General features: G+C 40.8%; 37 protein-coding genes and 1 tRNA gene. 30 read left to right on the top strand and 8 right to left on the bottom strand.

From position 1 onward, the window contains the following. Positions 1–2 precede the first annotated feature (2 nt). The 6 genes from AN214_RS18520 (at position 3) to ihfA (ending at position 6022) form a co-directional block, all read left to right on the top strand. A tRNA-Leu gene (locus tag AN214_RS18520) sits at positions 3–89 on the top strand. Between the two features lie 95 nt (positions 90–184). Continuing rightward, complete coding sequence (locus tag AN214_RS18515; protein ID WP_054981058.1) at positions 185–1240, top strand: DUF2066 domain-containing protein; 1056 nt, start codon at positions 185–187, stop codon at positions 1238–1240. Continuing rightward, positions 1240–1947: a DnaA inactivator Hda gene (gene hda / locus AN214_RS18510; protein WP_054981057.1), complete on the top strand. Its 708-nt coding sequence runs from the start codon at positions 1240–1242 to the stop codon at positions 1945–1947. Before AN214_RS18515 ends, hda begins: the two co-directional genes overlap by 1 nt. Before the next feature lie 393 nt (positions 1948–2340). Next, complete coding sequence (gene pheS, locus AN214_RS18505) at positions 2341–3321, top strand: phenylalanine--tRNA ligase subunit alpha (protein WP_054981056.1); 981 nt, start codon at positions 2341–2343, stop codon at positions 3319–3321. A gap of 13 nt (positions 3322–3334) precedes the next feature. Next, complete coding sequence (pheT, locus tag AN214_RS18500; RefSeq protein ID WP_054981055.1) at positions 3335–5722, top strand: phenylalanine--tRNA ligase subunit beta; 2388 nt, start codon at positions 3335–3337, stop codon at positions 5720–5722. Between the two features lie 3 nt (positions 5723–5725). Then, positions 5726–6022, top strand: coding sequence for an integration host factor subunit alpha (ihfA, locus tag AN214_RS18495; protein ID WP_010559935.1), 297 nt, complete (start codon positions 5726–5728; stop codon positions 6020–6022). Positions 6023–6134: 112 nt separating this feature from the next. Here the strand turns inward: ihfA and AN214_RS18490 are convergent, their stop codons facing one another. After that, on the bottom strand, positions 6135–6926 hold the full coding sequence (locus AN214_RS18490; RefSeq protein WP_054981054.1) for a DUF2989 domain-containing protein: 792 nt from the start codon (positions 6924–6926) through the stop codon (positions 6135–6137). A gap of 248 nt (positions 6927–7174) precedes the next feature. Between AN214_RS18490 and AN214_RS18485 the strand changes: the two genes are divergently transcribed. From AN214_RS18485 to AN214_RS18460, 6 genes are all read left to right on the top strand, one after another. After that, on the top strand, positions 7175–8620 hold the full coding sequence (locus tag AN214_RS18485) for a glyceraldehyde-3-phosphate dehydrogenase (RefSeq protein WP_010559937.1): 1446 nt from the start codon (positions 7175–7177) through the stop codon (positions 8618–8620). Positions 8621–8743: 123 nt separating this feature from the next. Further along, positions 8744–9871 carry a M14-type cytosolic carboxypeptidase gene (locus AN214_RS18480; RefSeq protein ID WP_054981053.1) on the top strand — a complete coding sequence of 376 codons (1128 nt, stop codon included), beginning with the start codon at positions 8744–8746 and terminating at the stop codon, positions 9869–9871. Positions 9872–10086: 215 nt separating this feature from the next. Further along, positions 10087–11763: a sodium:alanine symporter family protein gene (locus AN214_RS18475; RefSeq protein ID WP_054981052.1), complete on the top strand. Its 1677-nt coding sequence runs from the start codon at positions 10087–10089 to the stop codon at positions 11761–11763. A gap of 50 nt (positions 11764–11813) precedes the next feature. Then, complete coding sequence (locus AN214_RS18470; protein ID WP_010559940.1) at positions 11814–12137, top strand: hypothetical protein; 324 nt, start codon at positions 11814–11816, stop codon at positions 12135–12137. A 1-nt stretch (position 12138) separates the two neighbouring features. Next, positions 12139–12420, top strand: coding sequence for a YeaC family protein (locus AN214_RS18465; protein WP_010559941.1), 282 nt, complete (start codon positions 12139–12141; stop codon positions 12418–12420). Further along, the gene (locus AN214_RS18460; protein ID WP_054981051.1) at positions 12410–15103 is read left to right on the top strand and encodes a DUF349 domain-containing protein; all 2694 of its coding nucleotides are present in this window, start codon (positions 12410–12412) and stop codon (positions 15101–15103) included. The genes AN214_RS18465 and AN214_RS18460 overlap by 11 nt, the downstream gene beginning before the upstream one ends. 148 nt (positions 15104–15251) lie before the next feature. Here AN214_RS18460 and AN214_RS18455 read toward each other — a convergent pair whose 3' ends face one another. From AN214_RS18455 to AN214_RS18445, 3 genes are all read right to left on the bottom strand, one after another. Then, positions 15252–15713, bottom strand: a complete 462-nt coding sequence (locus AN214_RS18455) for a DUF4124 domain-containing protein (protein WP_054981050.1) — start codon at positions 15711–15713, stop codon at positions 15252–15254. A 61-nt stretch (positions 15714–15774) separates the two neighbouring features. Next, complete coding sequence (locus AN214_RS18450) at positions 15775–17241, bottom strand: DUF3413 domain-containing protein (protein WP_054981049.1); 1467 nt, start codon at positions 17239–17241, stop codon at positions 15775–15777. Between the two features lie 4 nt (positions 17242–17245). After that, positions 17246–17458: a DUF1414 domain-containing protein gene (locus tag AN214_RS18445; RefSeq protein ID WP_010559945.1), complete on the bottom strand. Its 213-nt coding sequence runs from the start codon at positions 17456–17458 to the stop codon at positions 17246–17248. Between the two features lie 62 nt (positions 17459–17520). Between AN214_RS18445 and yejK the strand changes: the two genes are divergently transcribed. Next, on the top strand, positions 17521–18531 hold the full coding sequence (yejK, locus tag AN214_RS18440) for a nucleoid-associated protein YejK (protein ID WP_054981048.1): 1011 nt from the start codon (positions 17521–17523) through the stop codon (positions 18529–18531). A gap of 118 nt (positions 18532–18649) precedes the next feature. Here the strand turns inward: yejK and rne are convergent, their stop codons facing one another. Further along, on the bottom strand, positions 18650–21565 hold the full coding sequence (gene rne / locus AN214_RS18435; protein ID WP_054981047.1) for a ribonuclease E: 2916 nt from the start codon (positions 21563–21565) through the stop codon (positions 18650–18652). A gap of 522 nt (positions 21566–22087) precedes the next feature. Here rne and rluC point away from each other — a divergent pair. Then, positions 22088–23047: a 23S rRNA pseudouridine(955/2504/2580) synthase RluC gene (rluC, locus tag AN214_RS18430; protein WP_054981046.1), complete on the top strand. Its 960-nt coding sequence runs from the start codon at positions 22088–22090 to the stop codon at positions 23045–23047. Then, positions 23048–23686 (top strand): HAD-IIIA family hydrolase, encoded by a 639-nt coding sequence (locus AN214_RS18425; protein WP_054981045.1) that lies wholly within the window; start codon positions 23048–23050, stop codon positions 23684–23686. Here the strand turns inward: AN214_RS18425 and AN214_RS18420 are convergent. Next, on the bottom strand, positions 23678–24283 hold the full coding sequence (locus AN214_RS18420; protein ID WP_054981061.1) for a nucleoside triphosphate pyrophosphatase: 606 nt from the start codon (positions 24281–24283) through the stop codon (positions 23678–23680). The genes AN214_RS18425 and AN214_RS18420 overlap by 9 nt on opposite strands. 118 nt (positions 24284–24401) lie before the next feature. On the opposite strand from AN214_RS18420, the gene yceD reads away from it, so the two are divergent. From yceD to AN214_RS18350, 14 genes are all read left to right on the top strand, one after another. Further along, complete coding sequence (yceD, locus tag AN214_RS18415) at positions 24402–24926, top strand: 23S rRNA accumulation protein YceD (protein ID WP_040641640.1); 525 nt, start codon at positions 24402–24404, stop codon at positions 24924–24926. 11 nt (positions 24927–24937) lie between these two features. Continuing rightward, a complete protein-coding gene (gene rpmF, locus AN214_RS18410) occupies positions 24938–25105 on the top strand; it encodes a 50S ribosomal protein L32 (protein WP_010559953.1) in 168 nt (55 codons plus the stop codon). A 10-nt stretch (positions 25106–25115) separates the two neighbouring features. Beyond that, positions 25116–26192, top strand: coding sequence for a phosphate acyltransferase PlsX (plsX, locus tag AN214_RS18405; RefSeq protein WP_054981044.1), 1077 nt, complete (start codon positions 25116–25118; stop codon positions 26190–26192). 72 nt (positions 26193–26264) lie between these two features. After that, entirely contained in the window at positions 26265–27197 is a 933-nt protein-coding gene (fabD, locus tag AN214_RS18400; protein ID WP_054981043.1) for an ACP S-malonyltransferase, read from the top strand. Positions 27198–27212: 15 nt separating this feature from the next. Beyond that, on the top strand, positions 27213–27959 hold the full coding sequence (gene fabG / locus AN214_RS18395; protein WP_054981042.1) for a 3-oxoacyl-ACP reductase FabG: 747 nt from the start codon (positions 27213–27215) through the stop codon (positions 27957–27959). A 209-nt stretch (positions 27960–28168) separates the two neighbouring features. Next, the gene (gene acpP, locus AN214_RS18390) at positions 28169–28405 is read left to right on the top strand and encodes an acyl carrier protein (RefSeq protein WP_010559957.1); all 237 of its coding nucleotides are present in this window, start codon (positions 28169–28171) and stop codon (positions 28403–28405) included. A 105-nt stretch (positions 28406–28510) separates the two neighbouring features. Next, positions 28511–29749, top strand: coding sequence for a beta-ketoacyl-ACP synthase II (gene fabF / locus AN214_RS18385; protein ID WP_054981060.1), 1239 nt, complete (start codon positions 28511–28513; stop codon positions 29747–29749). A 60-nt stretch (positions 29750–29809) separates the two neighbouring features. Further along, the gene (gene pabC / locus AN214_RS18380; RefSeq protein WP_054981041.1) at positions 29810–30601 is read left to right on the top strand and encodes an aminodeoxychorismate lyase; all 792 of its coding nucleotides are present in this window, start codon (positions 29810–29812) and stop codon (positions 30599–30601) included. Next, positions 30598–31584 carry an endolytic transglycosylase MltG gene (gene mltG / locus AN214_RS18375; RefSeq protein ID WP_082428626.1) on the top strand — a complete coding sequence of 329 codons (987 nt, stop codon included), beginning with the start codon at positions 30598–30600 and terminating at the stop codon, positions 31582–31584. Before pabC ends, mltG begins: the two co-directional genes overlap by 4 nt. Then, the gene (gene tmk / locus AN214_RS18370; protein WP_054981040.1) at positions 31581–32210 is read left to right on the top strand and encodes a dTMP kinase; all 630 of its coding nucleotides are present in this window, start codon (positions 31581–31583) and stop codon (positions 32208–32210) included. The genes mltG and tmk overlap by 4 nt, the downstream gene beginning before the upstream one ends. Beyond that, complete coding sequence (locus AN214_RS18365) at positions 32207–33097, top strand: hypothetical protein (protein ID WP_054981039.1); 891 nt, start codon at positions 32207–32209, stop codon at positions 33095–33097. The genes tmk and AN214_RS18365 overlap by 4 nt, the downstream gene beginning before the upstream one ends. Positions 33098–33110: 13 nt before the next feature. Beyond that, positions 33111–33437 (top strand): PilZ domain-containing protein, encoded by a 327-nt coding sequence (locus AN214_RS18360; protein ID WP_054981038.1) that lies wholly within the window; start codon positions 33111–33113, stop codon positions 33435–33437. A 14-nt stretch (positions 33438–33451) separates the two neighbouring features. Further along, positions 33452–34225 (top strand): TatD family hydrolase, encoded by a 774-nt coding sequence (locus tag AN214_RS18355; RefSeq protein ID WP_010559964.1) that lies wholly within the window; start codon positions 33452–33454, stop codon positions 34223–34225. A gap of 43 nt (positions 34226–34268) precedes the next feature. Next, positions 34269–36086: a hypothetical protein gene (locus AN214_RS18350; RefSeq protein ID WP_054981037.1), complete on the top strand. Its 1818-nt coding sequence runs from the start codon at positions 34269–34271 to the stop codon at positions 36084–36086. A 318-nt stretch (positions 36087–36404) separates the two neighbouring features. On the opposite strand, the gene rsmF is transcribed toward AN214_RS18350, so the two are convergent. Further along, positions 36405–37844: a 16S rRNA (cytosine(1407)-C(5))-methyltransferase RsmF gene (rsmF, locus tag AN214_RS18345; RefSeq protein WP_054981036.1), complete on the bottom strand. Its 1440-nt coding sequence runs from the start codon at positions 37842–37844 to the stop codon at positions 36405–36407. Between the two features lie 87 nt (positions 37845–37931). On the opposite strand from rsmF, the gene AN214_RS18340 reads away from it, so the two are divergent. Then, positions 37932–39158, top strand: a complete 1227-nt coding sequence (locus AN214_RS18340) for a nucleoside recognition domain-containing protein (protein ID WP_054981035.1) — start codon at positions 37932–37934, stop codon at positions 39156–39158. Positions 39159–39176: 18 nt separating this feature from the next. Here AN214_RS18340 and AN214_RS18335 read toward each other — a convergent pair whose 3' ends face one another. Then, positions 39177–40145, bottom strand: coding sequence for an integron integrase (locus AN214_RS18335; RefSeq protein ID WP_054981034.1), 969 nt, complete (start codon positions 40143–40145; stop codon positions 39177–39179). Positions 40146–40436: the final 291 nt, after the last annotated feature.

The following is a 40436-nucleotide window of genomic DNA, read 5'->3' as shown; positions in this document are numbered from 1 at the left end:
ATGCCCGGGTGGTGGAATTGGTAGACACAAGGGATTTAAAATCCCTCGTCAGTAATGACGTGCCGGTTCAAGTCCGGCCCCGGGCACCACTTTATATCAAATTTAATTCCTTATAATTCTAAGCATATTTTTAGCTAAATTTACTTTGCTTTGCATCATCTGATGTTTTAGGATCAGACCCACGATGGAATACAAGTTTAACACTTTGAAAAACGCACTGATTTTTACTTTATTACTGGTTTTCAGTAAGGCTCTTTTAGCCGTTGAAGTGACCGATCTTTATCAATATAAAGCGGTAGTTGATGATAAATCTCAAGCGCAGCAGCGCCGAGCAAACCGTGTTGGTTTTATTGGTGTGCTTGAAAAAGTATCGGGTCGCAGTATTGATAAATCACACCCTGCAATTGGTGATGCGTTTAAAAATCTGTCTCGCTTTGTACTCAAATACGAGTATGAAGAGTCTTTATACCAAACGTATTTAAAAATTAGGTATCAGCCGCAATTAATTGACGGCGTACTTAATGAGATGGAAATCCCGATTTGGGGTAACCGCAGACCGCTGACGTTAATTTGGCTTGCAATTGAAGAAGACGTGCAACGTTCCTTAGTCACCAAAGAAGACTACCCACAAATTTTTCACTTGCTCGATACCAATAGTAACAATGCAGGTTTACCAATTGTTATGCCGTTACTTGATCTTGAAGATCGCATGAATTTAACGGTTACAGATGTGTGGGCTAACTTTCCGCAGCAAATTTTAAATGCCTCGCGTCGTTACGAACCTGAAGTCATTGTGTCGGCAAGGCTGTATCAACGCGAGAATGTATGGCACCTGGATTGGCAGTTTACCAACCAAGGTACATTCCAATTACACCAGCTAAAGGGTGACAAACTCACGATTATCGGAGAGCTTGTTAGTAGTATTTCAACGCAAATAGCCAAGCAGTATGCATCACTTGGTGAAATTGAAGTTGCGAGCAGTGTGTCAGTACGCTTTTTTGGTGTAAAAGGCATTAAACAGCTTGAGGCGTTAAAAACTCGCTTACGTACGCTTACCCAAGTTGATGAATTAGATATAAGTTTCCGTCAGGGGGAAAGAGTGGATTTAGTGCTATATCTAAATGCACACGTAGATAGCTTGAAAAAAGCGCTACAATTGGATTCACAATTTGAGATTATTTTTGATCCATTTAGTCATCAAAATACACAACAACTTGAGTATCAGTGGCTAAGCCAGTAATGAGTGAATATCAACAAATGGCGTTGCCGGTAACATTGCCGGACGACGAAACATTTATGAGCTTCTTTGGCGGAGAAAATTCCCATGTTGTTAAACAACTTGAAGTGGGATTAACACAACTTCACACAATGCCATTTAATTATGTGTACTTGTGTGGTTTTTCCGACTCAGGTAAATCACATTTACTGTACGCAACGTGTATTCGTGCACAAGAGCTCGGCTTATCGTGTTTTTTGTTATCCTGTAAAGATCTTGCTTGGCTTGACCCACACGTACTTGACGACTTAGAAAAGCTCGATGTTATTTGCATTGATGATATTCAGCAAGTTGCAGGCGATCCACTGTGGGAAAAAGCGCTATTTAATTTTTTCAATCGCTTCAATAGTGAAGGGAAAATGTTAGTAGTTGCTGGGGATTTACTGCCTAATATGCTTAATATTGCATTGCCAGATCTCGAATCGCGACTCAACTGGGGCACCACTTTTCAAATCCGCTCGATGAGTGATGATGACAAAGCCGAAGCGTTAGTAAAACGTGCGAAAATGCGTGGCCTAACACTCACTGAAGAAGCTACACGTTTTTTATTGTCGCGCGTTAGTCGTGATATGCGTGCGTTACTGGATATCTTAGATAAGCTTGATCACGCTTCAATCGTTGAACAGCGCAAGCTTACCATTCCTTTTATTAAGTCTATTTTGGATCTTTAAGCTAGTTTGGCACGTTTTGAAAAATCGTGCTCTTGCCTTTTTATTTGTTGCGCAGCTATCGATGCGGGCGAAATGCAGCAAAAACGGTGTTGAAAATCAAAATATAAACCCGCTATTTATTGATTCTTCGTCTTAGTTCTAAATTGTTTTTTATCGTAATATGCGACCACTAAATTAGTGCAATCGAAATAAGCCCAAAAAAACCACCTAAAATTAACAATAACGTGCCTTTTTAACCATTATCGCTCTAGTAAAAACAATTGTTTTTCGGGTATCATAATGGGCTAATTTTTATTAAAAAATGTTACGTTAATCGATAGTTAAACGTTACGAGAAATCAAGCCAACTCAATGTAATATTGAGCTGGTTGGCAAAAACGAGTGAAAAGCCCTTATGAATTTAGAAGCAATCTTGGCTGAAGCCCTTGAAGCTGTTGAGAAAGCCAGTGAAATCGCTCATTTAGAAGATGTGCGCGTAAATTACTTAGGTAAAAAAGGCGAGATTACTAGCCTATTGAAAAGCTTAGGTAAAATGGACCCAGAAGAACGTAAAACTGCAGGTCAGGTAATTAACCAGGCAAAGCTGCAAGTTCAAGAAAAAATCAATGCGAAGCGCGAAGCGCTACAAGAAAAAGCATTAGCAGAGAAGCTAGCAAAAGAAACTATTGATGTGACGCTACCGGGTCGTACTCAACCGACTACGGGTCTACATCCTGTAACACGTACTATCGAACGAATTGAAAGCTTTTTTGGTGAGCTAGGTTTTGCTGTTAAATCTGGTCCGGAAGTGGAAGACGATTTCCATAACTTTGACGCGTTGAATATTCCTGAGCACCACCCAGCACGTGCTGATCACGATACCTTCTATTTTAATCCTAAGCTGGTATTGCGTACGCAAACAAGTGGTGTACAAATTCGTACTATGGAAGCGGAACAGCCGCCACTGCGTATCATTTCACCGGGTCGTGTATACCGTAATGATTACGACCAAACGCATACGCCAATGTTCCATCAGGTAGAAGGCTTGATGGTTGATAAAAACGTAAGCTTCACAGAGCTTAAAGGGATTTTGCACGATTTTTTACGTAACTTTTTTGAAGAAGATATGGAAATCCGTTTCCGTCCTTCGTACTTCCCATTCACTGAGCCATCAGCAGAAGTGGACGTGAAAGGTAAAAACGGTAAATGGTTAGAAGTATTAGGCTGTGGCATGGTTCACCCAAATGTACTTCGCTCTGTTGGCATCGATCCTGAAGAATACACAGGTTTCGCATTTGGTATGGGCGTTGAGCGCTTAACCATGCTGCGATACGGCGTAAATGACTTACGTGCATTTTTCGAAAACGACTTAAAATTCCTAAACCAATTCAAGTAAGAGTGAAGTAACAATGAAATTTAGTGAAAAGTGGCTAAGAGAATGGGTAAACCCAGCAATTGATACTGATGCACTTTCTGAGCAGCTGTCGATGGCAGGCCTTGAAGTGGATGGTTTAGACGCTGTTGCCGGTGATTTTTCAGGCGTTGTTATTGGTCAAGTGGTTGAATGTGGCCAACACCCAGATGCAGACAAATTACGCGTAACTAAAGTAGATGTTGGCGAAGACGAACTACTTGATATCGTATGTGGTGCTGCAAACTGTCGCCAAGGTTTAAAAGTAGCGGTTGCTAAAGTCGGCGCGGTATTACCGGGCGATTTTAAAATTAAGAAAGCAAAATTACGCGGTCAACCTTCTCACGGCATGTTATGTGCGTTTGAAGAGTTAGGCATGGCTGAAAGCTCAGACGGCATTTTAGAATTACCTGAAGACGCTGTAATTGGCACAGATATTCGTGAATACTTCGGATTAGATGATGTCACTATTGATGTTGATTTGACGGCAAACCGCAGTGACTGCCTTGGTATTAAAGGTCTGGCACGCGAAGTGGGCGTATTAAACAGCCTTGACGTTACTAACGTTGAAATTACGCCGGTTACACCGACAATTGATGACAAAATTGACATCGAATTAGTTAATCCTGAGTCATGCCCTCGTTATTTAGGTCGTGTAATTAAAGGCATTAACCTAAATGCTGAATCACCACTTTGGATGGTAGAGAAATTACGTCGCAGTGGTATTCGTTCAATTGATCCTGTTGTTGATATAACAAACTACGTATTACTTGAACTTGGTCACCCAATGCACGCGTTTGACTTAAACGCAATTGAAGGTGGTATTAAAGTACGTAACGCAAATCCAGGTGAAGAGCTTGTATTACTAGACGGCAATACGGCAAAGTTAAAAGAGAACACGCTGTTAATTGCCGATAACCAAAAAGCACTTGCGATGGCTGGTATCTTCGGTGGTGAGAAATCAGGTGTTACCGAAACAACACACGATATCTTATTAGAAAGTGCTTTCTTTAGTCCGCTGGCAATTGCAGGACAAGCGCGCAGCTATGGTTTACATACGGATGCATCGCACCGTTATGAGCGTGGTGTTGATTACAAACTTCAGCATGACGCAATGGAGCGTGCAACCCAGCTATTACTTGATATTGTTGGCGGTGAAGCAGGCCCTGTAGTTGAAGCAGTTTCAGAAGCGCACCTACCAAAAGCTAAATCAGTGACATTACGTCGTGCACGTTTAGACCGTGTAATTGGTTATCACATTGATGATGCAACGGTAACAAATATTCTTACTCGTTTAGGTCTTACAGTTAGTTTTGAAAATGACACTTGGCAAGCTGATGTACCAAGTTACCGTTTTGATATTTCAATTGAAGAAGACTTAATTGAAGAAGTAGCACGTGTATTTGGTTACAACAATATTCCAAATGTAGCACCAACAGCGAAATTGGCGATGACAGATCACCAAGAAGCAGTGCTGCCGCTTAAGCGTTTTCGTAACGAGCTCGTTAGCCGTGGTTACCAAGAGGCAATCACCTACAGTTTTGTCGATCCAAAAGTACAAAACTTGTTACACCCAAGTGCCGATGCGCTGGTATTACCGCACCCAATTTCAATTGAAATGTCGGCGATGCGCGTAAGCTTATTACCAGGCTTATTAGGCTCTGTGGTATATAACCAAAACCGTCAGCAATCACGTATCCGCCTTTTTGAGTCAGGCTTAAAGTTTGTTAAAAACGATGCCGCTGAAAATGGTGTTGAGCAAACGCAAATTATTGGTGGTGTGATTTACGGTAATACCCATAACGAACATTGGGGTATCGCATCAACACCGGTCGACTTTTTTGATGTAAAAGGCGACGTTGAAGCACTGTTAAACCTAACTGGTGATATGGCGAATATTTCGTTTGTTGCTGAGCAAAATGAAGGTTTACACCCAGGTCAATCAGCTTCGATTATAAGAAATGGTAAAAAAATTGGTTACTTAGGCTGTATTCACCCAGAAATACAGTCTAAACTAGGAATTAACAATCAAGTTTTTGCCTTTGAAATCGAGTTGTTAGGTTTAGAAAACCGTGTTTTACCTGAAGCGGTTGAGGTTTCTAAGTTCCCATCTAACCGACGCGATATTGCGATTGTTGTTAAAGATTCGGTAAATGCTGGTGATATTTTAGAGTCAATTAAAAAAGTTGGCGGAAATCAACTAGTTGACCTAAACTTATTCGACGTGTATAAGGGCAAAGGAGTTGAGGCTGATCACAAGAGTTTAGCGATTGCATTAACACTGCAAAATTCAGAGCGAACCCTTGAAGAGAAAGACATCAACTCAATTGTAGACTTAGTGGTGGCCGAATTGGCTGAACAATTTAACGCATCGTTGAGGGACTAGATTATGGCGCTTACAAAAGCCGACATAGCTGAACACCTATTTGTAAAACTTGGTATTAACAAAAAAGACGCTAAAGACCTTGTCGAAAGCTTTTTTGAAGAGATTCGTACTGCACTAGAAGCAGGCGAGCAAATTAAGCTTTCTGGCTTTGGTAATTTTGATCTTAGAGATAAGAAAGAGCGTCCGGGGCGCAACCCTAAAACGGGTGAAGATATTCCAATTTCTGCACGCAGAGTTGTTACATTCCGCCCAGGTCAAAAACTGAAGACACGCGTAGAAGTTGGTACCAGTAAAGACTAACCAAGCGTATGTATGAAGCCAATTCGAAAAAGCCTGCTTAATGCAGGCTTTTTTATTTGTTCTTTTCTTTATTACAATTACAAGCAATCGAATTTTACTTGATGTGAAAACCTTACCGCGGCGAGGTGAAATTACCGTCTTCAATACGCGATAGGGTATCTGCCGCAAGATTTGCAAGCTCACCTAATGATTTACCTTGATTAGTAAGTTCATATTCAAGCGGGGCTAAGTCAATATTTTGTACGCCAGCTTCTTTTGCTACTAATGCCCAAATATAAGAAAGCTTATGCTCTTCCATTTGATAAAACATATTTGTTAGTGCCGTGTAGATTTCTGGCTTGGCTTCGTTGCCAGCAGGGTTTAACTCAAGCGCATGGTAAAGCTTATCTATTGCCAAATCGCTATCAAACTTAGTGTAGTAAGTAGCTAATTTGTATTGGAATTCAGACGTTTCTAACTCACGTTTTTCATCCATTGCAATCAGTGATTGAATGGCGCCTTCATCACCATTTCGTGACCAGTGATAGAATAGCAGGTGCGGATATTGTGAATTTCGTGTCTCTTTCGATAAACGGTTTATCTCTTTTAGTGCAGTGAGGTGACCATTTACGCGCGACGTGGTTTTTTCTTTTAGTTTAATGTGTTCAATGCTAGCTGCTAACTCAACACATTTCGCATAATCGTGAAATGCGCTGAGTAGTTTGTATTTAGTTGCATCATCAGGCGTTTTTGATTCTGCATAGCGCCCTAAAATAACGTCGGCACGCTCGGTATTACAATGGCTGTCGGTGTTAAGATCGGCGCAAAACTGGCTATTTTCGTCACAAATTTCACGAATACTTTTGGCATTGTCGCAGCCAACGAGAAGAGAAAGCAAACAAAGTGCAGATAGTTTTTTTAACACAATTTAATGACATAACTACAATAGGATGTTCTAAGCTTAGCGAATCCTTTGCTTAAATGTAATAGTGCATTGGTCATAAATCGCATATATTTGTTTTCGCTCAAGGAGATTATCGGTACACGGCAAAAGTCTGGTATTGAAATGGTGGAAAAAACAATGTTTTTCAATTAGAATGCACGCGTCTAAAGCACTTCTCACAATTAACGCTTTAGGCTATCCGTTCAAAATTTTACGTTTAGGTAGACAAAATGACCTCATCTCACGAGCAAGATTATCTGAATAGCTGGCAGGAACGCCAAGACTTCGCTGAAAGCATGCAACCAATTATTGGTAAGCTTTACCGTAACCGCGGCATCGAGATTGCCATCTACGGTCGTCCACTAATTAATGCAAGCACAATCGACGTTATTAAAGCACACAAAACTGTTGCACAATTTGAAGACAGCAAATTACGTCTTCGCGAAAGCTTCCCGTTTTTAGAAGCTATCGACAAAATGGAACTGACTTCAGCACGTATCGATTTAGGTAAACTAGCTTATGCTTATATCTATAAAAATGCGGGTGAAGGTCGTTCAATCGAAGAGTACCTAGCAGCAGAATTAGCTGAAATCCACAATAAAGAAGACAAAATTGAACCGCGCGACGTAGTACTTTACGGTTTTGGCCGTATCGGTCGCTTATTAGCACGTCTTCTAATCGAAAAAAGTGGTCCTCACACAGATTTACGTTTACGTGCAATTGTTGTACGTGGCGGTAAAAAAGGTGACCTTGAAAAGCGTGCAAGCTTATTACGCCGCGATTCAATTCATGGTCCTTTCAATGGTTCAATCACTGTTGATAACGAACGTAACGCAATTAAAGCAAACGGTAGCTACATTCAAGTTATCTACGCTAACTCGCCAAGCGAAGTAGATTACACGCAATACGGCATTGAAAATGCACTTGTAGTTGATAACACAGGTATCTGGAAAGACGAAGATGGCCTTGGTCAGCATTTAGCGGCAAAAGGTGCGTCAAAAGTACTTCTTACAGCACCAGCTAAAGGCAATATCAAAAACGTTGTTTACGGCGTAAACAACAAAGATATCCTGTCTGAAGATACAATTATCTCAGCAGCAAGCTGTACAACAAATGCGATTACGCCAACGCTAAAAGCATTAAATGACAAGTTCGGTATTAAGAACGGTCACGTTGAAACAGTTCACTCGTACACGAACGACCAGAACTTAATTGATAACTATCACAGCGCTGAGCGCCGTGGCCGTGCTGCGGCACTTAACATGGTTATCACGTCAACGGGTGCTGCAAAAGCAGTATCTAAAGCATTACCTGAACTTGAAGGTAAGCTTACGGGTAACGCTATTCGCGTACCGACACCAAATGTGTCAATGGCAATTCTTAACCTTAACCTTGAAACTGCAACATCAGTTGAAGAGTTAAACGAATTCTTACGTGAAACGGCACTTTACTCAGATTTACGTGATCAAATCGATTACACTGCATCTACTGAAATCGTATCAACTGACTTAGTTGGTAGCCGTTATGCAGGTGTTGTTGATTCACAAGCAACGATTGTTGATGGTGATCGCGTAGTACTTTACGTTTGGTACGATAACGAGTTTGGTTATAGCTGCCAGGTTGTTCGCTGTATGCAAGATATGGCTGAAGTAACACACCCAAGCTTACCTCGTTAATCTAATTTTTTATCTAAAAGCCGGCCATTGTGCCGGCTTTTTTATTCAATTACTCGCATATTGTTTCAGCCCACTCGTTATTTTGATAGGCTTAAAGCTATTGTGCGTTAGGGAACACAGTTTATGAGAATTACAAGCCAATTCGATAGCGGTAATATTGAGGTACTTAGCCTTGAAAGCCGTGAAGATATTCAATTAAAAATTAAAAATGACAACCAGTCTGAATTTTTCCAGTGGTTTCACTTTAAATTAGAATCACAAATTGATTTATTACATCGTTTGACGATTGTTGATTTAGATAAATCAGCGTACCCAGAAGGGTGGGTTGATTACCAAGCAGTTGCATCGTATGACCGTCAAACATGGTTCCGAGTACCAACTAAGTTTGAAAATAACCAATTGGTTATCGAGTTTACACCAGAGTGCGAACAAGTATATTTCGCATACTTTGCACCATACAGCTATGAGCGTCACCAAGACCTACTTTCTTGGGCGCAGTCACACGAAAGCTGCACCATCGAAACATTAGGTGAAACACTTGATGGCCGAGATATTAGCGTATTACAAATCGGCGAACCTGCTGACGATAAGAAAATAATCTGGATGATCGCCCGTCAGCACCCTGGTGAAACCATGGCAGAGTGGTTTATTGAAGGTGTGCTTCACAAACTATTGGATGACGAAGACGCACATGCCGCTGCATTATTAAATAAAGCGGTTTTCTATATTGTGCCAAATATGAACCCAGACGGCAGTGTACGTGGTCACCTTCGTACTAATGCAGCGGGCGTTAACCTAAACCGTGAATGGCAAACACCATCAATCGAAAAGAGTCCAGAAGTGTATTTTGTACGCGAAAAAATGTTCGCTACCGGTGTTGATATGTGTCTTGATGTACACGGCGATGAAGCTATTCCGTTTAACTTCTTTGCGGGCAGTGAAGGCATTCCACGTTACGATGCGCGCTTAAAAGACCTAGAAGATAGCTTTAAAGCGGCGATGTTTGTTACTACACCAGAATTCCAGGATGAACATGGTTATCCAAAAGATGAACCAGGTCAGGCAAATTTAACTGTGGGTTCTAGCTGGGTAGGCCAAGAATTCAATTGTTTGTCTTACACAATTGAAATGCCATTTAAAGATAATAATAATTTACCAGATCTTGATTACGGCTGGTCAGATCGCCGTTCGTATTCATTTGGACAAGACACACTTGCGGCAATCGTAAGTGTGGTAGATAAACTACGATAATAAAAATAGGGGAGCTTATACCAATTCACTTAAATAGCTGATCATTTTAGCGGGTTAAATATCATGCTAACTGCGTTAGAATTTATCAATGTAGAACAACTACATAAGATAAATTCCGCCTTGTTATCATTTCATTTCTCCAGCGCTACTTCTGATCACATACTTAACAGAATTGGTATTGCTCCCCAAAAAAATAATAACAAGAGGAACAAGTTGTGGAAGCATTTGGCAATTTTTTAGATATGCTAGATGGTATGTTAGGGAGCGCCTTTTGGTTTCCTTACGTGCTACTAGGGGTTGGTCTATTTTTTACCATTTACTTAAAATTTCCACAGGTGTTGTATTTTAAACACGCCTGGAAAATTGTAAGTGGTAAATACGATAAAAAAGAACACGAAGGTGATACGACGCACTTCCAAGCGTTAGCAACAGCGCTTTCTGGTACCGTAGGTACGGGTAACATCGGTGGTGTTGCACTGGCAATATCAATTGGTGGTCCAGCGGCGCTTTTCTGGATGTGGATGACTGCGTTTTTCGGTATGACAACCAAATTTGTTGAGGTAACGTTATCTCATAAATACCGTGTTAAAACAGAAGACGGCACTATGGCCGGTGGCCCAATGTACTACATGGACCGTCGCTTAAATATGAAATGGCTTGCGGTACTGTTTGCAATCGCAACCGTAATTAGCTCATTTGGTACCGGTTCACTGCCACAAATTAATAATATTGCCCAAGGTATGGAAGCAAGCTTTGGTCTTGAACCTATGCTAACAGGTGGTGTTTTAGCAATTTTACTAGCACTGGTTATTTTAGGTGGTATTAAACGTATTGCCGCAATTACCTCACGCGTTGTACCATTTATGGCAGCCGTTTATATTATTGGTGCGTTTGGCGTAATTTTTTATAACATAGAAAATATCGGCCCTGCATTTGCCTCTGTATTTACTAATGCCTTTACGGGTTCTGCAGCAGCAGGCGGCTTTATTGGTGCGTCATTTGCCTATGCGTTTAACCGTGGTGTAAACCGTGGTTTATTCTCAAACGAAGCAGGTCAAGGTTCTGCGCCAATTGCCCACGCCTCAGCGAAGGCGGATGAGCCAGTTTCTGAAGGTATGGTGTCAATTCTTGAACCGTTTATCGACACAATTATTATTTGTACGTTAACGGGTCTTGTAATTTTATCATCAGGCGCGTGGACAGAAAAATTTGATACACGTTTTGAACGTACCAGCATGGAGTTCATCGATGGTACGTATCATGAGCGTGTTGATGCGCAGCGCAATGAACTTTACGCGTATTTAAATGGTGGCGAGTCAAGCGTTAAGCCGTTTAATGGTACGCTAAATGTTGTTGAAGGTAAGGCTGTAAATCAAAACTTCACAGTGTTACACAATCGCTCAGTGGGTGAGAAAATTCGCTTCTTACTTGATGGCGACCACTTGCATACTGGTACAGTTATTATCAAAAAAGGTAAAATTGTTGATAAAAGTATCGTTGTTAAGGGTAAGTCGCTTGTACACTCAGCAGAGCTAACAACGCTTGCATTCCAGCGTGGCTACTTTGGTGAAAACGGTCAATACATTGTATCGATCGGTTTATTACTATTTGCGTTCTCTACGGCAATTGCATGGTCTTACTATGGTGACCGCGCAATGACCTATTTACTAGGTTCTCGTTCAGTAATGCCTTATCGCGTATTTTATGTCGCAGCGTTTTTCTGGGCATCATTTGCAGACACCACTTTAGTGTGGAAATTGGCGGCAGTTGCCATTGTTGTAATGACCTTACCTAACTTATTCGGCATTATGTTGCTGCGTAAAGAAATGAAACAGTCAGTAGATGACTATTGGGTGAAGTTTAAAAAAGACAACAGCCAAGAAAAAGAGTAAAATAGAAGGCGCCTTAAGGCGCCTTTTTTATTAGTTTAATGGAGCAGTAAATGGCGAGGATAAGTTGTCCAGCGTGTAGCAAACCGATTTCCGATAAACATAAAGTATGTCCACATTGTGATACTGCTGTAGCAGGGCTTGATGATCATGAAAGAGCTAGGCTCGCCAGTCGTCGTTACGTTAAGCGTAAGCAAGCGCTGCTCAATCAGTCATTTGTCGCATTGATTATTTTCTTAGGCGGTTTTTTGTACCTTTACTCACGAGAGCCAGCTGCAGATAGCATTGAACAAATGACAACCTATGGCGCCATTGCCGTGGGTTTTATCTGGTACCTTATTAACCGTATTCGCATCATTTTATTGAAAAAGTCTTAGCATGAACATTGAACACTTAGTTAACACCTTAACGCCAGAAATTTTCGAACGCCTTGAGTACGGCGCTGCAACTGGAAAGTGGCCAGATGGCACGCCACTGTCTGATGAGCAACGAGAGCAAACTGTTCAGCTAGTGATGTTGTACCAAGCAAAAGTAGCTAAAACCAATGAGCAATTCACGATTGGTGAAGATGGTCAGATGGTGCAAAAGTCAAAAGCAGAATTAAAGAAAGAATTCAGTCCTAAAAATGAGATCGCAAGGTTCGCGCAAGATGATATTTAGTAGTTTATTCACGCCGAAATGGAAAAGTAAAAAAGCATCAGATCGTTTATTAGCAATTAGCCAACTTGATGCCAATAAAGTAAAAGATAATACAATCTTAAACCAGTTAGCTAATAATGATGACGACGACAAGGTTAAGATTGCAGCATTAAAACGCATTAATGACATTAGTTTATGGTGGCAAACATATAAACAAGAAAACAGCCAGCCAGTTGTTAGTGCAGCTGAAAAAGAAATTTTTAATCAGCTTGAACAAAAAAAGCCAACTAACGATGAACTTGAGTTACTGGTAAAACGTTGTGATAAAACCCAACAATTAGAAGCGTTACTGCCACTAGTAAACGATTTTAATGTGCAAGTTTCGTTACTAAAGCGAATAGGTAAAAAGCCGTTAATCACAGATTTCTTTGCTCACGCCAGCGATTCGCAACAACTGGAGTTAGTTCCAGTTATGCAACAATATCAATTAGATAAAGCATTGTTAAAGCATGCAAAACCAGCACTTGCTGAACAACTAAAACAACAAGAAGAAACGCGTAAACGCGAAGCGCTTAAACCAATTGAGGTGAATAAGGCAAGTACATTAGTATTGGCTAAGCTAAACGCATTGCGCGATAAGTTTGATTTTGTAAAGTGCGATACCGAATACAAACAACTTGAAGCCCAGTGGCAGCAGCTTGAATTAGATTACTTGGACGATAAGCAAAGTGTGGTTGCTAAATACCAAGATATTACGGCAAAAGCACAAAAGCATTTAGTTGGTTTAAAAGCTAAGTTTGATGAAGAACAAGCGGCGAAGTTAAGACAAGATAAAATTAAGTCAGTAAAGCAAACAAGCGTAAGCTTGAAAGAACGCGGTGAAAATGCGCTAGATGCGCTATTGCTTGAACCGACGGCTGATAACGTATCAGCACTAGAAACGGCATTATCAGCAATGAATGCGCATCAAGCAGAGCTAGATAGCTTATCACAAAGCGATAGTGACTTTACTAAGTTCACTCAGCGTTTAACAGCGCAATGTGCTGGAATAAAACATGTTATTGAGTCATTGCCTGAGATTGCTGAGCAAGTTAATTTAGGTAAAACATTAATTGTTGCAAGTGACTTACAAGGGCTTGATGAAGCACAAGAAGCTAAGTCTCAGTGGTATAGCACCACGTCAGATATGCTAAAACAGTTACCAAAGCCGTTATTACAAAATTATCAAAAGCAAATGCGCGAAATGGATAAGTGCTGGAAAGCCTCGCACCAAGACCTGCTTAAAGAGGTTAAATCGTTACAACAGGATGTAACGAAACAGCTTAAAGATATCAAGCGTTTAATTGATGCTGGTCGCTACAAGGTGTGTTTTGGTATTTTTAAAGGCGTACAAGAAAATATTGAAAAGCTGCCTAAGTCATCGCAACAAAAGCTTGAATCAGAGTATCAACTTGTTGATCAAGAACTGACGAAAGTAAACGAGTGGCAACGTGAAATTAGTTTACCGAAGCGCCATGAGTTAATTGAAGAAGTTAAGCAGAAAATTGCACAAAATGATGCAGATATTGCCGAGTTAAGCCAATGGATTAAGGTAGCACGTAAACGTTGGAATGAACTTGGCTACATTTCAACGGATGAAGAAAAAGTACTGGATGATACTTTTAATCAACAGTTAGAAGTCGCGTTTACGCCGTGCCGCGAGCATTATGCTGCACTTGAAGCCGCTCGCGAGCAAAATGTTGTTAAACGTAAAGATCTGATTGCGCAATATAAAGCGTTAGCAGATGGCGTAAATACGCTAACACTAAAAGAGGTAGAAAAGCAGTATAAGCAGCTTAAGCAAAATTGGCGCAATGCAGGCGAAGTCGATAACAAAAATTATAAACAGCTGCTTGCAGAGTTAAAACCGGTTGATAACCAAATATTTGCGTTTATTAAAGCGGCCTATGCGGTTAATGCAGATACCAAAGCAAAACTCGTGAAAGAGGCTGAAGCTTGTTTAACAGACGATAATATTGAAAACGTGATTGAGCAATTAAAGTCATTGCAACAACGTTGGAAAGACATCGGTTTTGCCGGTAAAAAGCTTGAAAACCAGCTGTGGAATGAGTTTAGAGCAGTTAATGATCGTGCATTTTCATTGCGCGACAGCGAGCGCCAAGCCAAGCGAGAGCAGCAAGACGAGAAATTAGTTTCATTACAAAGCGAGTTCACGCGCATTACACAAGACGTTGAATTAGATAATGTTGATTCGCTAACAAATGCAATGTCAGCGCTTACGAATTTGCGTGATGAACTGAAGCAGGCCTATTTACTGAAATCTCAGTTATCAAATGAGGTAAGCAGTACGTTGACAGAGTATGCTGTAAAGCAAGAAATACTTAAAAACAGTAAAGATAAAGAAAAGCTAATTTCACTTTTTGAACAGCTTGAACAAGGTATCATTCCCGCGCCTTGGCAACAAAAAGTACCTAGCGAGTTAACACGTCAGCAAATTACTATTCGTATTGAATTATTAAACGAAATGGGTTCTCCAGAATCTGATGATGCGGTACGACTGAGTGAACAAGTAACATTGCTTCAAGAAAAAGTGAATGGTGCAGCGTTAGATAATGAAACCTTGTTAAAGCAGTGGCTTAGTAAAGGTGAAATTGACAGTGAATCGTTAGCGCTGTTAGCACGCATTAAACCAGCGTTTGTATAACGGGGGTTTTAACTCTAAAAATGGAGTAAAGTCCGTTTTAAAAAGCCACGTTAGTGGCTTTTTTTATACCTATCTCACTTCGGTTTTAGCGCAGCTATGTAGAATGACGGAACAATAAATGAAAGTTGCATCTGTTTCTAATTGGCAATTACTTTCGACTGTTGCTGAGCTTTTTCTTTAGCCTTTTTAATTCGTCTTGTTGCAAGTCGATTAAATCCCTGTACTCTTCCTTGATTTGCTTGCGTTTGGTTTTAACCTCTCTTTTTAAGGTTGTTTTATCTTCTTTTGACATGTGCTTATCGAGCTGAGTTTTTAACTGTGCTAGCTCATTTAATCGCGCCTTTTTCAGTGCACTTATTTTATGTTCAACCCCTTTAATGTCGGATTTAATTTTTAGCACATGTTGTTTTTGGGTGTAGCGATCGATAGTGTCTTTTTTAGCGAAGGGCTTAGAACTGGTATTAACTGCTTTGAGCGTAAGGGTTTGTTGTTGCTGTTTTGATTCACATGGAAATTGACTAAAAGTAATGCCGTTTTCCGTTGTACATTTATAGTAATCAAGCGCTGAACATGTGAATGGAATAAAGAGTAGGGTGGTGAGTAGTTTCATTGCGATTCCCTCATAATCTAGTGACATCCTGTCTTGTCACTAGATTATAGAAAGAGAATGGCTATTGCTCAAACTGCTTTAATTTCTTCAGGCTCTGCACTAAAAATGGCACTTCAAGGTGGCTATCAATGGCGAAGCCTTGCTGTGCTGATACTGTCTCATGTTTACCGTCAGACGTAAGCAAGGTCAGTTTATCTTTTTTATAGATAAGTAAGGTATTGCCACTAATATTCACACCAGTATCGCTACCATCATACAGGTTGTTACCTAACGTCGTATTTTGCACGTTTTGGCAATTAAAGGTGTTGGCTAGCACTGTTGTAATCACATCTTGTGGTGTAATAATGCCTGCAGGTGTAATGTGTGCAGCGGTATAAAGTGTTGATTTTGACCATGCATCTTTTTCGCTGTTTGCCAGAGAAAATGCAAAATCTACAACGCTATTTTTAATGGTTGCAAGGTCTTCATGTGTTTTCACATAGTGAAGCGTTAATTTGGCGCTCTCATCTTCCGCTAAGCGCGGAAGATTAATAAACGATGCATTAACGCTATTGCTCCATGCTGGCAAAATCCCCTGTGCACGAATCACTTTTTGATAGTAACTTGGCAAGCCATAAACCAAATTAAACAGTGATTCACGTTTATTTGCCGGCTGATAAAAGTTATCTGTGGCATTAAGTGTTTTGTCACTTAAATACTGAGTTAATAAAGCCTGGTTATCAAAAACTAATATTTTTGCAGAAGCTGAATTTGTATTACAGGTTAGCGGCTGGTTTGGCGCAACATAAGTCACTTTTTCATTGGCAAAGCTAACATTCTGCGCTTCTTTGTACTCGTCCAAATCGACAAGTTGGTAACGCGCCAATAAACTTTTCGCTGTGGTTGGGTAAGAAAGCGGTAAAACGTTATCTTGTTTGGTGATATCTAGCTTAACATTCGCATCAGCCCAAATATGAAGTAGGTGACTGGCGACAAAGGCAACAATAAATACCGGAGATATATAACGACGAAACGGTTTTTGTCTTAATTCTGTGAGGTGTCGCCACGTGAAGTTACTGGCAACGAGTTCAAAAAACAAAATTACAAAAATAATGCCACCCGCGATAAATAGCGAAAGGCTAGGATTAGTAGAAATTGTATCACTGATCAAGGACACAATCTGTTCAAATACCTGCGGCGACAAATGATAGCCAAGTTGAAAATAAACATAGGCGTCTAATGCCAGAAGCGACATGGTAAAGGTTGCAATTACCGCAGCCATGCCCCGAATATGCCGCGGGTATGGAAAAATAAGACTGAGCGGAAAAATTGTCAGCACAAAGCATAAAAATGTCAAAAAGCTAATGTGACCTAGCCAGTTTAACAACAAGAATACTTTGCCGCTAAACGTCATCGGCATTGGATCTGAAATTAAATAGAGGCTACTCACAATCAATGCAAATAAAATATTTGCAAAGGTGAACCAGTGGCCCCAGCTCAACAGTTTTGCCGCTTTAGACGAAAACGCTTGTTGTGATGACAAATTCATAGCGTTACTTTACTGAGTCTTTTAATGCTTGTGTAAAATTATCTATTAGGGCTTGTCGTTGTGCTGCCGGCACTTTTTCATTAATGATATGTGAAAGTGTATTGCCAAGACTCATTAGGCTTAAATCTAATGGCGCTTTGTGGGCTACAAGGGTTTTTAAAAGGTCATCAACAAGATTTTCTACTTGCTGGTCTGAATATTTTGATAAGATAGGCATCAATTAAGTTCTAATTTTATAAAATTACTCATATTTTAACATTTGAGGCGCGAAAAACAAAGATGACAGTGCAAGTAGAAAGACTCGTCGTTCACTATGTCGACAAAAAAGACGAAACAGTTGAAATTCATCTTCGCAATGATGAAATGCCAGTCAACGATAAGGTTAATGTGTTTATTGAGCAGTTACACCATGCCTACAACGGTAAGCCTGGAAAAGGCTTTTGCGGTTTTAGTCCTGAGAAAAATGGCGTGGTAAGTTCGAGTATTCAAAGTTATCGCCAAGGCGAAATGCATTTTTATCATTTAACCGAGCAGGCCGCCGAGGTTTTAAAAGAAGAATTAAACAAATACGCGTTTAATGAAACGGGTTACCTTATTTTTTGTCATTACCGCTTTGTCGCCGACGATTACGTGATGATCGCATTAGTGAATGTAAAAGAGCATTACTCGATTAACCAAGAGCTTGATCTTACCTCATCGCGTCATTTAGATATCGCTAAAATGCAGTTAGCGGCACGTATCGATCTTAATGGTATGGCAACAGCGCTTGAAGACAACCGTTATATTTCATTTATCAAAGGGCGTGCAGGGCGTAAAGTGGCCGATTTCTTCTTAGACTTCTTAGGTTGTGAAGAGGGGATTGATGCGCGTCAGCAATCGCAAGCAATGTTATCGGCGGTTGAAGACTATTTATCGAATAGACAATTTGATAAAACTGAAAAAGATGACTTACGCAAGCAAGTCTTTGATTATTGTTCAGACTGTGTTGCTAGCGGCAGCGATGCTGACGTATCACAGTTATCAAGCACTATAAGTAAAGATGATGAAATAAGCTTCGACAGTTTTTATAAAGAGCAAGCCTACGATTTAGAAGAATCGTTCCCGGTTGATAAAAAGACAGTAACGTCTATGGTGAAATTTTCAGGTCAAGGCAGTGGTGTAAGTGTGAGTTTTGAGCGCAAGCACTTAGGTGAACGTGTTTTATATGATAAGTACAGCGACACCTTAACCATAAAAGGAATTCCACCTAACTTGAAAGACCAATTAGAACGTTTCTTTGAAGAAAACTAACGCTAGTTGAAGAGTTGCTATTCCAATTCGCTTAATTAAAAAATACGAATTGCTAATACACTAAATTTCAGACAAAAAAAGAGCCGCATATTGCGGCTCTTTTAGTTACAACTTAAGATTAAACTGTTTTTGCCATTGGTGCGCTTGCTTTACCAACAGGGTTAATGCTACCCGGTTGCATACTGCTTGCACTTGGTACTTGGCGTTCACTGTGTGGCATTGCTGATGGCATTTCAAAACCTTCAGTCATTGCGCCACCAGACGCTTTTGTCATTGGCGCACTTGCATGGCGATACGCTATACCGTTTGTTACAGGTGCTGTGTCTGTCTCAGTTTGAGCGACAACCGCTGCAACACTTGGTGTTTCAACTGTCGTCGTTTCCGTTTGTTGCGTTTCAACAACAACGTCTTCTGAAACTGGAGCGACAGCTTCAAGGTTTTCACCGTTAGCGTCTTCAACTACGTCAGCTTTGACTTCAGGCTGCGCTTGTTCAACTTTTGGTGCTTCTTCAACTTTAGTTGGTTCAACGGCAACGTCAGCTGCTGCAACTGAGTCAACTTCTACTTCTGCCATTGCTTGATCAGCAACTGGTACAAAACCTGGTGACTCTGTTGTCTCAAGTTCAATATCAGACTTAGTTTCGCTTGGCTTTTTACGACGCTGACCAGCTGCACGTAAATGGCGAGGCGAACGGCGAGAGCGCGTACGCGTCTCTTTTTCGTCGTCGTTTAGTGATTCAGCGCTTTCAGGTGCGGCTTTTGGCTCGCTAACTTGCTCAACAGGTTCATTGGCTACGTCGTTAGCAACAACCTGTTGCTCGGCAACTTCATGTGTTTTTTGCTCTGCAACCGGCGCGTCTGCGTTTGTTTCTGAAGCCGCTACAAGATCAGCGTTTTTTACTTCTTCAGTCACTTTTGCTGGCTTTTTCGCTTTTACAGGCTTGGAACGCTGTGGCTTTTGCTTTTCAACCGGAGCTGCATTTTCAACAACCGGCGCTTGCGTTTCTGTATTTGTCTCTAACGCTTCATTGGTTTTCTCAATGCGCACTTTTTTACGCATATTGCGACGTTGACGACGCTCTTTTACTTTAACTGGCTGTTGTTGATTTGCTTCCGCTTCAACAGGTTTTTGTTCTTTCTCAACCTTGTTAGCGTTTGAGCGGTTGTTACGGCGGCGACGATTGTTGTTCTCTTTTGAGTTACGTTTTTCATCGCGCTGTTCGCGTTGCTCTTTTTGCTCACCAGCAGCTTGCTTATTACGGTTATTTGGTTTGCGTTGATTGCGACGACGGTTGTCGTTACCACGTTGGTTATTACGACGACCACCACTACGTTTTTGCACTGGTTTTTCTGGTTCTTCAGAAGCAAATAGGCTACCAAACCACTTAGCAATCTTAGTGAATAAGCCTTCTTTTACTTCTTTTTTAACTGGCGCTGGTTCGCTTGGTACAACAACACCTTGTAGTACTGGTTGCTCTTTAACCGCTTTTTCAGCGTGAACAATGGCATCCGTTTTTACTTCAGGCGCTTGAACTTGGTCAAAGCTTACCGTTTCAATCGTTTCATCTTTCTTTAAACGCAATACTTCGTAGTGTGGTGTTTCCAAATGTGGATTTGGAATAATCACTACATGACAGCCGTGGCGTTTTTCAATACGGCGCACGCTCTTGCGTTTTTCGTTTAGTAAGTAAGTTGCTACTGGCACCGGTACTTGTGCATTTACTTGTGACGTATTGTCTTTAATCGCTTCTTCTTCTAGTAGACGAAGAATCGACAATGCAAGTGACTCGTTTGAGCGTACTGTGCCTTGGCCGTTACAGCGAGGGCAGGTACCTTGGCTTGCTTCACCCAGCGATGGGCGAAGACGCTGACGCGACATTTCAAGTAAGCCGAAACGTGAAATCTTACCGATTTGTACACGTGCACGGTCTGGTTTTACTGCTTCTTTTAACTTGTTCTCAACAGCGCGTTGGTGACGCGGCGGTGTCATATCGATGAAATCGATAACAACTAGGCCACCTAAATCACGTAAGCGAAGTTGGCGCGCAATTTCATCTGCTGCTTCTAAGTTAGTGTTTAGTGCCGTTTCTTCAATATCGCCGCCTTTTGTTGCTTTAGACGAGTTGATATCAATTGAGGTTAGCGCTTCAGTTGGGTCGATAACAATTGAACCACCTGACGGTAAACGTACTTCACGTTGGAATGCAGATTCAATTTGGCTTTCAATCTGATAATGGGTAAACAGTGGTGCATCACCTGTGTACAGTTTTACACGGTTAATGAAGTCTGGGCGAAAACGTTCGATATGTGCTTTTGCTTCATCGAATACGCGCTGCTTATCAATTAAAATCTCGCCAATATCACGACGTAAATAATCGCGAATAGCGCGGAAAATTACATTGCTTTCTTGGTGGATTAAAAATGGTGCAGGGCCGCTTTCTGACGCTTTTTTGATAGCATCCCAATGTACAAGCAGGGCGCGTAAATCGTATTCAAGTTCTTCGAAAGACTTACCAACGCCGGCAGTACGTACAATTAAGCCCATGCCTTTTGGTAATTCTAAACGAGACAGCGCTTCTTTTAGCTCTGTACGTTCATCACCTTCGATACGACGAGAAATACCGCCAGCACGTGGGTTGTTTGGCATTAATACTAGGTAGCTACCTGCAACGCTAATAAAGGTAGTCAGTGCTGCACCTTTTTGGCCGCGCTCTTCTTTATCAACTTGTACAATTACTTCTTGGCCTTCTTTTACAACATCTTTGATGTTTGGGCGACCGTTGAAAGTGTAACCTTCAGGGAAGTAACTGCGGGCAATTTCTTTAAGAGGGAGGAAACCGTGACGCTCAGCGCCGTAGTCGACAAAAGCAGCTTCTAGAGATGGTTCTACGCGGGTAATTTTACCTTTATAGATATTTGCTTTTTTTTGTTCATGGCCAGGGCTTTCGATATCTAGATCATATAAGCGCTGTCCATCAACCAGTGCAACGCGCATTTCTTCTTGTTGCGTTGCATTGATCAGCATACGTTTCATATTGTTAAACTCTGTAATAGTAGTAAGAGATTAACAACCAGTGTTGTTCAGACACCCACGAGTTTGTGCAGTCTCACGACTGGGCTGTCTGGGGGGAGTATAACTCCGATTTTCTGTTAAATTGCCACTCTAGGCAGGTGCTCGGTATTTGTTTCTTACCCAGCACAAAAATTCATTTAATTTTATTCTGAACGACGTTTGGTCGTAAATCTCGTATTTTATCTTTTAAAATACGTTTATTAGCTGAGTTAGATGGGGCTTTTCTGAATTACAATCTAGTACACTCATTGGTTCAGGGGGCCGCTACATGCGCTTTAAGATCGTTAAAAGCTTTAGAAAGCTGTCATAGACCTGTATGATCTGCGTCTTAAAGCGTGTTTCATCGTTAGCTTTGGCTAATAAAACACCAAATTGACACGTGGAGCGTGAATTTTGCTCACAAAAGGTCAATTTCAAGCGCGATTATCCCATTAAATATGGACGCTTCGCAACTAAATTATTACTCAAATCAGTGATTAGGCAATGTCAGAACAGCAAAAAAATCAGGTCCGATTTGTTGACATCGATGAAGGCAACCATGGGCAACGAATTGATAACTTTTTAATTACCGCTTTAAAAGGGGTGCCAAAAAGTGCAATTTACCGAATTTTGCGTAAAGGCGAAGTGCGCGTAAATAAAAAACGCATTAAGCCAGTTTATAAGCTTCAAGCGGGTGATGTGGTGCGTATTCCGCCAGTTAAAGTGGCTGAGAAGCAAGAATTTGTACCTAAAAATTTAGATAAAATTGCTAAGCTTGAAGACGCAATTTTATTTGAAGATAAATACCTTATGGTACTAAATAAGCCATCTGGTATGGCTGTTCATGGTGGCAGTGGCTTAAGTTATGGCTTAATCGAAGCACTGCGTAGCATTCGCCCAGATGAACGTAATCTTGAACTAGTGCATCGACTAGACCGCGATACGTCAGGCTGTTTACTCGTTTCTAAAAAACGTTCGGTATTACGCGGTTTGCATGAACAACTGCGTGAAAAAACCATGGAAAAAAATTACTGGGCACTGGTTACAGGTAGCTGGGCAAGTAAAATTAAGAATGTTACTGAGCCACTTCGTAAAAATACCTTGCAGTCGGGTGAGCGAGTAGTGCGCGTAGACGAGGCAGAAGGTAAGCCGAGCCAAACCCGTTTTCGTGTATTAGAGCGTTTTGGCCAATTCGCGACGTTAGTGCAAGCATCACCAGTTACAGGTAGAACGCATCAAATTCGTGTACATACGCAATGTAAAGGTCACCCAATTGCCTGCGATGACAAATATGGTGTTGCTGAGTTTGATAGCGAAATGAAGAAAAAAGGTTTAAATCGCCTATTTTTACACGCACATGACTTAACCTTTATTCACCCTAAAACAGAAGAGTCGATGCGTGTTGAGGCGCCATTGGATAATCAGTTAAAGAACTGCATCAAAACACTACGTGAAGAAGCATAGATGACAGCGAAAGAACTTATCATTTTTGATTGGGACGGTACCATAATGGATACCGTGCCAAAAATTGTGAATACGGTAAAGCTTGTTGCAGATCGTCACCAGTTAACAAGGCCTAGTGATAATGCTATTCGTCAAATTATTGGTCTTAGTTTAGAGGTCGCAATTGAGAGGCTTTTTAATGAACCAAGTGCCACGTTTGAGTTAGCGCAATCATATAAAGAGGTGTATGTGTCAGAAGACGATACGCCATCGACGTTATTTCCTCATGTGTTTGAATGTTTAACAGCATTAAAAAACAAAGGTTATACATTGGCTGTGGCGACGGGCAAAAGTCGCAAAGGGCTTGACCGTTTAATGCACGAGACTCAGCTAAGTTCATTTTTTAAAGCGACACGTACCGCTTGTGAGTGTGCTTCTAAACCTTCACCAGAAATGATTTTAGAAATTTGTAGCGAACTTAATATTGCTCCTAATAAGGCGGTGATGATAGGCGATACCAGCATGGACTTGACAATGGCTCAAAATGCCAAAGTAGCCTCTATTGGTGTTAGCTTTGGCGCACATCCGGTTTCTCAATTAGAGCCTTATGCGCCAGTCGCGATCATTGACCAGTTCGAGCAGCTAGTCGATTTATTTTAAATCCAGTGGGTCAATACCAATTTGTGCAAGCAGGTTGGTTAGCTTAATTAAAGGCAGACCCACAAGGGAATTGGGATCCTCACCTAAGATCTTATCAAATAACACAATACCTAACCCCTCCGATTTAAAGCTGCCCGCGCAGTTCAGTGGTTGTTCTTTATCTATATATTGTTCAATTTGGGCTTGGCGCAAGGTTTTAAAGTACACATCGGTGGTGTCGTGCGTTACTAAGGTGTTATTAGTTGCAATATCAAACACGGCAAGCGAGGTGATAAAACGCACTTTATTACCTGAAAATAATGAAAGTTGCTTAATTGCGTTATCGCGAGTATGTGGTTTTCCGAGTATTTGCACTGTGTTATCTGGCGCTTCAAACACCGCAACTTGATCAGAACCAATCACCACTCCTTGTTGATAAAATTGAAGCGCTGTTTTGGCTTTTTCAAGCGCTAATCGCTCAACCAATTCAACAACGCTTTCATTGGCTTTTGACGATTCATCAATATTAGGTGAAAAGCTCTCAAATACCGGTAAAATTTTTTCTAAAATTGATTTTCTAAACGGCGAACTTGACGCTAAAATAAACGGGGTTTTCATGATAATTTTCATCGAATACTTACTTTTTGCGCAGAATAGGATTCAATTGCGCTAAATGCAAAGGAAAGTTGAATTTTATTTTGACTCTAAGTCTAACAATCTATATGATGCAGCCCCTATGCAAAAGGTGAAGATTCCGATCACGCTTGATCCTATACGAACCGCACAAAAACAGGTCACTTATGACGGTATTGTGTTGTTCGAGCAACTTCCTCGATTACTCGATGTGGTTGTACGGAACGAGGGTGAGGTCGAAGTTAAAATTCATTTCAGAAAAGACGAACAGGGAATTAGTGTTGTTGAAGGCCATGCCAACGCCAACATTACAACCATTTGTCAGCGCTGTAATGAAGAGTTAGGGTTGGATTTGGAACTAGACTTTGCTTATTCGCCAATAGGTATAGGTAAGTCATCTGAGCATCTACCGTCATGTTATGACGTAGTAGAGATGGATGAGGAAGGTGAAATTAATTTACATCAACTTGTTGAAGATGAATTAATGTTAGCCATCCCAATAGTACCGATGCATGAAGAGTCTCATTGCAGATTTTCAGAAAAGCCTTTGAGCTTTGGTGAAATAGAAGCAGAAGATGACAAACCAAATCCATTTGAAATTTTGAAACAACTTAAGAAAGATTCTTAGGAGATAAGGCAATGGCTGTACAAAAAAGCAAGAAGTCTCGCTCTAAGCGTGGTATGCGTCGTTCACACGATGCGATCAATGGTCCAACTCTAACAGTTGATCCAGTATCAGGTGAAACGCACCGTCGTCACCACGTAACTGCAGACGGTTACTACAAAGGCGAAAAAGTAGTTTCTTAATAGAGCTATTTTGATGTCTAATCTAACCATAGCGTTAGATATAATGGGGGGCGATTACGGCCCCCGTTCTTCGTTGCCTGCAGCAATTGAAGCTGTAAATTCGCACGATAATATCACCTTGATATTATGCGGTAACGAAACGCTTATTCGCACAGAGCTTGAAAAGCTCGACGTTTTGCAACACCCTCGATTACAGATTAAGCACTGTAGCGAAGTCGTCAATAACGACGATAAACCATCCACAGCGTTACGCTGTAAAAAAGATTCCTCAATGCGAAAAGCCCTTGATTTAGTTAAATCAGGAGAAGCACAAGCATGTGTATCTGCCGGCAATACTGGTGCACTGTTTGCGATGGCTTATTGCATCTTAAAAATGCTGCCGGGCATTAGCCGACCCGCATTAATCAGTTCGGTTCCAACTGAAAAACCTAAACCAGTTTACTTATTGGATTTAGGGGCCAATGTTACTGCAGATCCAGAAACCCTGTTTGATTTTGCCGTAATGGGCAGTGTGGTTGCTGAGCAATCGCAAGGTATCGAAAACCCAACTGTGGGGTTACTCAATATCGGCGCAGAAGATATTAAAGGGCATGAAGATATCAAACGCGCGTCAGAGCTGTTTGAACAATCAAATGCACTTAACTACATCGGTTATTGTGAAGGCACCGACATTTTCAAAGGCAAGGCCGATGTTATTGTATGTGACGGCTTTGTTGGCAATATTGCATTAAAAACCTGTGAGGGTATTGCCAAAATGATCATTCATAAACTAAATAAAACCCTCAAAAAAAGCATTTTTTACCGCGCCGCAGCACTTTTAATGTTTCCAGTGCTAAAAAAACTCTATAAAAAGATGAACCCCGACCAGTATAACGGTGCAAGTTTGGTAGGATTACGCGGTATTGTGGTTAAAAGTCACGGTAATGCAAAATCGCCCGCATTTTTGGCTGCGATAAATGAAGCCGTGCGGGAGGTTGAAAAGCAACTTCCTGAGAAAATAGCAGCACGATTTGCTGCGCTGAAAGGGCAACAACTCGCGTTGGACAATGAGGAAAATGATCCACTTTGTTCACCGTGCAACAAATAGCGGCACTTTCACCACCAAAAGAATCTTATAACCAGCAAATGCTGGTTTTGTTTTGTTATAGAAGAAGAAACTATGTCAAATAACACAGCGATTTTATTTCCAGGCCAAGGTTCACAAACTGTGGGCATGTTGGCTGAACTACTTGCAGAATCAGATGTTGTTAAAGCAACCTTTGCCGAGGCAAGTGACGCACTTGGTTACGATTTAGCAGCACTTGTGCTTGATGGTCCAGCAGAATCATTAAATGAAACGCACCGTACTCAACCTGCGTTATTAACGTCAAGTGTGGCTATTTATCGTCACTTTATTGAAGCAGGTGGCGAAAAGCCAAGTGCTATGGCTGGTCACAGCTTAGGTGAGTACTCAGCATTAGTTTGTGCAGGTGTCATTTCACTTTCAGAAGCAGTAAAGCTTGTTGAAAAACGTGGCCTTTATATGCAAGAAGCAGTACCAGCGGGTACTGGCGCAATGTACGCAATTATTGGTCTAGCCGATGATGCAATTGCAAAAGCATGTGAAGATGCAGCGCAAGGCGAAGTAGTATCGCCAGTAAACTTTAATTCACCTGGTCAAGTTGTTATTGCTGGTCAAAAAGCAGCAGTAGAGCGAGCTGGTGAACTGTGTAAAGAAGCAGGTGCAAAACGCGCACTTCCACTTGCTGTTAGCGTACCGTCACACTGTGCATTAATGAAGCCAGCAGCTGATAAATTAGCAGCTGATTTAGCAGCGATTACATTTAATACACCTGAAATATCAGTAATTAATAATGTTGACGTAGCGACAGAAAGTGCAGGCGAAGCAATTAAAGATGCATTAGTACGTCAACTTTACAGCCCAGTTCGTTGGACTGAAACAGTACAAAAATTAGCGCAAGATGGCTTAACAACGACTTATGAGTTTGGTCCAGGTAAAGTATTAACGGGTCTTGCAAAACGTATTGATAAATCGGTAAGTTGCGCTGCAGTTAACGATTTAAACACTCTTTCTAGCGTTTTAGACGCATAATTTACGGAAAATTTTATGAGTAACTTATTCTCTTTAGAAGGCAAAGTAGTACTAGTAACTGGTGCAAGCCGTGGTATTGGTAAATCAATTGCTGAAACTCTGGTATCGCTAGGTGCTAAAGTTGCAGGTACTGCAACAAGCGAAGGCGGTGCAGGTAAAATTAGTGATTATTTAGGCGAAAACGGCAAAGGTTATGCACTTAACGTTACCGACGCTGAATCAATTGAAGCGACACTTGCTGCAGTAAAAGCTGACTTAGGCGATATCGATGTATTAGTAAATAATGCGGGTATTACTCGTGACAACCTACTTATGCGTATGAAAGATAGCGAGTGGGATGACATTATCGATACTAACTTATCGTCAATTTTCCGCTTATCAAAAGCGGTATTACGTCCAATGATGAAAAAGAAAAATGGCCGTATTATCAATATTGGCTCAGTGGTTGGTACTATGGGTAATGCGGGTCAAGCTAACTATGCAGCAGCAAAAGCAGGCGTAATCGGTTTTTCTAAATCGATGGCGCGTGAAGTAGCTTCTCGCGGCATTACGGTTAACGTAGTAGCGCCTGGTTTTATTCAAACAGATATGACTGATGAGCTTACAGATGATCAAAAAGCAGCAACGCTTGCTAACGTGCCTGCGAACCGTTTAGGTCAACCGAACGAAATTGCAGCGGCAGTAGCTTACTTAGCATCTGACGCAGCGGCGTACGTAACAGGCGAAACTTTGCATGTAAACGGCGGCATGTACATGATCTAGCGCATGCGCTTATCGCAATTTCGGCGAAATTGTTTAATTTAGGGTTGAAATTGCGGTGAAAGTAGGCGATAAAAGGTTAGTTTTAGATTTATGAGGTTCGACCAGATAATAAAAATCGAAATGAATCTTGAATCATAAAATTTTGCAGCGTAAACTACGCCGCAATCTGAAAAATAACGCAAAAGCGTTTTTTAATTAAGGAAAAAAGAATGAGCAACATCCAAGAACGTGTTCAAAAAATCATCGTAGAGCAACTAGGTGTTCAAGAAGAAGAAGTAAAAGCAGAAGCATCATTTGTTGATGATTTAGGCGCTGATTCACTAGACACTGTAGAACTAGTTATGGCTCTAGAAGAAGAGTTTGACACTGAGATCCCAGACGAAGAAGCTGAGAAGATCACTACAGTTCAAGCAGCTATCGATTACGTTACTGCTCACGCTGAGTAATTAAAGCATAGACATTAAAGGCAGCATTCCAGCTGCCTTTAGTTTTTCAAAAGCCCTCATTAGGGCTTTTGTATTATCTGCACCTAATATATTTTGGAGATGACTGTGGCTAAACGTCGAGTAGTGGTTACTGGCCTAGGTATGTTAACCCCACTAGGTAATGATGTTGATTCAACATGGCAAGGTTTATTAGCGGGTCAAAGTGGCATTGGTTTAATCGATCATTTTGATACGTCTGATTTTGGTACTAAATTCGCGGGTCTGGTAAAAGATTTTGACCCAACACTGTATATGGCGAAAAAAGATACCAAGAAAATGGATTTATTCATTCAATACGGTATTGCCGCTGGTGTACAAGCATTTAAAGATTCAGGTTTAGAAGTAACTGAAGAAAATGCTGAACGCATTGGTGTTGCGGTAGGTTCGGGTATTGGTGGTCTAACACTTATCGAAGAAAACCATGTTAAATTACTTAACAGCGGTCCTCGCAAATTATCACCATTTTACGTGCCTTCAACTATTATCAATATGATTTCAGGTCATTTATCGATTATGCACGGCCTAAAAGGTCCAAATATTTCGATTGTTACGGCATGTACGACAGGTCTTCACAATATTGGTCACGCAGCACGTATGATTGCCTACGGTGATGCAGATGCAATGGTTGCAGGTGGTGCAGAAAAAGCATCAACACCAATCGGTATGGGCGGTTTTAGCTCAGCACGCGCACTTTCAACACGCAACGATGACCCACAAGCAGCATCGCGTCCATGGGATAAAGACCGTGACGGTTTCGTACTTGCAGACGGTGCAGGTGTAATCGTACTCGAAGAATACGAACACGCAAAAGCGCGTGGCGCAAAAATTTATGCTGAGCTTGTGGGCTTTGGTATGAGTGGCGATGCGTATCACATGACGTCTCCACCAGAAGATGGCGCAGGCGCGGCGTTAGCGATGAAAAACGCACTAAATGACGCAGGCCTTAATGCTGAGCAAGTGGGTTACATCAACGCACACGGTACATCAACGCCGGCAGGTGATATTGCGGAAACCAACGCTGTTAAGTCTATTTATGGCGCTGCAGCAAGTGATGTGCTAGTAAGCTCGACTAAATCAATGATGGGTCATTTACTTGGAGCTGCAGGTTCTGTTGAATCAATCGTAACGATTTTATCGCTTCGTGACCAAAAAGTAACACCAACAATCAACCTGGATAATCCAAGTGAAGGTTGTGATTTAGACTACGTTGCGCACACTGCGCGCGATGCGAAATTGGATTACGCGCTGTGTAATTCATTTGGCTTCGGTGGAACTAATGGCTCTTTATTATTTAAGAAGATATAATCGTTAGCAGAAATCGAATTGCGAATAAAAGCCTAGGATTTCCTAGGCTTTTTTGTGTGTATGGACATAACAATAATAAAAAATAGCCAAACTCAAACTGTCGCCTCTAATGACCGAGCATTGCAATATGGCGATGGCTTTTTCACTACCATTAAAGTAGAAAATGGCAAACCGTGTTTGTTAGAGCAGCATTTAGCACGGCTAGAGCGCTGTGTGGCGCGTTTGTATTTTAATAATGTTGATTTATCAGTAATTGAAAACCAAATAAATGCGCTTGCAAGCCTCCATTCTCTGGCCGTTATCAAAGTTATTGTCAGTCGTGGTCAAGGTGGCCGGGGTTATCAACTGCCTACCGTACAAGTGCCGCAGGTTTATATTTACACTTCTGATTTTCCTGAGAATTATTTAACGATCAAACAACAGGGCATCGCCCTCGATACCTTATCAACGCAATTGGCAGTCAATCCTTTACTTGCAGGGTTAAAAACCCTTAACCGTTTGGAGCAGGTGTTAGCAAAGCAAGAATTACAACAAAAAGGTGTTAGCGAGGGGCTTTTACTTAACTGTAATCATGAGGTCATTGAAACTACAGTTGCTAATATTGTGCTGTTAAAAAATGGCCATTTAATTACACCAAAACTGGATAAATCGGGTGTGTTTGGCGTTTATTTAGCGCATTTAGCGAAGCATATCGACATTAAATTTGATACTGTCTCTTTAAGCGACTGCTACAGTGCAGATAATTTATTTTGTTGTAATAGCTTAATGGGGATCGTACCAATTACACGTCTTGATACACATTACTACAGCCTTGAAAACGCACTTCAATTTTTAAACGAGCAAGCATTATGATACGAGCGATTGCGTTTTTATTTACGACTTTAATTGCAGCGGTTGCCTTTGTGGGTATTCAGCTTAAGCAATTACAAGCAACACAAATTAGCATCTCTGAACCAACACTTTATCAAGTAAAGGCAGGCACGGGCGTAAACGCAATGTGCCGCACATTCAAAGCTAATGGTTGGATAATCGACTGCTTTTGGCTCAAGGTATACGCCAAAATAAACCCTCAGTTAGTGGAATTAAAACAAGGCATGTACTTAATTGAGTCGCAGCCTTTGCTATCGTTAATTTCAAAGATGAGTAAAGGGCGCGATCATCAATTTGCGTTTACTATTGTCGAAGGCTCAACTTTTAAACAAGTGTTAGCCAGCTTTAAAGATGCGCCGTATTTAGAATTAGTGTCAGAGCAATCGTTGCGAACTACACTCAGCATGTGGGGCATTAATCAAACTAATCCTGAAGGGTGGTTCTACCCAGACACGTATCATTATTCTGCTGGTGATAGCCAGTTAGATATTTTAAACCGCGCTTATGAAAAAATGGCTAATACCTTAGATATCGCATGGCAAACCCGCGATACCTCAGTACCACTTAAATCAAAATACGATGCACTTATTCTTGCATCGATTATTGAGAAAGAATCAGGTCACAATGCAGAGCGTGATTTAATTGCGTCTGTATTTATAAATCGCCTTCATAAGGGCATGCGCTTACAAACCGACCCAACAGTAATTTATGGGTTAGGGGATGAATATCAAGGTGATATTAAAAAAGAGCATTTAAAACGTCACACCGATTATAATACGTATCGTATTAATGGATTGCCGCCAACACCTATAGCTATGCCATCAGAGCAGGCTATTTACGCGACTTTAAATCCACGATACTCTGATTTTTATTATTTTGTTGCATCAGGAGATGGTAAACACCATTTCTCTAAAACATTAGCTGAGCATAATGCAGCAGTTAGGAAATATATTTTAAAAAAATGAACGGTAAATTTGTTGTTATTGAAGGCCTTGAAGGGGCTGGTAAATCGTCTGCAATTGCAGTGTGTCAGCGCGTATTAAATGACGCGCAGGTTAAATTTGTTAATACCCGAGAGCCCGGTGGAACACCGCTTGCTGAATCGCTGCGTAGTTTAGTGAAAGCAACACATGAAGAAAAAGTAAGTGATGCAACTGAATTACTGTTAATGTACGCAGCACGCTCGCAATTGATTGAAAATGTTATCAACCCTGCGCTTAATCGTGGCGACTGGGTATTAGGCGACAGACATGACTTATCATCGCAAGCATACCAAGGCGGTGGCCGTGAAATCGATAAGCACAAACTTGAAGCCTTGGCGGATATAGTGTTGGGCGAGCTAAAGCCAGATTTAACATTATACCTTGATATCGACCCAAAGATTGGATTGGCGCGCGCTGCGAATCGTGGTGAGTTAGACCGTATTGAGCTTGAACAATTAAGCTTTTTTGAACGTACTCGCGAAGTGTATTTAAATGCCTCAAAAAACGACAGTTCAATTGTTACTATTGATGCCAGCTTACCAATGGAAACTGTTCACACACACATTGAAAAAGCACTTAAGCAGTTTATTGATGGAGCGAATGCGTGATCCCAAGCTGGCTTCAATATAATTACGCACAGCTTCAGCAATTAGGCGCTACGGGGCAGCTGCACCACGGCCTATTGCTACTTGGAAAAGAGGGCGTTGGTAGTTTCGATTTGGCATATCAGCTGACGTTAGATTTATTGTGTATGTCTAACGGCACTCAGGCATGTGGAGTTTGTAAAGCATGTACCTTAAATAAAAGCCAAACAAACCCAGATTTTATGTTGGTCAGTGCTGAAAAAGATAGCATTAGCGTTGAACAAGTGCGTGCGATCAGCGACTTTTTTGTCAGTACAGCAAGCTTCCAAGGTAATAAAGTGGTTATTGTAAAAGATGCCCAATCTTTAACCTTATCAGCAAGTAATGCATTGTTAAAAACCTTAGAAGAGCCCAACGCTAATCGCTATTTGGTACTGCTAAGTGATCCCAATACGCCACTACCAGCAACAATTTTAAGCCGTTGCTTCAAAATTACGTTGACGGTAGACGCCAATCAAGCAAAACAATTTATTGGTGATTTAAGCATTGATGCGACTCAACCTTGGGTTAATGCATTTTTACATAGACCGTTATGTTTAAAGCAATGGCAAGAAGACGGGCAACTAAGTGCCGTTGAATCTTTGTATCAGTTATCTCAGCAGCAAACGTTACAATCATGTCATAAGCAATTGCTTGAACTTTTTAACCAAAACACTGATTATATAGATATATTTGCGCAATTTTGCGCACAAAAATTGCAAACTGAGCTACTCAGTAATACGCTGGATGTAAAACGCTATCAAGAAAAAAATCAAGCATTGCTCAGTTTTGCGCATAAGTTTAAAGAAGTTAAAGGACTTAATTTATCGTTGCAGTTAAACCAACTGTTAAAACAATTAAGTTATTTATAAATAGGACATTATTTTGCAAGAATTACTCGTTGATTTTGAAGACACACGTGAGCTTTACAAAAGCTACATGCCTTACCTTAAAACAGGTGGCTTATTTGTTCGTACTAATATGCAATTTGAAATGTCACAGCCCCTTGCGCTTCGCATTAGCTTACCAGATGCACTTGAAGAAGATGTGATCACCGGTGAAGTAGTATGGATCACACCGCAAGGCAGTCAGAACTCTAATCCACCGGGTATTGGCGTTAGCTTTATTGATGATAAAGGCCAAGTACGTGATAAAATCGAAAAAATGCTAGGCGGTATGTTAAACTCTAGCGATCCCACTTATACCATGTAGTTTATGGACTTTTTGTGATTGTAGATTCTCACTGTCATTTAGACAGACTTAATTTTGATGAGCTTGGTCTTTCTCTTGACCAAGTATTAGAAAACGCCCGCGCTAAAAGTGTAGAGCACTTTTTATGTGTGTCGGTAACCTTAGATCAATTTCCAAGTATGTTGGAAAAGGTTAAAGCGTATCCCGATGTGTCAGTTAGTTGTGGTGTACATCCGCTAGACCAAAAAGACGTACTTGATAAAGCACGTTTAGTTGAGCTCGCAACGCACGATAAAGTAGTGGCGATTGGTGAAACTGGTCTTGATTACTACTACAGTAAAGACACCCACCAAGTACAGCAAGATTCATTTGCCGGGCATATTGATGTTGCCAATGAATTAAACAAGCCGTTAATTATTCATACCCGCGATGCAAAGCAAGATACTCTTGATATTATGCGCGCTCACAATGCACAAAACTGCGGTGGCGTATTGCATTGCTTTACTGAAGATTGGGAAATGGCAAAGCAAGCGCTAGATTTAGGGTTTTATATTTCTATTTCGGGTATTGTAACCTTTAGAAATGCCGCAGCGCTTCGCGAAGTGGTAGAAAAAATTCCGCTTGACCGTTTGTTAATTGAAACAGACTCGCCTTATTTAGCGCCAGTACCGCATCGTGGCAAAACTAATCAACCTGCGTATGTTGAAGATGTTGCGTACTTTATTGCGGATCTTAAAAAGTTATCGTTTAAAGAGCTTGCAAAGGCAACTACAGATAACTTTTACGACCTCTTTAAACTAGCCAAGTAAACAGGATAACTGCGTGACACTGCCTATTCTGTTAACAGGACCTATGATCCGGCGAGCAGAACCGAGACAGGTCACGTTATTTATTGTAAGTTCCCAGCAAGCGCCGTTTAAAGTGAATGCCCAGGCGCTTGGCGAATTTGAACAAACCCAACAAATTTTAGCACTTGGCGAACACTGTTTTTGCCACTTTTACTTTTTAAATAGCACATCGACTACAGGGTTTGTAGTTGATACGCTAATTTCATATCAATTAGAGCACAACAATGCGCCCGTTGACTTGTCGGCGTTTTATCTTGATGGCCAATCATCGTGCAGTTTTGTTATTGCTAAACAGCTTAGTAACATTTTGCATGGCTCTTGTCGTAATCCACATCATGAATCAAAAGACGCGCTTATAACCGCAAGCCATTACTTGGCAAGTAAACGCAAAAATAATGAGCCAGAACCAAGTTTACTGGTGATGTCGGGCGATCAGATATACGCAGATGATGTTGCGGGCCCTATGCTATTAGCGGTTGAACAGTTAATCCACCAGCTAAAGCTTTTTAAAGAGCCTAATCTGATTGACGAACTTCAGGCTGATGCTAAACATACGCTTTATACGCGTGATACTATTTTACCGATAACCAAATGGCATGAGCGTTCTAAACTCGAGTTTGGCTATTGGCTGCGCCAAGATTTAGAGCACTTTACTAGTTTAAAATCGCATAACCACTTAGTGCATCTTGAAGAATTTTTTGCGCTTTATTTATTAACAACGAGTGCAGTGTGTTGGCAGCTGGTTGGGTTAGATGATTTAACATTCGAATCGAATAATCAAAAACACAGCAATACATTTTTACAAGAAAAACAAAACTTAATCGACTTTGTTGATGGTTTGCCCGAAGTTGAAAAGCTATTTGCTAATATTTCTCATATCACCATGTTTGACGATCACGATGTCACCGATGATTGGAATTTAACAGCGGGGTGGGAGCAGGCAGTTTATTCAAATCCGATAAGCAAACGCATTATTGCTAACGGCCTGATAAGTTATTTAGTGTTCCAAGGTGTGGGTAACGACGGCGGCGAATATACCAAGGCGCTGTTAAATGCATTAGATGAGCAAATAACCACCCAGTATCGTCATTTAAAGCAATTTGATAATCAAATATTGGCATTTGATAGATGGCATTACACCCTTGATACTCACCCTAAAATTATTGCACTCGACACCCGAACACACCGCTGGCGCAACGAAACCGATTTCAACGAACCGTCAGGTTTATTAGATTGGGAACAATTGGTCGAGCTTGACGATAATATGACAGGGCTTGAAGAGGTTATTTTAATCTCACCAGCGCCGGTATTTGGTGTTAAATCAATTGAAGCGATTCAAGCAATTTTTAACTTTTGTGGTCAACCATTATTAGTTGATGTGGAAAACTGGATGGCCCACGAAGGGGCGGCGCGAAAACTAATGCAAATATTCAAACGCGCAGACACGCCAATTGAAACGCTTATTTTGTCAGGTGATGTGCATTATTCGTTTTGTTTTTCGGTGCAAAGCCGTTTTTCAAATCGTGATAACCGTATTTGGCAACTTACCGCCAGCGGCATTAAAAATGAATTTCCCAAATCCTTGCTCAGCAAATTAAACACCTTAGATAGTATTTTGTACCATCCAAGTAGCCCGCTTAATTTCTTTACTAAACGTTGGCAAATGAAGGTGCATAAACACCGCCATAAACAATCAACAAAGCATTTAGTGAGTGATTCGGCAATTAGTTTAGTGTGTTTAGACAACGAACGGCTGACGCACTACCAGCTATTACACGGTGATGGAAACATTACAGAATTTGATCTAAAAGAGAAAAGTTAAATTAAGCCCTGATTTTAACCTTCAATACCGCTGAAAAGTTGCAAAATACGGGGCTAAAGCCAAGTTTGTTGCGCTTTTACAAACGCCCAATAAAAATCGCCCAGGACCAATCCACATTGTCCTGGGCTTAGGGGAATGGCTCATTTAATGAGCCGTGCGCTAACTTACAAACTTGATCATTTCATAGGGAGAAGTGAAAAAGTATTAATAATTGTAGTTAAATTAATCAAAAAAAGGAAATTTTTGCTCAAAAAATAAAATCATAAAAAACAACTGGTTATAAATTGTTTAAAAAATTGTTAACAAGTTTTCATTGAGTTATTCCCAAGTTATCAACCGACTATCCCGAACTAACTCACGTGGTAAGCCATTTTTGATTTTGTTCTTTTGCCATTTTCCTAAGCCTACGCAGGTATCGTTTAATAAAAGTAATACCTCGTCTTTCGCGCTAGTAACTTGTGCTAATTTAATATCTTTTCCTTGAAAGTAGTCACAAGCCTCTGAAACTGACAGTTTATGGGTGTTTTTAAGGCCTTCAGCGCCAAAGCAAGTTGCAAATTCATGATGTAATCGAATGCCATTTTTGTGCACCTTGCCAAGCAAAATTCCAATGCGACTGTATTTAATTTTGTCTATTACCGAGTCTATATTGCTAGGAAACAACCAGAGCTCTTGCTCGCGTTGCCACAGCTTGCCTGCAAGCGGTTTCATAGCAAATTGCTTTTTGATTATTTGGTTAAACTGCTCGGTTGTTTTTTTATCGGCAGGGGTAAACGGAAATACGCCTTTTTTAACTTTTGGCACAGGCTGTGGCACATGGGACTTTTTAACAAACTTGGCGACAAAAAAACCTTCGGTATCGTAAATTTGTGGCCAAATATGTAAGTAACCTTCATCGGTAGCTGAAGCCTCTGCATTTTCAAATAAATGATTAAGCGGCACTACCTCAATATGGTCGGCAAATGTAGTGAGTAAATATTGGCATACTGCTTGGTTTTCAAGTGGCGTTAACGTGCAGGTTGAATACACCAGTGTGCCACCTGTTTTTAAGGCATAAAACGCGCTTTCGATTAGGCGCTTTTGCACATCGGCAATTTCAATATTAGATTCAATAGACCAATTTTTTAATGCATTTTCGTCTTTACGAATAGTGCCTTCGCCTGAGCATGGTGCATCAAGCAGAATATGGTCAAAGCTCTGTTCCATATACTGACCAAAAATACTGGCGTTAAAATGCGAAAGGGCACAGTTGCTAATACCTAAACGCTGCATATTGGCACTTAACGACTTTATACGCGAACTCGAATACTCATTGGCAACTAATACACCTTCGCTTGAAAGGGCCTCAGCAATTTGAGTTGATTTACTGCCAGGTGCTGCGGCCATATCAAGTACACAGCAGTCACTTATGTCGTTACCATCTAACAGGGCGGTAACAGGCATCATGGAGCTTGCTTCTTGCACGTAAATGCAACCAGATAAGTGAATATCAGTATTACCCAGTGAAAGTGATTGTTGGTTTTCAGGGCGTTCAAGCCAAAAGCCATTTTCACACCATGGCACCTGCGTTATTTGCCAATCGTTTAGGGCTGCGTATTGTTTAAAACTGGCAACTGACATCTTTTTGGTATTTACGCGAACGGCGGTTCTAAGTGGCTTCTTACATGAGGCAAGATAATCATCTATCGAGAGGTGATTTGGAATATAGCTTTCAACATCGTCAATAAACGTTTGTGGAATATAAATATTAGAATGCACTTTTTATCTGCCATGTAAGGGTAATTGCGACAATAATACAGGAAATGTGGCACACTAAGCAGCATTCAAAATAATAATAATCTGATTATGCTTAACAAAATTTGGCTTTCATTTTTCATTATCGCGTTTGTGTCTGCATTGGCTACTTGGATGGGCGGTGACGGCTTAGTATTTGAAAGGCTGGTACAAGCGGTGTTTAGCATGGCCAAAGTATCCGTTGAAATTGCTATAGGCCTAATTGGTGCACTGTGCTTTTGGTTAGGGGTAATGAAAATTGCCGAGCGCGGCGGCATGGTAGATGTACTTGCCAAAGGCTTATCGCCACTCTTTACCCGCTTAATGCCTGACGTACCAAAAGGCCATCCGGCGTTTGGTTCAATTACCATGAATTTAAGCGCTAATTTACTTGGCCTTGATAATGCAGCAACGCCAATGGGCATTAAAGCCATGCATGATCTGCAATCTCTTAACAAAACGCCCGATACCGCAACCAACGCACAAATTCTGTTTTTAGTATTAAACACCAGCTCAGTGACGCTATTTCCAATTGCGGTATTTGTTTATCGCGCGCAGCAAGGCGCTGCTAGCCCAACCGATGTGTTTATTCCCATTTTATTGGCAACTTTTGCTTCAACGTTTGTTGGTTTATTGGTTACCTGTGCTATTCAACGAATTAAACTGTTTAATACTGTTGTGCTGTTATACCTTGGTGGGTTAGTAGCAATTGTTATGGCGTTAATTTTGTATTTTATGAACTTAACCACCGAGTTGATGCAAACCCACTCGGCAATATTCAGTAACTTTTTAATATTTGCGTTTATTATTCTGTGTTTATGTTGGGCAAGTATTAAAAAAATAGATGTGTACGACAGCTTTATTACTGGTGCCAAACAAGGGTTCGAGTTATCAGTTTCGTTAATTCCATATTTATTAGCCATGTTATGTGCCATTGGGGTGTTTAGAGCGAGTGGGGCGCTTGATTATGTATTGGACTGGCTGCGTAGCTTGGTTATTACCCTTGGCGGTGATACACAATTTGTTGATGCCATGCCAACCGCTTTTATGAAACCACTCTCAGGCTCTGGCGCTCGTGCAATGATGTTAGAAACCATGAATACCCATGGTGCAGACTCATTTGCAGGGCGTTTAGCTTCTACTATTCAAGGTTCAACCGAAACCACGTTTTATGTGTTGGCTGTATACTTTGGCGCGGTAGGCATTAAACATACCCGCCATGCAGTAGGCTGTGGCTTAGCTGCTGATTTTGCCGGTATTCTAACTGCCATTGGTGTGTGTTACTGGTTTTTTGGTTAGTTGCTAAAATTTAACTCTTTACAAATGCGACAAGGGGCTAATCACACCGTTCGCTCCTTGTTGTAATATATGTGTATAAATTTGCGTAGTTTTTACATCGCTATGACCTAATTGATCTTGCACGGTACGAATGTCTGCGCCATTTTGCAGTAAATGTGTAGCAAAGGAGTGCCTGAGTGTATGTGGAGTAATCGGTTTATTCAGGTTTGCTGCTTGTGCTGCACTTTTGATGGCCTTTCTAACACCGGTTTGGTGGAAATGGTGACGGCGTATTTCGCCTGTTTCAGGATCGGCGCTTAGTTTATGAGAAGGAAAAAGATATTGCCAAAGCAATGATTTATTTGCGTTTGGATATTTCCTAGCAAGAGCATTAGGCATCCAGACCCCTGCGTAATGTGCATTTTGCAAATCAATCTTTAAATATTCATCAACTTGTATGATTTGATTTCTTAGCATGGGTATAAGTTCAACAGCAAGCGTAACGACTCGATGCTTTGTTCCTTTACCGTTCCATATACGAACACATTTATAATCGAAATCAATGTCTTGAACTCTCAATTGCACTGCTTCCATAACACGTAAACCACTGCCGTACATTAACCCAGCAATTAAATAGTAACGTTTTTTAAGGCAAGCCATCAAACGCCTAATTTCGTCTGGCGTCATGACAATAGGAAGCTTTGCTTGCCTTTTACTACGCACAAACGATAGATTGCAAGACAACTCATTACCAATAATATGTTTGTAGAGAAAAGCTAATGAGTTTAGTGCAGTTGCTTGTGTTCGTGGTGATACATTTCCTTTGAGTACAATATAATCTAGATATTCGATTACTTCGTTATCTCCCATTGATGCAGGGTGGCGTTTATTATGGAAATGTATAAAGGAAGCAATCCATTTTAGATAAGTATCAACAGTTCTGATTGAATATTGGCGTGTTAACATAAATTCAGCAATATAGTTTAAAAACGGAGAACGTGTTTTCATTATTTTATCCAAATAACACTGTTTATTTATACAGTATCGCCTAATTTCTCCTATATTCAAGAAAACGACCCAATGGGTCGTTTTTAAAATTCATAAAAAATGTAGCAGCAAAAAAATATGATATATAGCAACCAATTACGATTTATGTTAAAAGTGGTTTAATAAGATAAATGACCCAATGCTCGGTAGAAAAACGACCCATTGGGTCGATATTAAATTGTTCTGATGGAATTGGAAAAGGAAGCTCTAGATATTATAGTGCACACAGTGATTTTTACTGTATATTTAATC

The sequence above is a fragment of the Pseudoalteromonas sp. P1-9 genome (assembly GCF_001399975.1).
Taxonomy (GTDB): domain Bacteria; phylum Pseudomonadota; class Gammaproteobacteria; order Enterobacterales; family Alteromonadaceae; genus Pseudoalteromonas.
Note: the sequence above shows the minus strand (reverse complement) of the source record. Positions and strands in the feature narration are given on the sequence as shown.

What these genes read in the sequence shown, in the direction of transcription:
- tmk (WP_054981040.1), top strand. Translation starts at nt 31,581, where the DNA reads ATGAACGGTAAATTTGTTGTTATTGAAGGCCTTGAAGGGGCTGGTAAA.
- rpmF (WP_010559953.1), top strand. Translation starts at nt 24,938, where the DNA reads ATGGCTGTACAAAAAAGCAAGAAGTCTCGCTCTAAGCGTGGTATGCGT.
- AN214_RS18445 (WP_010559945.1), bottom strand. Translation starts at nt 17,458, where the DNA reads ATGCCTATCTTATCAAAATATTCAGACCAGCAAGTAGAAAATCTTGTT.
- ihfA (WP_010559935.1), top strand. Translation starts at nt 5,726, where the DNA reads ATGGCGCTTACAAAAGCCGACATAGCTGAACACCTATTTGTAAAACTT.
- hda (WP_054981057.1), top strand. Translation starts at nt 1,240, where the DNA reads ATGAGTGAATATCAACAAATGGCGTTGCCGGTAACATTGCCGGACGAC.
- AN214_RS18460 (WP_054981051.1), top strand. Translation starts at nt 12,410, where the DNA reads ATGATATTTAGTAGTTTATTCACGCCGAAATGGAAAAGTAAAAAAGCA.
- AN214_RS18420 (WP_054981061.1), bottom strand. Translation starts at nt 24,283, where the DNA reads ATGAAAACCCCGTTTATTTTAGCGTCAAGTTCGCCGTTTAGAAAATCA.
- fabD (WP_054981043.1), top strand. Translation starts at nt 26,265, where the DNA reads ATGTCAAATAACACAGCGATTTTATTTCCAGGCCAAGGTTCACAAACT.
- acpP (WP_010559957.1), top strand. Translation starts at nt 28,169, where the DNA reads ATGAGCAACATCCAAGAACGTGTTCAAAAAATCATCGTAGAGCAACTA.
- AN214_RS18465 (WP_010559941.1), top strand. Translation starts at nt 12,139, where the DNA reads ATGAACATTGAACACTTAGTTAACACCTTAACGCCAGAAATTTTCGAA.
- pabC (WP_054981041.1), top strand. Translation starts at nt 29,810, where the DNA reads ATGGACATAACAATAATAAAAAATAGCCAAACTCAAACTGTCGCCTCT.
- AN214_RS18450 (WP_054981049.1), bottom strand. Translation starts at nt 17,241, where the DNA reads ATGAATTTGTCATCACAACAAGCGTTTTCGTCTAAAGCGGCAAAACTG.
- AN214_RS18335 (WP_054981034.1), bottom strand. Translation starts at nt 40,145, where the DNA reads ATGAAAACACGTTCTCCGTTTTTAAACTATATTGCTGAATTTATGTTA.
- AN214_RS18340 (WP_054981035.1), top strand. Translation starts at nt 37,932, where the DNA reads ATGCTTAACAAAATTTGGCTTTCATTTTTCATTATCGCGTTTGTGTCT.
- pheT (WP_054981055.1), top strand. Translation starts at nt 3,335, where the DNA reads ATGAAATTTAGTGAAAAGTGGCTAAGAGAATGGGTAAACCCAGCAATT.
- AN214_RS18470 (WP_010559940.1), top strand. Translation starts at nt 11,814, where the DNA reads ATGGCGAGGATAAGTTGTCCAGCGTGTAGCAAACCGATTTCCGATAAA.
- AN214_RS18485 (WP_010559937.1), top strand. Translation starts at nt 7,175, where the DNA reads ATGACCTCATCTCACGAGCAAGATTATCTGAATAGCTGGCAGGAACGC.
- rne (WP_054981047.1), bottom strand. Translation starts at nt 21,565, where the DNA reads ATGAAACGTATGCTGATCAATGCAACGCAACAAGAAGAAATGCGCGTT.
- AN214_RS18425 (WP_054981045.1), top strand. Translation starts at nt 23,048, where the DNA reads ATGACAGCGAAAGAACTTATCATTTTTGATTGGGACGGTACCATAATG.
- rluC (WP_054981046.1), top strand. Translation starts at nt 22,088, where the DNA reads ATGTCAGAACAGCAAAAAAATCAGGTCCGATTTGTTGACATCGATGAA.
- yceD (WP_040641640.1), top strand. Translation starts at nt 24,402, where the DNA reads ATGCAAAAGGTGAAGATTCCGATCACGCTTGATCCTATACGAACCGCA.
- AN214_RS18480 (WP_054981053.1), top strand. Translation starts at nt 8,744, where the DNA reads ATGAGAATTACAAGCCAATTCGATAGCGGTAATATTGAGGTACTTAGC.
- AN214_RS18515 (WP_054981058.1), top strand. Translation starts at nt 185, where the DNA reads ATGGAATACAAGTTTAACACTTTGAAAAACGCACTGATTTTTACTTTA.
- pheS (WP_054981056.1), top strand. Translation starts at nt 2,341, where the DNA reads ATGAATTTAGAAGCAATCTTGGCTGAAGCCCTTGAAGCTGTTGAGAAA.
- fabG (WP_054981042.1), top strand. Translation starts at nt 27,213, where the DNA reads ATGAGTAACTTATTCTCTTTAGAAGGCAAAGTAGTACTAGTAACTGGT.
- AN214_RS18455 (WP_054981050.1), bottom strand. Translation starts at nt 15,713, where the DNA reads ATGAAACTACTCACCACCCTACTCTTTATTCCATTCACATGTTCAGCG.
- AN214_RS18350 (WP_054981037.1), top strand. Translation starts at nt 34,269, where the DNA reads ATGATCCGGCGAGCAGAACCGAGACAGGTCACGTTATTTATTGTAAGT.
- mltG (WP_082428626.1), top strand. Translation starts at nt 30,598, where the DNA reads ATGATACGAGCGATTGCGTTTTTATTTACGACTTTAATTGCAGCGGTT.
- yejK (WP_054981048.1), top strand. Translation starts at nt 17,521, where the DNA reads ATGACAGTGCAAGTAGAAAGACTCGTCGTTCACTATGTCGACAAAAAA.